Below are 54679 nucleotides of genomic sequence, written 5' to 3' on the forward strand. Positions count from 1 at the left end.
AACGCCCGTGCGTCCGCCCACGCGGGTCGTACCGCCCGAGGGCCCCGTCGAGCCACCCCGCTCCGAGAAGACGGCGCGTCCGGCCGACCCGCCTCCCCCTGCCCGGAGCGCACCGGCAGGCCCCACGCGGGCGGTCCCGCCCGAGACGCCCGGGCCGTCAGGGGTTGTTCCACCCGAGGCCCCGGAACCGAAGGACACGGGACCCGCTCCGGCTGTGCGTGCCAGGGCTCCGGAGCCGACGCGGGTGGTGGCTCAGGATGCGGCTGAGCCGACGCGGGTGGTGGCTTCGGAGGGGGCTGAGCCGACTCGGGTGGTGCCGTCGGATGGGCCCGGGCCGTCGGGGGGTGTGCGTGCCGAGGGTCCGGAGCCGACTCGGGTGGTGCCGTCGGATGGGCCCGGGCCGTCGGGGGGTGTGCGTGCCGAGGCCCCCGAGCCGACCCGCGTTGTGGCACCGGATGCTCCCGAGCCCCCGCGGATGACGCCTCCCGGCGCTTCTGAGCCCAAGCCCACACGAGTCGTGCCTCCCGACGACCCCGGGCCGGCGAGGGCCGTATCCGCTGACGCTCCGGAGCCCACGCGGCTCGTGTCCGCTGACACCCCCGAACCCACGCGCCTCCTCACCCCCGAGGACCGCGAGGACAACGACGACGAGGGCGAGGACGATCGGCCGGTCGCGGCGCCACCCACTCGGGTCGTGGGGCATGAGCCGACCCGGGTCGTCTCACCCGAGGGAGACGGCCGGTGAACCGCGAGACGAGCCTGTTCTCGGGGCGGCCCTCCGAGCTGGTCGGGCAGCAGATCGCCGGGTACCGGATCGAGCAGGAGATCGGGCGCGGCGGCATGGCCGTCGTCTACCGGGCCCGCGACCTGCGCCTGGAACGCACCGTCGCGCTGAAGCTGCTCGCCCCGGAACTCGCCCGCAACGACACCTTCCGCCGCCGCTTCACCCACGAGTCCCGGGCCGCCGCAGCGATCGACCACCCCCACATCGTGCCGGTGTTCGAGGCCGGCGAGACGGACGGCGTGCTGTACATCGCCATGCGGTACGTCGCCGGCAGCGACCTGCGGCACGTCCTCGACCGCGAGGGCCCGATGCCGCCCGTCACCGCCCTGCGCGTCGCCGCCCAGCTCGCCTCCGCGCTCGACGCGGCCCACGACAACGGACTGGTCCACCGGGACGTCAAGCCCGGGAACATCCTGGTGTCCCGCGGCACCGACAGCGACCACCCCGAGCACGTCTACCTCACCGACTTCGGCCTGACGAAGAAGTCACTGTCGCTGACCGGCTTCACCACGGTCGGCCAGTTCGTCGGCACGCTCGACTACGTCGCCCCCGAGCAGATCTCCGGCAAACCAGTCGACGCCCGGTGCGACGTGTACGGCTTCGCCTGCGTCGTCTTCGAGACCCTCGCGGGCCATCCGCCCTTCCTCCGCGACGACGACATGGCCCTGCTCTGGGCCCACCAGTACGACGAACCGCCGCCGCTGACCGAGGACCGTCCCGACCTCGACCCGCGGGTCGACCCCGTCTTCGCCCAGGCCCTCGCCAAGAGCCCCGACGACCGGTACCCGTCCTGCCTCGCCTTCGTCGCCGCACTGCGCGCCGCGACGACCGGCGGCGGGACCGGGGCCACCAGGACGCCCACGCGGGTGGACCGGCAGCTGCCGGACGCGGGGGAGGACCGGCCCAAGCCGCCGCCGCGCTGGGCCGAACCGGTCTTCGTGCAGCGGACGTAGAGCGCTGCGTCAGCTCTCGCCGGCGGAGCGCACCTCACCGCGCCGCCGCACGTGCCGCGCGAGCAGCGCCCCGGCGAACCCGGTCACCAGCCCCCACGGGACGGCCAGGCCGACGGCGCCCCACAACCTGGGCCTCAGGAACAGCTCACCCCCGAGGCCTCCGCCCAGATCGCCGATGCCGAGCACGGACAGGCCGAAGTGCGCGGAGAGGCGCCCCACCAGGCAGATCATGAACACCGTGAGCACAAGGGCGACCGCCATGTGCACGGCGTGCTGCCAGGCCCGCACCCGGGCCGGTGACCGGGCCGCCATCACGAACGCGGCGGCCAGCAGCAGCACGACGTCGATCACCAGCAGCCACCACACCCGGCCGTCGTGCTCGGCGAGGGTCCGCAGGTTCAGCTCGGAGACGTCCGGAGTGCGCAGCACCTCGTCGAGCACATGCGGCATCGGCAGCCCGAACGGCCCCTCCACCCGGCCGTTCCAGGTCGCGCCGAGCCCGATCGTCAGCGCCAGCCACACCAGGTTGGGCAGGCCGAGCAGGATCACCGCGAACGTCTCCCGCGCGTGCCCCTTGGCCGCCGCGACGATCAGGCCGACGACCACGCCGATGACGACGCAGGCCAGCAGCAGCGCGACCATCGCGTACGCGGCGGGCCGCACCGACGCCTGGAAACGCAGCAGCCCCGCGGGCAACGGGGCTCCGCGCGACACCAGCAGCGCCAGCACCAGCACACCGGCCAGCCACACCACACCGACGAACACGGACAGCGGAACGTCGGTGGTGAAGCCGATCCTCGGTGCCGCGCCGAACAGGTCGCCGAGTTCACCGAGCGTGTCGTCGCCGAGCGAGATGTCGAAGGTGTGGCGTGCGGCGAGCGTCACCCCGATCAGCGCGAGCAGCCACAAAGCCGCCACCCGGCCGGCCCAGCCGGCCAGCTCCGCGGCACCGGCGACCGCGCGGTGCCGCAGCGGCCGCAGGAACCCCCAGGCGATCACCAGCGCCCCGGTCAGCGTGACGGACAGCGGAATCACCGTCAGGCCCGCCTGCGTGTCGGCGAGGTCGCCGGCGCTCCCGGCGAGCTTCACCGTGCCGCCGACGGCCGTGACCACGCTGGCCGCGACGACGGGGACGAAGGCACCGTCCGGAAGGTCCGCGGCCCCGGCCGCCCACAGGCCCAGGGCGGCAACCACCGCCATGGCGAGCAGCCCGCCGAGCACCGTGACGAGGGCGTGGACCCAGCCGTGGCGGGCGACGGCCCGCTCGCCGGAGGTGCGTGCCTGGCCGGAGGGGGTGCGCGAACTCACGCTGCCACGCTAAGCAGCCCCCGCGCCGGACGCCCGCCGGAGAGGTCCGTCCGCGTCGGCTTGCGAGGCGCATGGGACAGGAGCACACAATGAACTCGTAGTGGAAAAGCGGCATGAACCGGGACCCATCACCTCGGTTGTGCGAAGGCCGCAGAGAACCCACGCGGGAAGAAGAGCTCGTGAGCGTCGATCCGCCGTCGTCCGGCCGCCCCACAGGACCCCCCTCGGGCCCGCTGTCGGGTCCCTCCCAGCCGCCCTCGGGCGGCGGCCCGCCCTCGGAGCCGCCGAGTGGAAGCAGCAAGGAGCCGGAGCCCCGCCGGCCGTGGTGGGGGTCCGTGCCCCGTGTCGCGATCATCGCCACCGCCGTGGTGGCCGCCGTGGTCCTGGCCGTGGTGCTCTCCCGGCCCGACGACGGCGGCACCGGTGCGTCCGACGGTGGTACCAGCACGGCCAGCGGCGAGGTCTTCCTCCAGCCCGCGGCCGACTCGGGCCCGGACGCGTTCACCGAGTCGACGACCGAGGAGAAGAGCTCCGCCTCGCCGGTCACGCCCTCGGGGGCCACCGAGTCGGCGCCGCAGAACGCGCTCCGCGGTGTGAAGGGCGACGCGCCCGGCCTGTACGGCGGCACCCGCAAGGTCGCCAGCTGTGACGTGGAGAAGCAGATCCAGTACCTCCAGGACGCCCCGGACAAGCAGCGCGCGTTCGCCTCGGTCTTCGGGATCCAGCCGTCCGAGGTCCCCTCCTACCTGCGCTCGCTCACCCCCGTGCAGCTCCGCATGGACACCCGCGTCACCAACCACGGCTACAAGAACGGCGCCCCCACCAGCTATCAGGCCGTCCTCGAGGCCCGCACGGCCGTCCTCGTCAACGACCGCGGCGTCCCCCGGGTGCGCTGCGCGTGCGGCAACCCGCTGTCCCCGCCGGTCGCCCAGCAGAGCGCGCCGAAGACGACCGGCGACGCGTGGCCGGGGTACAAGTCGTCGAACGTCGTCACGGTGACGCCCGCACCGAAGCCGGTCGACGTCTTCGTGATGTGCGAAGCCGACGGCGAGTGGTTCGAGCGCCACAAGGGCGACACGGGCAAGAAGGACCAGAAGACTCAGAAGCCGGACAAGCCTTCCCCGTCGGCGAGCGTCACCACACCGACACCACCGTCCGACCCGACGTCGTCGCAGCCGCCCCCGAGCGAACCGCCGACCTCGGACACGGACACGTCGGGGCCGACGACGGACGAGCCGCCCTCGTCCGACACCCAGCAGCCTCCGCCCGACACCGACACGGGGAGCGACACCGGCGGCGGCACGACGACGGATCAGGCCCCGGCCTCCTGACCCGGCCGGTTTCACGCGGCACGGACCACCAGGGCGTAGTCGCCGAGGCCCAGGAGCCGATCCGCCGGCAGGTCGCCGTGGGCGGTGACGATCGCCTCCAGCCGGCCCGTCTCCGGTTCGAACGCCACGTCCTGGACCGTGCCGAGCGTGTCGCCCGTCTCGGTGAGGATCCTGAGACCCGGCAGCTCGTGGTGCGGCGGCACCTCGGACGGTTCGCCGGTCGTGCGGACCAGCACCGCGTCCGGGCCGATGGCGTGCAGGGCACCCCAGGCCAGTACGGTCTCCTTGCGGGAGTGTCGGCCCCGCACCCGGACATGGGTGACCACACCGGACACGGCGTCGACCGTCAGCGACCTCAGGGAGCCGACCTCTTCCGCCTCGGTCAGCGTCAGCACCGGCAGGCCCCGCGCCTCGGAGAACAGCATCATGACGCCGTCCCCTCCCGTCCCGCCCGGAAGGCGCCGACCCGGGCGACGAAGGCCGCCAGGTCGTCGGCGACGTAGCGGGTGGCGTCCGCCGGGATGACCAGGGCGCGGCCGGAGACCGCGAGCGTCTCGCCGCGCGGCACGTACACCCGGTGCCGGCGGCGTCTGGAGCCCTGCACCAGTGCCTTGCCCGCGGCGATCCGGAATCCCACGACCCGGCCGCTGGCTCCGCCCTCGACGATCACGTCGAGCACCGTGCCGACCTCGGCGCCCTCGTCGGTCAGCACCTTCGCGTGCAGCACCCGGCCCTGCTGGGCCTCGCGGCGGGCCACCACGACGGACGTGTCCTGCAGGGCGAGGGCATCGCGGATCATGACCGCGTGCGGCCCCAGCGCGTGCACCGCCGACCAGGGCAGGCTCTGCTTCAGGGGGCCCGACAGCAGGCCCCGGCCGCTGAGCGTGAAGCCGGTGATCCGCCCGGCGGCGGCATCGAAGACGGTGTCCTTGACCTGCGCGACGGCGTCGCCGCCCAGGGTGACCACGGGCAGGGTCGTCAGGCTCCGGGCGGCCAGCAACTCGTTCATCGCAGGCCCTTTCCGCCGGGCCGGCGCCGGACCGCGATGACGGTGCCCGACCGCCGGCCCGCCTGCACGGCGAGCGTCACCACCGCGACGGCGGCGAGCGCCACGATCACCACGATCAGCCATGTCCACCAGGCCACCGCGCACCTCCGGCGATCCGGCCCGGCCGCCCTCGGCCGGCCCTGATTCTTCCCGGGTGCCCCACGAACGGGGGACAATGCCCGGGGCACCGGGTGGGCGAGCATCTGTCAGGACTGCGAAGCCCGGCTCGGGGTACGAGCACTGATGCAGAGCGTCCGGCCAGTCCGGCTTCCCAGAGAGAAAAGAATGATCGACCACCTGGACGGGGCAGTGATACCGACTGGTTTCGACGTGCCCGTGGAACCGCTGAGGCGGGCGGCACACTACACCGGCGAGCAGGGATGCATCGCCGAGGCGCGGTCCTTCGCCGCGCTCTTTCTGGACCAGCTCAGGACCGAGTGGTGCGCGCGCATCGACGAGCGTGTCGACGGCGCCGTGCTGCTGGTGGTGAGCGAGCTGGTCACGAATGCCGACCGGCACAGCAACGGGCCGTACATCCTGGAGCTCGTCGGCACCGACGCCGCGGTGACGGTGTCGGTCTACGACAGCAGCTCCGCACTGCCCCGCATCTTCCCCCGCAATCCCGAGCGCATCGGCCGGCACGGCCTGGAGATCGTCCACGCGATCGCGGAGCAGGTCAACGTGGAACGGGTGCCGGTGGGCAAGCGAGTGCGCGCCGTTCTGCCGCTCTCCGAGGGAACCGAGGGGTGAGTCGTCCGGGTGAGATGCGTCACCCGGACGGAGTAAGTCATTCCGTGCACACGCCGCACACGCCGAGCCGTGGCGGTCCGGAGCATGTCCTGCGGAGCCGAACGCGCCCGTGGTCGAACACGCCAGCGGGTGCCGCCCCACTCCCGCATGGGGGGACGGCACCCGCTGGTCGGACGACGGTGTCAGGCGCAGCCCAGCTCGCCCAGCATGCCCTCGCGCAGTCGCGTGATGATCCGCTTGATCAGGCGGGAGACGTGCATCTGCGAGCAGCCGAGCTGCTCACCGATCTCCGCCTGGGTGGCTTCCTCCACGAACCGCATGTGGATGATCTGCCGGTCGCGCTCGCTCAGCTCCGCCATGAGCGGGGCGAGCGAGTGGAAGTCCTCGACCAGCCGCAGCCCGTCCTCCTCCACACCGATGAAGTCGGCCAGAACCGCCTCGCCGCCCTCCGGGCCGTCGCCGGTGAGCGCGGCGTCCAGCGACGACGAGTTGTACCCGTTCGCCGCGATCTGCCCCTCCACGACCTGACGCTCGGAGATGTTCATCAGCGTGGCCAGCTCGGCGACCGTCGGCTCCCGGTCCAGCCGGCTTGCGAGCTCCTCACGGGCCTTGGCCAGCTCCACGCGCAGCTCCTGCAGCCGCCGCGGCACGTGCACGGCCCACGTCGTGTCCCGGAAGAACCGCTTGATCTCGCCGACGATGTACGGCAGCGCGAAGGAGGTGAACTCGACCTCACGCGAGAGCTCGAACCGGTCGATGGCCTTGATCAGGCCGATCATGCCGGTCTGGACGATGTCCTCCATGTCGTCGCCGCGGCCCCGGAACCGGCCGGCCGCGAAGCGCACGAGCGACATGTTCATCTCGATCAGGGTGTTGCGCGCGTACTGGTACTCGTGCGTGCCCTCTTCGACTTCCGTCAGGCGCTGGAAGAACTGGCGGGACAGCTCCCTGGCGTCCCGCGGGGCGACGGACCGAGGGTCCACGACGCCCGGCAGTGCTCCGTCACCCGCGCTGGCCTCGGCGTTCTCTTCGACAACCTGTGCCTTCGACCGGATCACGGCGGTCTCCATTACCTCTCCCACGAACGTCACGGCGGACATCTGCATAGGTACTCCCGAGTTGCGGGTACCCGGGTTGACGCGCACCATGCCCTCCGGTTTTTCCGTGGGCGAAATCGGGCGGAATGTTCCCGTCCGCTCTCGCGGCTCCTCGTGGGCGCGGTGATTCCACCCAGGGCGGAACGCCGGACCCTTCCCCCCGCGGCCGGGATTCCTAGGCTGGAGCAGTGAGCAACCATCTGCCGAACGAAGCCCGAGTCATCCCTCTGCGCCCGCACGGTGTGCGTCCCGCCGGCGCACCGTCGCGCCAGGCGCCGCCGGCCCCCGCCGCGAAGGAGCCGCTGTGGCGGGACCTCGTGGGTGACGTCCTGCGCCGCGAACGCCTCGCGCAGGAGCGCACGTTGAAGGACGTCGCCGACGAGGCGCGGATCTCCATGCCCTATCTCTCGGAGGTGGAGCGCGGCCGCAAGGAGGCCTCCTCGGAGGTCCTCGCGGCCGCCGCCCACGCCCTCGGACTGAACCTCGGCGACCTGCTGACGAGGGCGCAGGGCGAACTGACCCGCGTCACGTCGCGCTACGCGGGCGGCAGCCGCCACGGAGTGTCCACCTCGTCGCACGACGGAATGTGCCTGGCCGCCTGAACCGTACCGGCCGGCCGGCGCCTCAGACCCGCACGAGGCGCCGGCTGAGCACCTCGTCGGCCAGCCCGTAGCCCACCGCCTCCTGCGCGGTGAACACCTTGTCGCGGTCCATGTCGGCCCGCAGGGACGCCACGTCGTGGTGGGTGTGCCGCGCCAGCACCTCCTCCACCTGGGAGCGGATCCGCACCATCTCCTTGGCCTGCAGCGCCAGGTCGGACACCATGCCGCGCTGCCCGCCCGCGGCCGGCTGGCCGAGCAGCACCCGTGAGTGCTCCAGCACGAACCGCCGCCCGGGGTCGCCGCCGGCCAGCAGCACGGCCGCCGTGGAGGCCGCCTGCCCGACGCAGAACGTGGAGATCGGCGCCTGCACGAACGTCATGGTGTCGTAGATGGCCATGAGTGAAGTGAACGAGCCGCCCGGGGAGTTGATGTAGATCGCGATCTCGCTCTCCGGGGACGACGACTCCAGGTGGAGGAGCTGGGCGATGACGACGTTGGCGACGCCGTCGTCGATCTCGGTGCCGAGGAAGATGATCCGCTCGGACAGCAGCCGGCTGAACACGTCGTAGGACCGCTCGCCCTGCGGGGTGCGCTCGACGACGTTCGGAATCGTGTACGTGCCCATCACTGCAGCCCCATCCTGCGCCGGGTGGCCGCCGGGCGGACGTCCGCGAGGGACTCCACGACCCGGTCCACCATGCCGTACTCCTTGGCCTCCTCGGCCGTGAACCAGCGGTCGCGGTCACCGTCCCGGGAGATGGTCTCCTGGCTCTGGCCCGTGTGCTCGGCGGTGATCCGCTCGATGGTCCGCTTGGTGAACTCCAGGTTCTCCGCCTGGATCTCGATGTCGGCCGTGGTGCCGCCGATCCCCGCCGACGGCTGGTGCATCATGATCCGCGCGTTCGGCAGGGCGTAGCGCTTGCCCGGCGCGCCGACGCTCAGCAGGAACTGGCCCATGCTGGCCGCGAAGCCCATGGCCAGCGTGGAGACGTCGTTCGGGATGAGACGCATCGTGTCGTAGATGGCGAGACCCGCGTGCACCGCCCCGCCCGGGCTGTTGATGTACAGGCTGATGTCGGTGTGGGCGTCCTCCGCGGACAGGACGAGCAGCTGGGAGCAGACCCGGTTCGCGGAGACCTCGTCGACCTGGGTGCCCAGCAGCACGATGCGCTGCGCGAGCAACTGGGCGGCCAGATGGTCGTCGAACCGGGTCGGAGGGGTGTCGCCCTCCTCCGCCCGCGGGGCGAGTGTCGTGAGTGGAGTCATCGGTTCTCCTCGCCGCGGCGACAGGGGCCGCGGACATGTCGGGGACGTGCCGTCGACTCCACTCTTGACCTCGGACGATGCCCGGATACGGTTTCTCTGCCCTCGGCAGATCCGCTACCGGCGGAGCCCGAAGGCTCAGCCCTTCTCGCGCAACTGGCGGAAGAACGCCCGCACATCACCGACCAGCAGCTCCGGCTCCTCCATCGCCGCGAAGTGCCCGCCGCGCCCGAACTCCGTCCAGCGGACGATGTTCTCCGTCCGCTCCGCCTTGTGGCGCAACGGGATCTGGGGGTCGCCGAAGAAGGACGCCACCGCGGTCGGCGCGCTGGAGGGCTCCTGCGGGGCCGCGATCCTCTCGCCCCGGGCGTGGGCGCGCTCGTAGTAGACCCGGGCCGACGAACCGGCCGTGCCCGTCAGCCAGTAGAGCATCACGTCCGTGAGCATCAGGTCCCGGTCGACGGCCTCCTCGGGCAGCTCCTCCGAGTCCGTCCACTCCCGGAACTTCTCGACGATCCAGGCGAGTTGCCCCACCGGGGAGTCCGTCAGCGCGTAGGACAGGGTCTGCGGCCGGGTGGACTGCACATGGAAGTAGCCCGTGCCGTCGCGCGACCACCCCGCCCACCGCCGCCACGAGGTGAGCGTGCGCTCCCGCTCCGCGGGGCTCAGCGCCTCCAGCTCCTCGGCGGTCGGCTCGACGGCCGCCTGCGCGCCGGGCAGCAGATTGAGGTGGAGGCCGACGACCCGGCCGGGATGGACGCGGCCCAGCTCGCGGGAGATGGCCGCACCCCAGTCGCCGCCCTGGGCGCCGAACCTCTCGTAGCCGAGGCGCGTCATCAGCTCGGCCCACGCGTCGGCGATCCGGCGCGCCTCCCAGCCGGTCTCCCGGGTGGGGCCCGAGAACCCGAAGCCGGGAATGCTCGGCAGCACGACGTGGAAGGCGTCGGCCGGATCCCCGCCATGGGCGGCCGGGTCCGTCAGCGGCCCCACGATGTCGGCGAATTCGACGATCGACCCCGGCCACCCGTGCGTGACGAGAAGCGGGGTGGCGTCGGGCTCGGGGGAGCGGATGTGTGCGAAGTGCACCCGCGCGCCGTCGATCTCGGTGATGAACTGCGGCCACGCGTTCAGCCGCGCCTCCGCGGCCCGCCAGTCGTACTCGTGCCGCCAGTACCGCACCAGCTCGCGCAGGTAGCCCGACGGAACGCCGTACGTCCAGCCCACGCCGGGCAGCTCGTCGGGCCACCGGGTCCGGTCGAGGCGCTCGTGGAGGTCGTCGAGGTCGCTCTGCGGTACGTCGATACGGAAGGGACGGATGCCGCTGTCGGCGGGCGTGGACGTCATGATCGCGATGCTAGACGCGAACGGTGTAGCGGCCACCTGATTTTGCCGGCCCCCCCGACCGATGAGTTCCGGAGCGAGCTCCGGTCGACAGTGGTGACAGCGTTCCACGCCTCCAGGAGGACCCATGGCCACCGACGGTTTCACCACATGTCTCTGGTACGACGGCGAGGCCGAGGAGGCCGCGCACCACTACGTCTCGATCTTCAAGAACTCCAGCATCGGCAAGATCGCGCGCTACCCCGAGGGAGCGCCCCAGCCCGCCGGCACCGTGATGACCGTCGAGTTCACGGCCAACGGGCACCGGTTCCTCGGGCTCAACGGCGGCCCCCAGTTCAAGTTCACCGAGGCCACCTCCTTCATGATCTTCTGCGAGAACCAGGAGGAGATCGACTACTACTGGACCAGGCTCACCGAGAACGGCGGCGAGCCCGGCCCCTGCGGCTGGCTCAAGGACAGGTTCGGCGTGTCCTGGCAGGTCGTCCCGGACCGGCTCGACGCGATGATCACCGACCCGGATCCGGCGAAGGCGGCCCGGGTGACCCAGGCGTTCATGGCGATGAGCAAGTTCGACATCGCCGCCCTGGAGAAGGCGTACGCGGGCGAGTGACGTGCCGCGGTCCGGGGCAGGGCCGTGCCCTGCGGGGAAGCCGTCCTGCCCCTACGCGCCCTCGGTCAGGATCTCGCTGATGACGTGGCGGGAGTTCTCCGCGACCGGCGGGTTCGTCTCCCAGTAGTACGGCAGCGCGACGACCGCGATCGACAGGGCCCAGCCCCGGGCCCGTGCCCATTCGGCGTCGCCGGCACCCACGGCCTTGCGCAGGACGCCGCGGGCCTCGGCCGGCAGCAGGCACCAGGCGCCGATGAGGTCGACGGCGGGATCACCGACCCCCACCGTGCCGAAGTCGATCACGGCGCTCAGCCGTCCGTCCGTGACCAGGAGGTTGCCGGCCATCAGGTCGCCGTGCGCCCAGACCGGCGGCCCGGTGTGCTCCGGAGCGCGCAGGGCCTCTTCCCACACCTTCGTCACCGCGGCGGTGTCGACCCGCCCCGCGAGTTGTGCGAGCGCCTCGCGCACGAAGGGATCCCGGGCCGCCAGCGGCACACCCCGGTAACCCGGAGGACCCTCCGACGCGTCGATGCCGCGCAGGGCCGTGAGGTACGCCGCCAGGTCCTCGGCGAGCAGTCGGGGCTCTTCGAGTCTGCCGGGCACCGGGTTGCGGCCGTCCAGCCAGGTGTAGACCGACCAGGGCCAGGGGAAGCCGTCACCGGGCTCACCCCGGCCGAGGGGCTCGGGGGAGGCGGCGGGCAGCGCCGGGCCCAGCCGGGGCAGCCAGCGCAGTTCGTGCGCGATGGCCTCCACGGCGCGCGGATGCCGGGGGAGCCGTACGACCTTGTCCGCGCCGAGGCGGAACATGGCGTTCTCCGTGCCGGAGGACTCCAGGCGCCGCAGGGGCAGTCCCGCCCACTGCGGGAACTGCCCCGCGATCAGCCGCCCGACCAGCGAGTCGTCGATGTCCAGCTCGTCCTCATGCATTCGCACAGCGCACATGGCGCCCATTCGAGCGGTCAACGGGCCGCCTGTCGAACGGTTTTGGTGACCTCCCGGGCGATGCGGAGGATCCCGGGGGAGCGGACCGGGCAGGGCTTCGGCTTGGACGTCGTTGGGGCCAGGCAGAAGTGCAGATAGTCGTCGTCGCGGTGCAGGGCCGTGCGGTCGCGGCCGGGCTGGGTGCAGAGGCCGGGGTGGGCACGCTCGTGGGCCGTGCACGGCAGGTACTGCGTCCAGGTGTAGCGGCCGGTGGCCGGGCTCACCGCCTTCCCGGCGTCCGCCACGAGGTCGCCCGAGGCGGCGGCCCGCTTCTCGTAGAGCGCGTTGACACGCCGGACCCGGTCGGGAGTGATCGGATCCGGGCCCTGTGACACCCAGACGATCCTCGGGCGGCTGCCGCCCCCGGCCGTGGCGATCTGCTCGGTGAGCCGGCGTGCGTCGGCGTCGTAGCGGCTGAAGTACCGGGCCGGGGACTTGTCGTAGGTGATGCCGTCCATGCACGGCGTGTAGCCCCAGGAATTCCCCCAGAACTGCAGGACCACGAAGTCGGGCCGCAGCCTGCGCACCAGCGCGGCGGCCTTGTCGGAGGCCGGTACCAGGGACCGGTCGGCCGTGCCCTCCAGGTAGTCGCACAGGGTGGTGCCGGAGTACGGGGCGCCGGTGTACGTCGCCTTCAGGTCCCTGCGTAACTCCTGTCCCAGGACCTTCTGGCCCTCCATCGCCAGCGAGTCTCCGAGGTACAGCACCCTGGGTGCCTTCGCCGGTGCCCGGCCGGGGGAGGCGGGTGCGCGCTGGTGGGTGGTGGCCGACGCGCGCGGTGCGGCCGGCGCCGGTTCCTCGGGCGCGGACGCGGGATCCCCGCACCCGCCGAGGAGCACCCCGGCCAGCAGTACCCCCACGACCCACGGCTTGCGCATACGGCAACTCCCGCCCCGGCCACCGAAACGGCACCCAGGCAAGCACAGCCGGGCGCCGGGGGGAAGACATACGCCGGACGCGATGGCGCGGACCGGTCGGCCGCGACCGGCGGCGCGGCAGCCCGGCGTGCTCGGTGAGCGCCCGCCCGACGCGCGGGCCGGCCCCGGGTGACTAGCGTGAGGAAGCGGACGATTCCACTCATTCGGAGAGGGCCGTGGTCATGGCCGTGCAACCTGAAGGAACCCCCTGCTGGGCCGACGCGATGTTCGGCGACCTCGAAGGAGCCAAGAGCTTCTACGGGGACGTCCTCGGCTGGACCTTCGCCGAGGCGTCGGCGGATCTCGGCAACTACACGGAGGCCTACGCGAACGGCAAGGCGGTCGCCGCCGTCGTCCCGCCCATGCCCGGCCAGGAGGGCCTGGCGCAGTGGTGCCTGTACTTCGCCGCGGACGACGCCGCCGCCACCGCCGGCCGGATCCGTGACAACGGCGGCGAGGTGCTGATGGAGCCCATGGAGGTCGCCGACTTCGGCACCATGTGCCTGGCCCGCGACCCCGGCGGTGTCGTCTTCGGCGTCTGGCAGGCGGGCACCCATGAGGGCTTCCAGGCGATGGCCGAACCCGGCGCCTACACCTGGGCGGAGGTCTTCACCCGCGAGCCCGCGAAGTCCGACGCCTTCTTCCCCGCCGTCTTCTCCTACCGGCAGCGGGACATGGAGGACGGCGAGATGGACTTCCGTATCTACGACCTCGGCGAACGCTCCGTGCTGGGCCGGATGAAGATGGGCGACGACTTCCCGCCCGAGGTGCAGCCGTACATCAACGTGTACTTCACCGTGGAGGACTGCGACGAGGCCGTGGCGAAGGCGACCAAGCTCGGCGGCGTGCTGCGGTTCGGCCCGATGACCACCCCGTTCGGACGCTTCGCGGCGATCAGCGACCCGCAGGGCGCGAACTTCTCGGTGATCGACATCACGAAGACCGAGGGTGAGATGCCGAAGCTGACCGACGTGGCGTAGGCGCCCGGACCTCCCGGCCGGACGGCTCCCGCGGCCATGGCATGATCGAGCGCATGCGTGAACGTGTTGTGGCCGCGTGCGACGGGGCTTCGAAGGGAAATCCGGGGCCCGCCGGCTGGGCCTGGGTCGTCGCCGACGCTTCCGAGACGCCGGAGCGGTGGGAGGCGGGGCCGCTCGGCAAGGCCACCAACAACGTCGCCGAACTCACCGCGCTGGAGCGCCTGCTGACGGCGACCGACCCGGATGTGCCGCTCGAGATCCGGATGGACTCGCAGTACGCGATGAAGGCCGTCACCACCTGGCTGCCCGGCTGGAAGCGCAACGGCTGGAAGACCTCCGCCGGCAAGCCGGTCGCCAACCAGGACCTCGTCGTGCGCATCGACGAGCTCCTGGACGGCCGCTCGGTCGAGTTCCGCTACGTCCCCGCCCACCAGGTCGACGGCGACCGGCTCAACGACTTCGCCGACCGCGCCGCCAGCCAGGCCGCCACCGTCCAGGAGCCCGCGGGCAGCGGCCTCGGCTCCCCCGAGCCGCCGCCCGCTCCGGACACCCCGGCCAAGGCCCCGCGGTCCCGCCCGCGCGGCGGTGCGGTCCGCACCGCCAAGACCGCGGGAGGGAAGGGCTCCGCCCGCACGATCAAGGCGAAGTTTCCCGGCCGCTGCCAGTGCGGCCGCTCCTACGCGGCCGGCGAGCCCATCGCCAAGAACGACAGTGGCTGGGGCCACCCGGAGTGCCGCACGGGCGCGACCGTCTGATCAGACGTCGAACGTGTAGTGCGGCGTGTGGTCCAGCAGATCCGCCGGGCTCGTGTCGTGCCACGGCCGCATCGTCTCGTTGAGGTCGATCACGTTCGTCGTGCCCGCGGTGGGCAGATAGCCGGAGCCGGGGTGCCGGCGCTGCCAGTCGGCCCACAGCTTGTCTATGTATGCGTGGTGCAGCCAGAACACCGGGTCGTTGGGGGAGGCCCCGGTGGCCATGTGCCCGCCGACCCAGACGTGGACGCGGTTGTGCAGATTGACCCCCCGCCACCCCTCGAGGTGGTTGCGGAAGCCGTCCGAGCCGCTGTTCCAGGGCGCCATGTCGTACGTGGACATCGACAGCACCGACTCGACATCGGACCGTGTCGGCAGCTCGCGCACCCCGGAACCGAGCGAGCGCCGCAGGAACGTACGGCCGTCGACCCGCACGTTGATCGGCCAGTTCCCGCCGGACGAGGAGAACGGCCCGTCCTGCACCCTGCCGTCCCGCTCCCGCCCGGTGCCCCCGAGGAAGTCGGGCGCCCACAGCGAGGCGCGCGGCGTACGGTCGACGGTCCAGTCCCAGTAGGGCAGCGACACCGACGCGTCCACCGACTGCAGCGCCCGCTCGAACTCCAGGAGGAATCTTCGGTGCCAGGGCAGGAAGGACGGTGAGCGGTGGCCGGTCCGCTCGCCGTTGTCGGTGTCGGAGACGATGAACGAGTTGTGCGTCGTGACGAATTCGTCGTAGCGGCCGCTGCGCTTCAGCTCCAGCAGCGCGGCGACGAAACGCCGCTTCTCGTCGGCGGTCAGGGTGGACTGGTTCTTGCGGACTGCCATGTGCGGGTGCTCCAGATGCCTTGCGATGCGGGTCAGTTGGCGGGGAAGGGCAGCAGTGGCGCGCCCTGCAGCTCGTCCACCGCGGCGCGGGCGGCGGCGCGCGGGGTGGCCACCGGGTCGTAGTGGCTGACGACGCTGATCCAGCTGCCGTCGGCATTGCGCATCACGTGCAGTTCCACGCCGTCGACGAACACCGCGATTCCCGCGCCGTGGTGGTGGTGACCTGACCCGTCGGCCGGCCGGCCCTGTATTCGGCGGCCCTTGTAGACCTCGTCGAAGGTTCCGGGGGAGTCGTGGTGCCCGGCGGCCGAGGCCGGGGTGATGGCTGACAGCGTCCCCGCGCTCGTGGCGAGAACGGCAGCGGCGGTGAGCGCGCTGCGGCGGCTGAGTTCCGGCATTCGGACCTCCTGGGTGGGTTCGGCTGCTGACTCCGCATGCCTATCGGCCCGCCCGCTACCGGGAGAAATCCACGCGAGCCGGTTGGCTGCGATCAGGGCAATTCCCCTTATGTCGTGCAAGGTTGAACGAAGATGATCTTGTTGTGAGGTGTCCGTGCGCGCGTGCGGAAGGGGAAATTCCACCCGTGGGGAGTGCTGTGGCGGATGTTTCTGCCCGTGCGGTCCGCTGCCCGTGGTGCGCGTCACGCCGCGAAACTGGCGCGATTCGGCGGTCCGGTCGGCGACGCCCGCGTGCTGCTACTCTGCGTCGGCAATCGACAGCTCTCGGTAATTCTCAGGGGTGTGCGTGAAGGTCGCCTGTGTCGGCGGCGGGCCCGCCGGTCTGTATCTCTCGATCCTGCTCAAGCGGCAGGACCCGTCCCACGACATCACCGTCTACGAACGCGATCCGGAGGGTTCGACCTACGGCTGGGGCGTGACGTACTGGCGCGGACTGCTCGACCAACTCCACGAGCAGGACCCCGAGTCGGCGCGCGCCCTCGACGCCGGTTCCGTCCGGTGGAGCGACGGCGTCGCCCATGTCCGGGACCTGACGACCCGGCACAGCGGCGACCAGGGGCACGGCATCGGCCGCCACCGGCTGCTGGAGATCCTCGCCGCCCGGGCCCGCGACCTCGGTGTGCGCCTGGAGTACGAGCGCGAGATCACCGCAGGCGGCCTGCCTTCCGGCGCCGACCTGATCGTGGCTGCCGACGGCGTCCGCAGCGCTCTGCGCACCCGCCGCTCCGCCCACTTCGGCACACAGCTCACGCCCGGGCGCAATCACTACGTCTGGCTCGGCACCACCAAGGTCTTCGACGCCTTCACCTTCGCCTTCGTGGAGACCGCCCACGGCTGGATCTGGTGCTACGGGTACGGCTACGGCCCCGACCGCAGCACCTGCGTCGTCGAGTGCGCACCCGAGACCTGGACCGGGCTCGGACTCGACCGGGCGAACGAGGCCGACGGGCGCGCCCGGTTGGAGAAGCTCTTCGCCGGCGTCCTCGACGGGCACCCCCTGCTGGGGCGCCCCGGCGGCACCCCGTGGCAGACCTTCCGCACCCTCACCAACGACACCTGGCACCACGGCAACCTCGTCCTGCTCGGCGACGCCGCCCACACCACGCACTACTCCATCGGCGCCGGCACCACTCTCGCCCTGGAGGACGCGATCGCCCTGGCCGCCGCGCTGCGCGAGCACCCGGAGCTCGAGCAGGCCCTCGCCCGCTACGAGCGGGAACGCAAGGCCGCCCTGCTGCCCGTGCAGAGCGCGGCCCGCTACAGCGCCCAGTGGTACGAGAACCTGCCGCGCTACATGCACCTGCCCCCGGAGCGCATGTTCGCCCTGCTCGGCCAGCGCCACTCGCCCCTGCTGCCCTACGTGCCGCCCCAGCTGTACTACCGGCTCGACCGGGCGGCCGGGCAGTTGGAGCCGCTGCGCCGGTTCAAGCGCTGGCTGGGGCCGAAGGTCGCGCGGACCGTACACGCACGGACGCTGGCCTCCCGCGAATAGCCTCCGGAATCTTGGGTGAATTGCTGGGCCTGCGCGCCGAACTGGCCGTCGCCACCCTGCTCGGTCCGGGCGTGATGTACGGCATCGCCCGGGGCAGCGAACTGAGGGCGAGCATTGTCGACGCCGTGGTGGACCGGTACGGCCCGACCGTGCAGGCGTACCTCACCCACTAGCCGAACCCCCTAACCGAACAGCCGGTCCAGGAAGGCGTTGCCGTACACCCGGTGCGGATCGAGCCGGTCCAGCACCGCGTCCGCCGCCGCCCACTCGGCCGGGCCGACCGCCGCCGGAACGACGCTGCCCAGCACCTCGTCGTCGCTCCACACGCCGTCGTCCGTGTACGCCCACCCCTTGGACCACTCCACCCGGGTGAGCGCGAACTCTCCGTCGAACGTGCGCAGCAGGAACCGCTCGATCTCGCGCAGGAACGCCTCCGCGTACGGTGTGCCCGGCAGGGTCAGGACGTCCAGCCACACGGCGGTGTCCCACTCGGGGTGGTCCTCGGGCGGCCGGAGCGCCGACAGCAGCGGCGGACGGGCCCCGGCCACCCCGGCGTCGCCCGGGTCGTCCAGGCCGGTCACCCGGATCTCCACCGAGCCGTTGACCGGGAAGCTGCCCCGGGCGGCGTACGCCGTCAGCCGCTCCCGGTAGAAGGCGGCGAACTCGGAGACGACCCGCTGCACCCGGTCCCGCGAGGTGACGACCGCGTAGCCGTTGGCGTGCACCTGCAGCGTGGTCGGCTTCAGATACAGCAGCGTGTTCTTGGAGGGCCCCCAGATGTCCGCGGACAGCGTCGTCACCAGCCCGAGCGCGGCGGCCTCGTACTGTGCGGTGCCGAGCACCGGCGCCAGGTACCAGGCCGCCTCCGACGTCATCCGCCCGACCAGCTCCGCCACCGGCGCCGGGATGTTGTCCGAGAACGGGTAGTTGTAGGGCCGGGTCACCTTCCGCGAGGTCAGCGGCCGGGTGGGGGAGACGCTCCACACCTTCAGCCAGGGATGCTCGGTGAAGGCGAACCAGATCGCCTCGACCCGCCCCGCCTCGTCCAGGAAACGCGCGAGGGTCCGCCCGTCGTCCGAGCCGGGCGCGGCGAACAGCTCCCCGGCCGGGATGTCCGTACGGCTCACGCACCTGAGGTCGGTGTTCGTGCCCACCCGCAGCACCACCTCGGTCACCAGGGACCGCCCGAGGTGGGTCAGCAGCGCGGCGCAGTCCGCCTCGTCGCGGTGGAACGTGCGCAGCACGTACGCGCCGGCCCGGGAGTCCCACACGACCGCCGTCAGGGACAGGATCAGATTGCTGAGCGAACCGTAGGTGTGCCCGGCCCGCCGTCGCTCGCCCCGCGCGGGTACGGCGGTGCCGTGGGCGTCGACGGCGAGGGCGCCGCCCAGGGTCAGCACGCCGGGAGCGGGGGCGGCCGTGACGCCGAGCCCGTGCTCCTCCAGGAAGGTCAGCAGAGCCTCCATGGTCACGCCGGTCCCGGCACGCACGGCGGTGGCGGAGTCCAGCGCCAGGCCGGTGAGGTGGGGCGCGGTGTCGACGAGGAGGACCGGCGCACCGGACGGCGTCCCCTCCGTGACCGTCAGGGGCGACCAGCCGTGCGAGGCGCCCCGGGCGCGCACCCGCCACCCGTGCCGCCACGCCCAGTTGACGACGGCGGCCACCTGGCCCGGACTGTCCGGCGCACAGGCCCACAGGCCGTCGGCGGTGATCTCGCCGACCCAGTTCCGGTACGCCGAGCGGTACAGCGCGACGTCTGCGGGGAAGTCCGGCAACTCCGCCGCGGCTACCGCCGGATCCGCCGGCAGACCGGGTACGGCGGCCAGCGCAGCCGCGGTCAGGAGGAAGCCCCGGCGCGTCCAGGAGGACGCGTCCGACGGGTAGTTGTTCGCTGAACCAGTGGTCACGTGGAGTCACGCTAGGGGCTGAGTGACAGGTGATGCGTTCCTGTCGCATCTATTCACTCGTGTGAGTGAATCGCGTGGGCTCGGCGGGCCGGAGCAATACGTTCCGCGCGGTGCGGTGACGGATGACAGACTGACGCCCATGGACGAGCGCACATTCGACAGGTCGGGTCAGCACGCCTCCGTCATCGGTCTGGGCACCTGGCAACTGGGTGCCGACTGGGGAGACGTCGACGACAAGGAAGCCCTCGCGGTACTGGAGACGGCGGCCGAGGCCGGGGTTACCTTCTTCGACACCGCCGACGTGTACGGCGACGGCCGCAGCGAGCAGACCATCGCCGCGTTCCTCAGCGGCCGCCCGGACCTGCACGTCATGGTCGCCACGAAGATGGGCCGCCGGGTCGACCAGATCCCCGGGAACTACGTGCTCGACAACTTCCGCGCCTGGAACGACCGTTCCCGGCGCAACCTCGGCGTCGACCGGATCGACCTGGTGCAGCTGCACTGCCCGCCGACGCCCGTCTACTCCACGGACGAGGTGTTCGACGCCCTCGACACCCTGGTCGAGGAGGAGCGGGTCGCCGCCTACGGCGTCAGCGTCGAGACCTGCGAGGAGGCACTGACCGCGATCGCCCGGCCGAACGTGGCGAGCGTGCAGATCATCCTCAACCCGTTCCGCATGAAGCCCCTGCGCGAGGTGCTCCCGGCCGCCCGTGAGGCGGGCGTCGGCATCATCGCCCGCGTGCCGCTCGCCTCGGGCCTGCTCTCGGGCAAGTACACCCGGGACACCGTCTTCCCGGAGAACGACCACCGCACCTACAACCGGCACGGCGAATCCTTCGACGTGGGCGAGACCTTCTCCGGCGTCGACTACGTCACCGGTGTGGAGGCGGCCGCCGAGTTCGCGGCGCTCGCCCCCGAGGGGTACACCCCGGCCCAGCTGGCCCTGCGCTGGATCGTCGAGCAGCCCGGTGTCACGACCGTGATCCCCGGCGCGCGCTCACCCGAGCAGGCCCGGGCCAACGCGGACGCCGCCCGCCTCCCGGAGCTGCCCGGCGAGACGATGACGGCGATCCGCGACCTGTACGACCGGCGCATCAAGGGCCAGGTCGAATCCCGCTGGTGAGGCCGGTTCTCACGGCTCCAGGAGCAGCTGCCTCTCCTGCTCCTGGTCGCCGGAGGCGGCACCGTCGTCGCGGGCCGTGAAGGCCCGAGTGAGCGTGTCGCTCGCCCGCCGCACGGCCTCCGGGGTGCCCTGCACGGTGACGGTCACCGGCGCGGACAGCCGCCCGGAGCCCTCTCCGCCGCCGGCGGAACCCGCGTCCGTCTCCCCGTCGAAGGTCGCCATGTGCACCGTCGCGTTCTCGTCGGCGGGAAGCTTGTCCGGCGACCCGAACGTGCCTTCCAGGGCCCGGACGACGGCTCGCGCGTCGTCGGCGCCTCCGCCGCTGAGCGTCACGGTGAGCTGCGTTCCGGACATGCGTCCACGACCTCCTCGGGCTCTGCGTCATTCGAACCGTCCGTGTAACCGTCCCCTGATCGCTCAAACCGCCGCGAGCCCCGGGAGGACGACTCGTTCCGGGGAACCCGGGAAAGAGGAGGGCTCAGGCTCACACCGGGAGGAACAGTGGCGGACGCGGCAGAGGGCGGGGTCATGCGCCGGGGGCGCAACGAGACGGAGGAGGAGAGAGCGGACCGGATGTGGCAGGAGCTCATCCAGGAAGTCCGCGTGGCGCAGATGGGCGTGCAGATCCTGTTCGGCTTTCTGCTCACGGTGGTGTTCACCGAGAAGTACGACGATCTCTCCGGCACCGACCAGACGATCTATATCGTGACGGTCGTCCTGGGTGCCTGCGCGACCGGGGCGCTCATAGGCCCGGTGTCCCTGCACCGCCTGGTCTCCGGGCGGCGCGTCAAACCCCAGGCGGTGCAGATGGCCTCCCGGCTCACCCTGCTCGGCCTCGTGCTGCTGCTCGCCACGACGACCTCCTCACTGCTGCTGATCCTGCGCGTGGCGACGCACGACGGTTTCGTGCCCTACCTGGTCGCCGGCGTGGTCTGCTGGTATCTGCTGTGCTGGTTCGTCCTGCCGCTGTGGACCCGGCACCGCCACACGTCAAGGTGACGCGAGCGGGCGTACTCATGCCGAGGGCCGCCCACGCCGTGGTGCTCACGGTGGGCGGCCACTCCACGATCAGCGCGCCCGTACCGGCCGCGCCTCAGCTCCCGGCAATGACGTTCGCCAGGAAGTCGTCGACATGGACTTCCTCGCACCCCGGCGGTACCACCTCGTGGGTCTCGCGCAGGAACGCCGCGAACCCCGGCGCCCACGCGAACACCACCGCGTGGTGCCGGCCGCCGTCGGGGCGCGCGTCGCCGAGGAACTCCATGCGCAGCTCCTGCCACATCCCCCGCGACTCCGGGCGCATCCGCACGTCGCCCACCCCGACCGGACGCCGCAGCGCGTCACCGAGCATCTCCCGGTCCAGCTGCCAGCGCGCGAGGACCCGGCCGTCGTGGCTGAAGACCACGGTGACGGCGAACGGGTCCGCGGCGTCGTAGCTCAGGTGGGCGAGCACGGAGAAACGGTCCGTGTCGCCCGCCTGGAGCTGCACCACCAGGGTCTTGTGGACGAACGAGTTCACGAGGGGGCCTCCGGGAAGAACCGACGTAGAGCCCTCTAGTACCCCCGATTTCGCCGGAATGCTCAGCCGACCGGGTGATTCCCGCGAGCACCGCGCAGCGACTCGATGCAGACGGCGACGGCCCGCTGGAGGTCCTCCAGACGCTGCACCATGTCGTCCTCGTAGAACTCCCCGGCGTCGTCGAAGGTCAGCTCCTCGAACACCTTGGTCGCCTTCTGCAGGCTGCTGTAGAACTTCGTGCGGCGCTCCTGCACCCGCAGCCCCGGGTCGGCCTCCACGACCTCGACCACGAGGGACTTCATCGTGTCGTACGCCTCGGAGGCCCACTCGCCGGCGTCCTCGCCCTCGTCCAGCTCGTCGAGGAGCGACAGGTGCCGCTCGGCCTCCTGGCGCAGGTCGGCGGGTGCGTCGACGGTCTGCCCGGCCGGCGTCTTGATCTGCCCCGACTCGGCGATCTGGCGCACGTATCCGATCCGGTCGGCCGCCCTGCTCTCACCGGCGACGGCCTTCTTCAGCTCGTCGGTGCGCACGACGTCACGGGCCAGCTCCGACTGGAGGTCCGGGTCCTCGCGGACCCGGTCCAGCAGGGCCTGGCGGGCCGCGCGGGCGGTGGCGGGGTCGGCGAGGATCGCGGCGCGCAGGGCGGTGGGGTTCTCCGCGACCTCCAGGGCCTTCGTGGGCCGGATGCCCTCCGCCTCGGCGGCCTCGGTGATGGCGGTGCCGCGCTCGGAGGTCGCGCTGTTGCGGGAGACGTAGTAGCTCAGCCACACGTCGGCGTCCGGCAGGTCCACCTCCTGGCCCGGCGTCAGCGCCTCGAAGTGCGGGACCATCCCGTCGTCGGCCGCCCGGTCCCATGCCTTGTAGTAGCGCATGACCCGCTCGGGGGAGCAGCCGGCGAGTTCCGCGAACTCCTTCGCGGAGACCTTCGGCGTCTCGTCCGCGCCCTGCCCGCCGGGCCGGACACTGCGCGCCACCTTCAGCCCGAAGGCCCACCCTCCGGTCCGGGCGTACACCCCGAACTCCCGCGCGTCCCGCGCGACCAGGTCGGAGACGGGCGCCGGGGCAGCGGGGGACGTCTCGGGCGGGGTCATGGCTACGGTCACGGACGACTCTCCTGAGGCGGGGCAGATCGGACTGCACGAGGTGCGGACGGAAGCCTAGCGGCCCCCGCTGACCTCGCTGTTCACCCGCCCGCACGGCCCGTCCGAAAACCGTTGTCCCGACCGGGCACGGGTGCGCGAGGATGCCCTGCATGGCGAGACGGGACGAGGGCGCCGTGCTGCGCCGCTGCGCGGAGTGCGGCGGCTACACGTACGGCGGTGCCCCCGCCTGTGCCGAGTGCCGCGACCTGGTGGACGGCATCGTCGAGGGGGAGTGGGCCGCCTTCCTGCGGCAGTGGGACACCGCTGCGGGCGGTGACCAGGAGCGGGAACTGGCCGGGATGGTCGCCGCCGAACCCGACCGGCACGACTGGCGGCTGGTGGACGCCGCCCTCGACCGTCTGGTGTGCCCCGACTGCCGCGGCAGGCTCGCCCGCGGCCCGGCCGGCTGCCCGGGCTGCGACCGGGCGCACGGCTTCCGCTACGCCGCGATCGAGACGGACCGGCCTGGTGTCCCGCCCGGCAACGAGCACGCGATCCGGGTCAACGTCTCGGTGGTGCGCAGGCCCCAGGTCACCTCGGAGAGCGAAGTGCTCGTCCGTCGCCTGCTGCTGCCCCTGCTGCTGGCCGGGTTCCTGCCCACGACCGAGGAGGCCCAGCGGTTCAGCGCCCTCGTGAAGAAGAGCCCCCCGGGGCGGAGGGCTCAACTGGTCGAACGGGCCGTGGAGGCGCTGGCCGAGGAGTTCAGCCGAACGCGTCGCGCAGCGCGGGCAGCAGGGTCTTCTCCGACCAGTCCAGATACGCCGGCTGCGACTCGCCGCCGATCTGGACGAGCGCGATCTCGGTGAACCCGGCCTCGGCGTACGGGCGGACGGCCTCGACGAACGCGTCCGGGTCGTCACCGCACGGGATGGATTCGGCGACGTCGTCCTGCGTGACGAACTGCGTCGCCGCCTCGAAGGAATCCGGGTGCGGCAGCTCCGCGTTGACCTTCCAGCCGCTGCCGAACCAGCGGAACTGGGAGTGCGCCCGCTTGACGGCCGTGTCCCGGTCGGGGTCGTAGCAGACCGGCAGCTGGCCGACGCGGGGCTTGCCCTGGCCGCCGTGCCGGTCGAAGGCCTCCAGCAGCCCGGCCTTGGGCTCCGTGGCGATCACCAGGTCGCCGAGCCGGCCCGCGAGTTCGCACGACCGCTCCCCGGAGACGGCGATGCCGATGGGCGGCGCCTCGTCGGGCAGGTCCCACAGCCGGGCCGACTCCACGTCGAAGTGCGTGCCGCGATGGTTGACGTGGCCGCCCTCGAAGAGGGCGCGGATGATCTCCACGGCCTCCTCGAACATCTCGTGCCGCACGTCGACGGACGGCCAGCCGCCGCCCACCACGTGCTCGTTGAGGTTCTCGCCCGACCCCAGTCCCAGCCGGAACCGGCCCTCGGACAGCAACTGCAGCGTCGCCGCCTTCTGCGCCACCACCGCCGGGTGGTAGCGGAACGTCGGGCACGTCACATACGTCATCAGCGGGATACGTGACGTGGCCTGGGCGGCCGCACCGAGCACGGCCCACGCGTACGGCGAATGGCCCTGCGAGCGCAGCCACGGGAAGTAGTGGTCCGAGGTCACCGAGAAGTCGAAGCCCGCCTCCTCGGCCCGCACGACATGGTCGACGAGCTCTCGGGGGCCGGCCTGCTCGGTCATCATCGTGTATCCGATTTGCACCATAACCCGCGAGTCCCCTGACAGAGGGCCCGGAAACGACTCGATCAAGGTCGCGGGCGGGTGCAGGATGCATCCATGAGTGCTTCCGCCCTGCCGTCCTCCGGCCCCGCCGCCCAGGGGGTCGACGCCTGTGGCGTCCACGCTTTCCTCGACGCCCTCGAAGCCGCCCCCGAGATCGAGCCGCACAGCCTGATGATCATGCGGCACGGGCATCTGGTCGCCTCCGGCTGGTGGGCGCCGTACACCGCCGAACGTCCCCATCTGCTGTACTCGCTCAGCAAGAGCTTCACCGGGACCGCCGCCGCCCTGGCCGAGGCCGAGGGACTGCTCGACTTCGACGCGCCCGTGATCTCGTACTTCCCGGAGTTCGAGGCCGACATCACCGACCCGCGCAGCCGGGCGATGCTCGTACGGCACGTGGCGTCCATGGCGAGCGGCCATCGGCGGGACACCGTCGATGAGGCCTTCGGGCGGGACCCCGCCGAGCCCGTCCGGGGCTTTCTGCTGCTGCCGCCGGACGGCGACCCCGGCACCGTCTTCGCCTACAACCAGCCCGCCACCTACACGCTCGCCGCGATCGTCCAGCGGGTGACCGGGCAGCCGCTCACCGAGTATCTGCGGCCCCGGCTGCTGGATCCGCTGGGCATCGGTGACGTGGCCTGGCGGCGGGACCGTGCCGGGCGCGAGCTCGGCTTCAGCGGCCTGCACGCCACCACCGACGCCGTCGCCCGGCTCGGTCGGCTGTATCTCGACGACGGGCTCTGGGAGGGCGAGCGGCTGCTGCCGCAGGGATGGGTGGCCCGGGCCTCGCGACCCCGCATACCCACCGCCGGAGCCATGGGGCAGGAGGACCGGCAGGACTGGGACCAGGGCTACGGCTACCAGTTCTGGACGTCCCGGCACGGCTACCGGGGCGACGGGGCGTACGGCCAGTTCTGCCTGGTGCTGCCGGAGCACGACGCGGTGATCGCGGCGACCGCGGCGACCGAGCGGATGCAGGAGTACCTGAACCTGGTCTGGGAGCATCTGCTGCCCGCCTTCGGCCCTGAGCCGCTGACCGGCCGCGAGGCCGCCGACGCGGAGCTGCGGGAGCGCCTCGGCCGGCTCGCGCTGCCGCCCGCGGCGGGCCGGACCGCACCCCCGGAGCGGGACCGGGACTGGGCCGCCAGCTCGTTCACGCCCTCCACGGAGACCAGCCCGGTCCGGTCGGCCGGGCTCGCCCTCGACGCGGACGGCTGGACGCTCACGCTCACCGGGCAAGGGGACCGGCCGGACCACCCGGACCGGCTCGCCCTGCGCCTCGCGGGGGAGGGCTGGACGGTCGCCGAGGAACCCGTCCCGACCGCGGTGAGCGGCGGCTGGACCGATGCCGGCACGCTGGCCGTAGAGGTGGTGTTCCTGGAGACCCCGCACCGCCTGGCGCTGACCTGCTCCCTCGCGGACCGGAGGCTCACCGCGCATTGGCGCACCCAGCCGCTGCACGGCGGCCGGCTCATCTCCCTGCGCGCCCCGCGCGACTCAGTCTGAGCCCGGCCGGAAGGTCTTGAGGAAGGTGCGCAACGCCTCCTGGTTCGCGGCGTCCTCCCAGTCGGCGTCCGGGGTCGTCCAGCGCAGCGAGAAGCTCCGGCCCTCACCCAGCAGGAAGCCCCGGCCGAAGGTGTGGACGCGAGTGCCGCCCACGTGGGCGGTCCACTCCATGTCGGCGGCCTTGCGGCCCTGGTACGTCGTCGCGCGGATCGTTCCGATCCGGTCGTAGTCGTCGGCCTGCTTGAGGTTCGGCTCGACGTCGTCCCGCCACACGGCCACGGGGTCCGGGCCGGCCCGATCGCTGTAGGTGACGGCCAGCGTGCGGTCGTCCCCCTTGGCGCCGAAGACGACCCGGTACACCTCGCCGTCGCGGTCGGTGTCCAGCCGCTTCCAGCCCTCGGGCAGCGCGACGGAGAAACCCTCCGGTGCCCGGTAGCGCTGGAAGCCGGGCGGCAGCGCCGTGGCCGGGGCGGACGGTGTGGGTGTGGGTGTGGGGGACGGGGGCGACGGAGTGGGGGTGGGGGAGGGGGACTTGGGCGGACTGGGCGGTCCGGACGGCTCGGGGCTGTTGCCGCCGGTTCCCTCGCCCGGCGAGGCGGCGGAGGCCGGTGGCCGGGCCGGGGAGTCCGCCGCGTCGCTGCCCGTGTCGCTGCCGGGCAGCCCCTGGGTCGCGGCGAGCACGGCGACCGCTACGGTGACGACGGCCAGGGCCGTTCCCGCCACCATGGTCCGTCTGCTCCACGCCGGGCTTCCCGTCCGCACCGCGGTGTACGCGCCGCGCAGCCGCGGGACCGGCGCCGCGGCCAGGGCGGCTTCGGGGTCCTCGCTGAGCGCGCGGGTCAGCGCCTCACGCACCACCGGGCGGGTCAGCCGCTCCCGCGAGTCCTTGCGGAGCAGCCCCTGCACGACCCGGGTGAGCGGCCCGGCGCGCACCGGCGTGCGCAACGGCAGCCGGTCCACGCCCTTGAGGGTGTTCTCCGGGCGCCCCCGGTCCCGGAAGGGCGGGCGCCCCTCGACCATCGTGTACAGGATCGCGCCCAGCGCCCACAGGTCGGCCGCGGGACCGATGCGCTGGTCGCGGGCCTGCTCCGGGGAGGCGTACGCGGGTGCCGTGAGCCGGGGCGCGAAGGTCGCGCCGGCCAGGCCGAAGCCGGTGACGACGACCGAGTGGTCCTCGCGTACGAACACCTGGCCGGGGCTGAGTTCGCCGTGCGTGATGCCCTCGGCGTGCGCGGCGTCCAGCACGTCGAGCAGCTCCAGGCCGATCCGCGCCGCCCGCACGTAGTTGAACGTGCCCTGCTCGGAGAGGAGTTCGCCGAGCGGGGTGCCGTCGATCCACTCGTTGACGGTCCACAGGGCGCCGACCTCCTCGACGGCGTCGACGACCGCGGCGACCCGGCCGGGACAGAGCAGCGCCATGTTCTCGGTCGTGCGCAGCAGGCGGGTGGCGGCCCGGCGCTCGGCTCCGCGCGGGTCCTCCGGAAGCCCGATCTGGGTCACGAGGCACGGCCGGGAGATCTCGCCGGCCCCGGTGTCCTCGGCATACCAGCAGATGCGGTTGGTCTCGCGCTGGATGATCTCGAGCAGCCGGTACCGGCCGGCGACCAACTGGTGTGTGGAGACGTGCGCCCTACCCATGGCCATCCCTCGCTGGAAACCTGGCTCTCACCTTGTCCAGTGGTACGGAGAGTGAGGCGGCCTGCGTTCAATCGGATCGCAACTCCGCGTTCATTCTTGCCTTTTGTTCAAAAGATGGGAGCAAGTGTGCGAGAGGAAAACGGCCTTTCGCGGCTCGGGCGCGGTTCACCTCGGCCGCCCGGGGCTCCGCGGGCGCGGGGAATTCGCCCGCCGCCACCCGCGGATTCGCCAATTCCTGCCCGGCCTGGTGGTAACCGCCGGTAAATGCGGACGTGTACAACGTCTGAACTCCGAGCCCTCCGATGAATTCCGCGACGGATTCCCCGAGAGGGCCGGAACATCAGCGCAGACCGAAGCGACGCGACCAGGCGAACAGGTCGCCCGTCGTCGCGTTGCCCCCGCACACCACCAGGCCGAGCCGGGCCCCGTCGCCGACCCGCTCCAGGACCTGCCGGGCGGCGGGCAGCAGACAGCCGGCCGCCGGTTCGGCCCACACCTTGGCGTGGTCGGCCAGGTCCAGCGAGCCCTGCACGGCCTCCCGGTCGGGAACCACGAGAACCTCCGTGACCAGGGCGGAGACATGGTCGTACGTCAGCTGCGAGACGGACGGGGCGCTGAGCGTGGAGACGATCGACGACAGGGCGACCGGCAGCGGGCCGCCCGCCGCCAGCGCCTCGGACATGGCCTGGGCGCCCTCGGTCTCCACGCCCCACACCCGCACCCCGGGCCGGCATGCCCGCAGGGCGGCGGCGACACCGGCGATCAGGCCGCCGCCCCCGATGCTCACGAGTACGTCGGTGAGCTCACCGGCATCGGCGGCGAACTCCAGCCCGACCGTGCCCTGTCCGGCGATCACCACCGGGTCGTCGAAGGGGTGGACCAGGGTCAGCCCCTCCTGCTGGAGCCGTGTCATGAGCGCGAACGCCCCGTCCATGTCGTCGGTCAACCGCACCGACGCGCCGGCCGCCTCCGCGATCTCCACGGCACGGGCCGGTGCCGTACGCGGCATCACCACCGTGGCCTTCACATCGAGGGCCTCTGCCATGACCGCGAGGGCGATCCCGTGGTTGCCGCCACTGACCGCCACCACCCCGGCGGCCCGTTCGGCCTCGCCCAGCGACAGCAGCTTCGCCGTGGCCCCGCGCGCCTTGAACGAGCCGGTGCGCTGCAGCAGTTCGAGCTTCGCGGTGACCGGGGCACCGAGCAGCGCCGACAGCCCCGGGCTGTCCACGGTCGGGGTGCGCACGACGTGCCCGGCGATCCGCCCGGCCGCGGCTTCGATCTCCGAGATACCGAGCATGGCAGCCATCCTTCCGGCGCGGGGTCGCGGAACGCGCCGTGTCGAACCCTGACGCGTGGAGGGGGCCGAGGTCAACGCGGTTCCGGGGCGGTACGCGGGCGGCCGTCTCGGCACGGCCGCGCGGGTCGCCCCAGCCGCGCAGATTGTCCGTCCGGGCGGGTTGCCATGGCGTGGGGGGCGCCCCCGCCCGCCCGAGTTCAGACGTCCCGCCGCACCAGGTAGGCGAGCAGCGAGCGCAGTTCGGCGGTGGGCCGTGCGGCCAACGGCACTTCGGCGAGTGCCGTTTCGACGGCGATGATGTGGCGGCGGGCCTCCGCCATGGCGGCCGAACGGCCGCCCGCCTGCTCGATCAGTTCCGCCGCCGTCTCCGGCGCGTCGCCGGACTCCAGGAGTGCCGCGATCCGGCCGCCCCCGGGCGCATCGAGCGCCACCAGCACCGGAAACGTCCTCTTCCGCTCGCGCAGATCACCGTGGACCGGCTTGCCGGTGACGCGGGGATCGCCCCAGATGCCCAGCACGTCGTCGACGATCTGGAAGGCGACCCCGAGATGCCGGCCCGCCCGGTCGAGCGCCTCGGCCGTCTCGGTGCCGGCGCCCCCGAGCACGGCACCGAGCGCTGCCGCGCAGCCCAGCAGCGCACCCGTCTTGTGCTCCGCCATCGCCCGGTACTCGTCCGGCCGCACCCGCTCCGCCCCCGTCCACGGACGGTCGGCGAACAGCAGGTCGTCCGCCTGCCCGCGCACCAGATCGCCCAGCGCCACGGACAGGGTCCGCACGGCCCCGGAACCGCCCGGCTGCGCGGCCAGTGTCTCGACGGCCAGGGCGAACAGGGCGTCGCCCGCGAGTACCGCGGGCCCCGTGCCGTAGGCCTTCCACACGGTCGGGCGGCGTCGCCGGTCCGCGTCGCCGTCCATGATGTCGTCGTGGAGCAGGGAGAACGTGTGCACCAGTTCCACCGCGACGGCCGCCGCCACCCCGGCCCGCCCCGGCGCACCGGCCGCCTCCGCCCCGAGCACCGCGAGCGCCTGCCGTACGCCCTTGCCGCCGGAGCTGACGGCCGGCGCACCGCCGACCTCGCACCAGCCGAAGGAGTAGGCGGCCATCTCACCGACCCAGGGGTGCAGGCGGCCGACGGCTTCTTCCAGGGCGGGCCGGACCAGGGTGCGGCAGCGGTCGAGGACCCGGGGGGTGTCGCCGGCGTCGGCCGGCCGGGCCGGCGTGGCCCGGTGTGATGCCGCCGCGGTGCTCCGCCGCACCGCCTCCACCGTCGTCGGCAGCGCCGTCACAGTGCCGCCTCCGTCGTCCGCTCGGCTGTCGGTATGCCGAGTTCCTCGTGGGCCCGGGCCACCATCCGGCGGGCGTGCTGCAGACCGATGCGCTCCAGCAGGCCCGCGAGGTCGGCCAGTTCGGCCGCCGTCTCGTCACGGTCGCGACCCAGCCGGGCCAGGGCCTTGGCGAGGCCCAGGCGCGACAACGCCTCCCCGCGCGGCTCGCTCATCTCGCGGAACTCGTCGAGCGCCTGCTCGTACAGTTCCCGCGCCTGCGCGTAACGCCCCGCCCGGTAGAGGACGTTGCCGCGCATCTTGTGGTTGTAGGCCAGCGCGCTGGACAGCCGCATCGCCCGGCACGTGGTCTCCGCCTCGCTCAGCAACTCCAGGGCCCGCTCGGTGTCCCCGTCGCGCACCGACACCACATCGGCCAGCCCGCGCAGCGCCCAGGCGTGGCCGCGCCGGTCGTCGGCACGAGCGGCGATCTCGGCGGCCTCCTCGAACAGGGCGTACGCCGTGTCGTAGCGCCCGGTGTTGCGGTGCATCTGCGCGATGCCCTCCAGCGCCCACACCGTGTGCCGCGCCTCACCGCGCCGCCGGGCCTCGGCGAGCAACTGCTCGTGCAGCCGGCCCACGGCCTCGTAGTCGCCCTGGATGCGGCCGGTCTCGGCCAGGCCGGCCAGCGAGTAGCCGCGGACGACGATGTCCTCGCCCCGTTCGCCCAGGTCGGCCGCCAGCTGGAGCAGCCTGCGGGCCAGGGGGAGCGCGCCGCGCTGCCGGGCCAGCGTGCCGCCGCTCCACAGCGCCCAGGCCATCGCCCCGACGTCCCCGGCCTGCCGGGCCGCTCGGTAACTCGCCTTCCAGGCCCGGTCCGCGTCCTCGACCCGGCCCAGCCGGCGGTGCGCCTCGGCCACCGCGAGCCCGGAACGCGCCGCCTCCCCGGGCTGCCCGGCGCGCTCCGCCGCCCTCAACTGCTCGGTACCGGCGGCCAGGACGTCGGTCAGTGAGGAGTTGACGGACAGGGTGGTGAGCGCGCCCTGGTACTCCGGGGCGAATGCCTTGCCGTACATCGATGCCTTTCGGTCCGTATACACCCCAGGTATACATAATGCGTATACAGAGTGCGTATACGCGGGGTGTATAGAAGGGTGGAAACCTGCCCTGGCCACAAGGGCCAGGGCATCACCTGTTGCCGATCAAGACGTCGGCGGAACGGACCGGGTTGCCTCTGAGGCGCAGATCACCCGACGGGCATTCAGTGCTGACCGGCTTTGTGCGGTGTCGCCTCGCTCGGCCGGACCACGACGTAACCCTCGCCTTGGAGCAGCAGTTGCACGGCCTCGCCGGAGCCGCCGCGCAGCATCGACCCGATGGACTGGGAGCGGTGCAGCGAGGTCTGCAGACCCGCGGTCCAGCCGACGATCGCGTCCGTGTCGACGTACACCGGGTACTGCGGCGAGACCGGGATGACGAGCGGACTGCCCTCGCACACCAGGCCCAGCTTGCCGTGCCCGGTGAAGACGCTGTTGAACAGGCCACCGCCTGTCATACCGGCGCCCTTCACGGTGGCGATGCGGTACGACAACGTGGCGTCGAAACACAGGACGTTGCGGCCGTTGACCGTGAACTCGTCGCCGGGCTCGACGTCGACGACGAAACAGTTCTGTGCCTCGTGCGCGAACCAGGCCTCGCCCTGTCCGCGCACCGCCATCAGCGGCAGCCCCTCCCCGGTGACCGCGCGCTTGAGCATGCCGCCCACGCCCTGGCCCTTGCGCTCGAACTGGAGGTTGCCGCGGTAGGAGATCATCGCGCCCTGCCGGGCGAGCATCTCTCCGTTCACCGTGTATCGGATGCACTTGGCGTTCTCGACGGTCATGCCCGGCGCCACGGCGGGCTGCACCATGTGCTCACTGGAAAAGAGGTCACCCTTCATACCGGCATCCTCGCCCGGAGCCTCTCCCTCCGCCAAGATCACGCAGAAGGCCCGTTCGTGAAACGCGGTCACCGGGTCAACCACCGAAGAGCTGCGTCCAGTACATGCCCGCCCGGCCGCCGCCGGCGAAGCCGATGCCGATGTGGGTGAAGCCGGGTTTGAGGATGTTGGCCCGGTGGCCGGGACTGTTCATCCAGCCCTCCACGACGTCGGCGGGGGAGCGCTGACCGCAGGCTATGTTCTCGCCGATGGAACGCCGGGTGGAACCCGCCGCGGCGGCCCGGTCCCAGGGCTGACTGCCGTCGGGTGCGGTGTGCGCGTAGAAGGCGCGGGCCACCATGTCCGCGCTGTGCGCCTGCGCGGCCGCGGTGAGCAACGGGTCGGCGGACAAGGGCGGGAGCCCGGCCCGGCCGCGCTCCCGGTTGGTGAGGTCGATGACGGCCGCCGCCGTGCCGGCCAGCCCGTCCGGCGTGAACGGCCTGGCCCACAGCGCAGTCCAGTACGTGTCGTCGGAGGGGCCGTCGTGCACGTGGGCCAGCCCGGCGTGGGTGAACGCCGGGTCGTGCAGGGTGCGCCGGGGCCCGTCCGTGCGCAGGCAGTACGCGACGAACTCGGCGGCCGTGCGCGGTCCGGACACCAGGTGCTCACCGATGGTGAGGTACGCGAACCCGGAGCCGATGACACGCTGGTAGACGGAGACCCCGTCGCGCGTCTCGACGCCCAGTCGCCCGGCAGCGGCCATGGCGGCGGCGTGCCCCCGGGCCGCCGACATGAGACGGGTGTCCAGCGAGAGCGGCGGTGAACCGGCCGTGGCCCGGGCGGAGTTGACCAGAGGCAGGAAGCCGTCGGGATCAGGGGCGGCGGAGACGCTCGTGGAAAGGCCGGGGCGTGGGTCGTCCACGACGTCGACGCCGAAGTCCCGTGCGAGTCCCGCCAGTCCGTCGGCGTACCCCTGGCCCAGGGCGCGCAGCTTCCAGTTGTCACCGCGCCGGTACAGCTCCGCGAGCAGCAGCACCGTCTCCTGGCGGGGGCGCGGCGGGGTGAAGCGGGCGAGCGGGCGGCCGCCCGAGTCGGTGACGTGGAGCGTGGGGGAGGGCAGGCTGCCGAGGGCGGTTCCGGGCTCGGCGGGGCTGACGACGACGGTGACCCGGGTCGCGCCGGTGCGCAGACCCTGCGGGTCCACCGTGAGCGTGTCGCTCCGCAGGACGGCTCCCGGCGCCGCCGGCTGGTTGTAGAAGACGAAGTCGCCGTCGTCCCGGACCTTTCCGCCGTCGTCGGTCACGAGCGCGGACACGTCGAACGGCCCGGGCACCCGGACGGTCACCGCACCGCCCGGGAGCGCCAGATTGCCTCCGGGAACCAACTCGCTCATCACGTGGCCCTGCCCCTCCCTGCGAGGGATTCGGTTGCCCGGACAACGGCCGCCGGGGCACAAGGGTTCCCTCACCGGCCCGGGCCCACGCGGGACGCGACCGCGTAGGTGCAGTGGCCCTGGACGGCACCGGTGTGGCCGTTCACCGACACGCCGCAGGGCAGTTCACGCCGCCGCGGACCGAGCCCGTACGACGGCGGCGGCAACGGCGCCGCCTTGAACCTCTTCGACGTCTACGGGGGTGGAGCAGAGCCGCGGCATCGTTCAGACCGACGCCGACCTGGGTACCCCGCGCCGATGATCGAGATGCTCGTCCAGTCCCGGCCGGGACACGTGGAGCTGCTGTCGGCCCTGCCCGCGGCGGCTTCGTCCTCGACCTGCGCCGGCGGAACGGCACGCCCGTCGAGGACACCCCTGCACAGCGTCGGCGGCCGCACGACTACCGTGTCGTACGCCGGGACGACCCGAAGGCTCCGCCTCACGCCCGGAGGCTCCGTGACGCTGCGGGACCTCGCCCCATGAAACCGTCCGTACACGACCGACCGGCCGAAGGAGCGTCGACGATGTCCCGCCCCGCACGCCCCCGCTGCCGTGCCGCCCTGGCCGCTCTCTCCTCCTGCGTCGCGCTGGGCTGCGGGACCGGCACGGTACCTGAGGGGGACCAGCCGAGCCCGACGCCCAGCGGCCCGGCGGCCGCCGGGCGCGGCGTGGTCACCTGGGCCTCCTCCGCCGGCCACGTCGGCGAGGCGGAGGCGGCCGAGGGCCGCGGCTACCGGCTGATGGCGCACACCAGCGTCGGCGGCAGCGGCCTCCGGGTGCGGCTGTCCAACGCCTTCGGCGACCAGCCGGTGACCTTCGGCAACGTCCACGCGGGCCTGCAACGGGACGGAGCCGCGCTCGTCCCCGGGAGCAACAGGCGCCTGACCTTCGGCGGCGCCCGCTCCGTCACCGTCCCCGCCGGGGGCATCGTCTACAGCGACCCGCTGCCCGGCCGCGTCCCCGCCGCGCGCACCCTCGCCGTCAGCCTGTACGTCGCGCGGGCGGGCGGCACGCTCACCGGGCACTGGTTGGCGATGCAGACGTCGTACACCACCGAAGGCGACCACACGGCCGAGGAGGGCGCGGCCCACTGGAAGCGGCGGACCGGCTCGTGGTTCTACCTCGACGCCGTCACCGTACGACCCCACGAGGAGACGGGAGCCGTGGTCGCCCTCGGTGACTCCATCACCGACGGCTGGAAGTCCACGACCGACCGCAACCGCCGCTGGCCCGACTACCTGGCCCGCCGCCTGAGCACATCCGGCACCCCGGTCAAAGGCGTGGCCAACGCGGGCATCGCCGGGAACAAGGTCCTTCTCGACGGTCCCGGGCAGAGCGCCCTGAACCGCCTGCAGCGGGACGCCCTCTCGCTGCCGGGCGTGCGCACGGTGTTCCTCTTCCAGGGCGTCAACGACATCAAGGCCGAGCCCGGGGCCACGGGCGCCGGGCTGATCGCCGGGTACCGCAGGCTGATCGACCGGGCACACGCCTCCGGGAAGTGCGTCGTCGGCGCCACGATCGCCCCCTTCAAGGGCTGGCAGGAGTGGGACCCCGCCGGGGAAGCGGTGCGGCAGCAGGTCAACGCCTTCATCCGCAACAGCGGCGAGTTCGACGGGGTCGCCGACTTCGACCGCGTCCTGCGCAGCCCCCACGACCCCGAGCGGATCCTCCCCGTCTTCGACGGCGGCGACCATCTGCACCCCAACGACAAGGGGATGCAGGCGATGGCCGACGCCGTCGATCCGGAGAGCCTCGACTGCGGGTCCGGCTAGCGCCAGGTCACGGATACGCGACCAGGTCGGCCACGTTCGTCCCGTCCATCCATGCCGCCTGGTTCGGCGGGTCGTAGGGCATCTCGTTCCGGTGGAAGTACGTCCGGCCGCCGTTGCCGTTCCAGAGTGTCTGGCGGGCACGTCGGCCGGTCAGCCGGACGTCGTGGGCTCCGGGGTGATCAGGCCCTCGCGGTAGGCGATCGCCACGGCCTCGCCACGGCTCGACGCGCCCAGCTTGGCGAGGATGTTGGAGACATGGACACTCGCGGTCTTGCCGCTGATGAACAGCTCCTCGCCGATCCGGCGGTTGCTGTGGCCGAGGGCGAGCAGCCGCAGCACGTCCTGCTCGCGCGCGGTGAGCACGGCGGCCCCGGCGTCGCCGCCCGGCCTGTCCGACAGCCGGCCGCGACGGATCAGGGTGTCGACCTGTTCCCGCAGCGGCGAGGCGCCCAGGAGGCCCGCGGTCTCCCGGACCTCCCGGGCCTCGGCCGCGGCCTCCTCCCGGTGTCCGGCCGCCACCAGGGCCTCGGCGTACCGCAGCCGGCACCGCGCCCGCTCGTAGACGTCGCCGTAGCCGAACGCCGTCACCGCCTTCGCCCAGGCGGCCACCGCGCCGGGCCCGGACGCGGCCCTGACCCACTCCGCTTCGGCCCGGGCCAGCCATGCCTGCCCCTCGGGACCCTGAGGCGTGCCGTGCTCGCCGTAGGCGGCCATGGTCCGTGCCAGTTCCACCAGTTCGGTCGCGGTGTCCGTCCAGGGGCGGGCCCCGGCCTCGTCGCCGGCCAGCCGCAGCGCGGCGGCCGCGTCGGCCACCGCCGACAACGCCAGCGCGGCCAGCCGGACCGTGACGTACGGGCGGGTGCCCGCCTCGTCGGTGAGGGCCGTGACCGTCGACCGCATCCACCGCACCGCGTCCTCGGGATCCCCGCGCAGCGCCGCGGCGTCGGTGAGCACGATGCCCGAGACCAGGGTGGCCATCCAGTCGAACGGGCCCTCCAGCAGGGCACGCGCCCGGTCGGCGGCGGCGAGGTCACCCCGCGCGAGCGCCACGTACAGCGCGGGACCGACGGTGTACCCGCCGGCGGCCGGCAGCACCTCGGCATCGGCCGCCGCCGCGCGCACACACTCGTCCCAGCGGCCCAGCACCTGAAGCACCAGCAGCCGCAGGTAGCGCATCTCCAGCGGATACGGCGACGACAGCAGCCCGGCGCGCCGGGCCCGGTCCAGGCCCTCCGTCAGCCAGGGCACGCACTCCTCCAGGTCCCCGTTCTCGTAGCAGCCCATGGCGAGGTTGAACAGGGCCCGCAGCTCCACGGCCGCGTTGCCCGAACGCGCGGCCAGTTCCCGGGCCTTCAGCAGCCGCTCACGCCCCTCGGGGCTGCGCCGCCCGCCGCCGTCGAAGCCGGCCAGGGATATCAGCAGGTCCGCCTGGGCGTCGGTCACCCGGAGCTCCTCGGCCACCTCCAAGGCCCGGCGGGCGACCTTCAGCGCGGTGTCGTTCTCCCCGATGTAGCGGGCGGCCATGACATGCGTGGCCGCCGCCCACACCCACGTACGCGACGGAGGATCCTCCGGGATCATCGCCAGGGCCTCGCTGCTGTAGGCGAACGCGGCCGTCAGGCTGTCCACGCTCATGAGGTTCCCGGCGAGGGTGTAGCGGACCCGTGCGGCGAGTTCGGAGTCGGAGTCCTGGCCGAGCTCCCCGAGCGCGGACCGGCTGAGCGAGACCGCGCGGTGCAGCTCCCCGGCGTGCGCGGCCGCCGCCGAAGCCCGCAGCGTCAGCGTGACCCGGTCGACACCCACGCCCGAAGGCCGGGCCTCGGGACCGACCGCCGGCCACAGGTCCAGGGCCGCTTCGAGATGCCGCTGCTCCTCGGCCGGCGCCCCGACCCGCTGGGCGTGATCGGCGGCCTCCAGGGACGCGGCCAGCGCCTCGGCCAGGTCGTGGCTCTCCCGGTAGTGGTGGGCGCGCTCGGCGGCGCTCTCGGCGAGGTGCCCACGCCCGGCGAGCAGCCTCGCGAACGCGCCGTGCAGCCTCGCCCGCTCCCCGGGCAGCAGATCGGCGTAGACGGCCTCGCGGGCGAGGGCGTGCCGGAAGGAGTACGTGTCGTCGTCCCCGGAGACCAGCAACTGCCGTCCCACCGCCTCACGCAGCGCCGACTCCAGCTCCGCCTCCGGCAGTCCGACCGCCTCCCGCAGCAGATCGTGCTCCACCCGGCGGCCGGCGACGGCGGCGGTCCGCAGCACCTGCTGCGCGGTCTCGGACAGCTGCTCGAAACGGATCAGCAGCACATCGGCGAGCCCGCTGGGCACCCCACCGGACTCCGTGTCGGTGGCGGCGAGCAACTCCTCCGCGTAGAAGGCGTTCCCCTCCGCCCGCTCCACGATCCGCCGCACCGTGGCGTCCGGCAGCGGCCTGGGTTCCAGGGCCCGCACCAGCCGGTCCACATCGGAATCGGGCAGCGGCCGCAACTCCAGCCGCTCGACCACGGGCAGCCGTATCAGCTCCGCCAGCAGCGGCCGCAGCGGATGCCGGCGGTGCAGATCGTCGGCCCGGTACGAGGCGAGCACCGCCAGCCGGTGCCGGAGCACACCTCGGCCGAGCAGGAACCGCAGCAGATCCCGCGACGACTGATCCGCCCAGTGCAGATCCTCCAGCACGAGCAACAGCGGCGCGACCTGCGCGACTTCGGCCAGCAGCCCCGCCATCCCCTCGAACAACCGAAGCCGCGCGTCCACGTCCCGCACGGAATCGGTCCCGGCCCCCAGCAGCCGCTCGACCACGGGATGAGCGGCGAGAGGCCCGGCGAACCGCTCATCGGCGGCCAGCACACCCAGAATCTCGGTGAACGGCAGATAGGGCAGCCCGACGTCGCCGAGATCCACGCAGTGCCCGGTGACCACGGTCATGCCCGCTGCGGCAGCCTGCCCCCCGACCTCGTCGAGCACCCGGGTCTTGCCGACGCCGGCGTCCCCGGCGAGCAACACGGCCCGGGCCTCACCACCACGCGCACGCTCCAGCACACCGGAGAGTCGCGAGAGTTCGGCATCCCGCCCGACGACGGGCGCGGCCGAGGAAGCCTGCTGCACAGAACCAACCTTCTTCCAAGTCCCGAACCCCTAGGCCCGCAGAACCTTCGCCCAGTCAGCCGGCACCCGCCCCGCGGGGGCCGGCGTCGGCTGCTCCGCAGGATGACTCACCGGCGGAGCCAGCTCGGGCCCCGACTCGTACAGCTCGTTCGTCCCGTAGTCCCAGTACCAGTCCTCGCCCGGCTCGAAGCTCTGCACCAGGCGATGCCCGGTGTCCCGAAAGTGCCCCGTCGCGTGCTTCGCCGGCGAACTGTCACAGCACCCCACATGCCCGCACTGCGCACACCGCCGGAGGTGGAACCACCACCCCCCGGCCGCATCGCAGTCCGCGCACCCGCTGCCGCTCGGCGGCACACTCGGGTCGATCCCGTTCTCGTCACTCATGCCGACTCCTCCTCGACCGCTGTCAGCGGAAGCAGCACCTGGAAACGCGTGTCCCCCGGCTCCGACTCCACCTGGATGCTCCCGTGGTGCTTGTTGACCACGATCCGCCAGGAGATGTCGAGCCCGAGTCCGGTCCCCTCACCCACCGGCTTGGTGGTGAAGAAGGGATCGAAGATCCGCTCCCGGTCCTCCGCCGGGATTCCGACGCCCGTGTCGCGGAACTCCACCAGCAGCCGGTCGTGGTCCGCGGCCGTCCGCACGGTCAACGTCCCCTCCCCGCCCGCACTGTTCATCGCCGCGACCGCGTTGTCGATGAGGTTCGTCCACACCTGGTTGAGCTCCGCGGGGTACGCGGGGATCCTCGGCAGCGTACGGTCGTAGTCCTTGACGACCTCGATCTGCTTGCCGATCTTGCCCGACAGCATCAGCAGGGTGGAGTCGAGGAGTTCGTGCACGTCGGCGTTCTGGAAGGGCGCCCGGTCGAGCTGCGAGTACTGCTTCGCCGCGTCCACCAGATGCGAGATGCGGGTGGTCGAGTCGTTGATCTCGTCCATCAGCAGCTCGGTCTCGACGGTGTAGTTGAGCCACCCGATCGCGCTGGGCAGGATGTCCTCGTCCACCGCCGCCGCGACCTGGTCCAGCCAGTCCACGTCGAGACCGGCCTGGACGAAGGTGGGCGCGATCCGCCAGCCCTCCGGGATGCCCTGGTCGTCCAGCCAGTCGGACACGGCGTCCTCCCGGTCGGAGGCCTCCAGCGGACTCAGCGCCGGTGCCTTCGCGACCCGTTCGGCCGTGCGCTCCTGGATGTCGATCAGGTTGGCCATGACCTCGGGGGAGTACGAACCCTGCGCGATGACCGCCAGTTTGTGGCGCATCTTGCCGACCCGCTCCCGCAGCGTCGCGGTCGCCCGTACGGCCGCCGCGGCCGGGTTGTTCAGCTCGTGCGTGAGACCGGCGGACAACGAGCCGAGGGCCAGCAGACGTTCGCGCTGGCCGATCATCCGCTGGGTGTTCTTCGAGCCGAAGAACAGCCCCTCCAGCAGATGCACCGCCATCGGGAACCACTCCTGCATGATGCCCGCGAACGTGTCGGCGGGCAGCACGAAGAACCGCGTCGGCTCCGTGACACGCATGGAGTTGTTGTAGACCTGCCGCACCCGGTCGCCCAGGTACGCCTGCATGGATCCCGCGTACACCCCGCGCTGCGAGGTCCGGGTCACCTCCACGTCGTCCCCGCCGACCCGGCGGTACAGCACCACGGTGCCCTCGAGCATCACGTAGAAGCAGGTGGCGGGCTCGCCCTCGGTGTACACGGGGCCGGGCTCGAACCGCTCGACCCGTCCCTCGCTGCACAACCTGCCGAGCTGCTCGGGCGTGAGCTTCTCGAACAGGAACAGCGCCCCGACCTCCTGCGGGTTGCACGGCAGCGACCGCCCGCTCACGACTGCTCCAGATACCGGTGGACGAGCATCACGGCCATGGCTCCCTCTCCGACGGCGGACGCGACCCGCTTCGCGGACTCCGAGCGGGCGTCGCCCGCCACGAACACGCCGGGCACATTGGTCTCCAGGTGGTACGGCGGCCGGTCCAGCTCCCAGCCCTCCGGCGGACGGCCGTCGGCGCTCAGGTCGGGCCCGGCGAGGATGAACCCGCGCTCGTCCCGCAGCACCGTCCCGTCCAGCCAGCCGGTCAGCGGGGCCGCGCCGATGAACACGAACACCCACTGGGCGTCGACCTGTTCGGTGTGCCCGCTGTCCACGTCCCGCAGGGTCAGCTGCTCCAGACGGCCGTCGCCGTGTGCCTCCTCGACCACCGTGCGGGCACGGACCTGGATGTTGGGCGACTCCTCGATCTGCTGGATCAGGTAGTGCGACATCGACGCCGACAGCGACTCACCGCGCACCAGCAGGGTCACCGACTTGGCGCCCCGGGACAGGTACATCGCCGCCTGCCCCGCGGAGTTGGCGCCGCCGACGATGTACACGTCCTGCCCCTGGCAGGAGGGGGCCTCCGTCAGGGCCGAACCGTAGTACAGGCCGCAGCCGGTCAGGTCCTCGCAGCCGGGCGCCGCCAGTTGCCGGTAGGACACGCCGGTCGCCAGGATCACGCTGTGCGCGGCGACAGCCGAGCCGTCGGAGAACCGCACGATCCGGGCCGCGCCGTTGACCTCCAGGGCCGTCACCTCGCGCGCCGTGAGGATCTCCGCGCCGAACTTCGACGCCTGCCGCCGGGCCCGGTCGGTGAGCTGCGCCCCCGACACCCCGTCGGGGAAGCCCAGGTAGTTCTCGATCCGGGAGCTCTGGCCCGCCTGCCCGCCGGTCGCCGACCGCTCAACCAGCACGGTCCGCAGCCCCTCGGAGGCGCCGTAGACCGCCGCGCCGAGCCCGGCCGGGCCGCCGCCGATGACGACCAGGTCGTAGAAGTCGGCCGTCGGGGTCGTCGCCAGCCCGACCCGGGCGGCGAGGTCGACGGCCTCCGGCTCGACCAGCGGTGTCCCGTCCGGCGTGATCACCACCGGCAGCCGCATCCCGTCCTCGCCGGCCGCGGCCAGCAGTCGCCGCCCCTCCGGCTCGTCGGAGGAGTACCAGCGGTACGGCACCTGGTTGCGGGCCAGGAACTCCCGTACGTCCGAGGAGTGCGACGACCACCGGTGGCCCACGACCTTGGTGCTGGGCACGGGCCGGAAGTCACTGGTCCGCCAGGCCTGGAGCAGATCGTCGAGGACCGGGTACAGCTTCTCCTCGGGCGGGTCCCAGGGCTTGAGGAGATAGTGGTCGAGGTCGACGACGTTGATCGCGTCGATCGCGGCGTTCGTGTCCGCGTACGCGGTCAGCAGCACGCGCCGCGCGCCCGGGTAGACGTCCAGGGCCTGTTCGAGGAACTCGATGCCGTTCATCTGCGGCATCCGGAAATCGGCCAGGATCACGGCCACGAGATCGCCGCGCAGCTTCAGCTCACGCAACGCGTCCAGCGCGGACGCGCCGGACTCCGCCCGCACGATCCGGTACGACGCGCCGTACCGCCGCCTCAGGTCCCGGGCCACGGCCCGGGAGACACCCGGGTCGTCGTCCACGGTCATGATGACGGTCCGCGCCGTATCGGCGGCCTGTGCCATACGTCCCCCACACCGGGCGGTCGACTCACGGCACGGCGTCCCGGAGCACCGCGCCGACCTCCGCCCATCGTATGTTCGATCGCAGCGGTGCGCCCGGATACGAGGATCACCTCCGCAGGGCCCCGGCACGCAGAACTCGCCGCGCTCAAGGACATGCGGGCGACGTAGGGAAGACTGATCACCGGCACGTAGTGATTTCGACACGGGAGGCAGCCGGATGACACGCCCGATCACCGCAGGGGTCGACGGATCGCAGGAGAGCCTCGCGGCCCTCGCCTGGGCGGCGCGGGAGGCGGTGCGGCGCGACCGGCCGCTGCGCGTGGTGCACGCCTGGCGGGTCCAGACGCCGGAGCTGATGGAGACCGCGGTCGCCACAGGCGCGGATAGCCAGGCCGAGTGGGTGCACAGCGCGATGACCGAGGCCGTCGGGACCGTCACCCGACAGCATCCGGAGCTCGCGGTGACCACCGATGTCATCGAGGGCCCGGTGGCCGACATCCTGACCGCCGCCGCGGCCGACGCCGAGCTGCTGGTGCTCGGCTCGCGCGGGCACGGCCGCATCGTCGGATTCCTGCTCGGCTCGGTCGGCCAGCAGGTGATCGCCTCGGTCACCCGGCCCGTGGTGCTCGTCCGGGCCGGCGACCAGCCCGCGTCCGAGGCCGCCGGGCGCGAGATCGTCGTGGGCCAGCAGGGCGACCCGCAGGACAGTGCCGACGCGTTGCGCTTCGCCTTCGAGACGGCCGCCGCGCGCGGCGCGACCGTACGGGTCGTGCGGGCCTGGAACCTGCCGCCCGTCTTCGCCTACAGCCCCGGCTCGCTGAAGCTCCTCGACGAGGCCGGCGGTCTGGAGCCGTACGAGAAGAAGAGTCTGGCCGCCGCCGTCCGGCCCTGGCGGGACCGCTTCCCCGATGTGCCGGTCGAGGAGCACGTGGAGATGGGCAGTGCGAGTCAGGTGCTGCTGTCGGTGGCCGGGACGGCCCAGCTGATGGTCGTCGGCCGCCGGGCCCACCGCACGGCCGTCGGGGTCCGCATCGGCTCGGTGGCCCACGGGATGCTGCACCACGCGGACTGCCCGGTGGCGGTGGTGCCGCACGGGTGACGGCGCCGGCCGCTCACTCCGCCGTCGGCTGCAGCGTCTTGCTCGCCTTGGGCAGGATGTTCTCGATGTAGTCCTCGACCGCCGTCTCGATGCCGATGTCGTGCTGGGCCCGCTCGGACATGTACCAGCGGTGTTCGAGGAGCTGGTGGTAGATCTCCGCCGGGTCCATCGCACCGCGCAGTTCGAGCGGCACGGCCCGCACCGTCGGGCGGAAGACCTCCCGCACCCAGCGGTGGGCCAGCACCTCGGGGCGGGCTCCGAGGGGATCGCCCGGCGCGTAGTCGTCCTGGGTCGCCATCCAGCTCTCCAGGTCGTTCAGCAGCCGCCGGGCCTGGTTCTCCTCCGTGTCCAGCCCGGTCAGGCGCAGCAACTGCCGCTGGTGGTGGCCCGCGTCGACGACCTTGGGCACGAAGCTGACCGTGTCGCCGTTCGAGGCGTGCTCGATCTGCATCTCGGCGACATCGAAACCGAGGTCGTTCAGGCGGCGGATCCGGCGCTCGATGTAGTGGTACTTGCCGGCCGGGTAGACGGAGGCCCGGGTCAGCTCGTCCCACAGACCGCGGTAGCGGGCGCAGATCTCCGTGCCGAACTCGATCGGATCCACGGAGGGGTGCAGCGCCCCCGACGCCTCCAGGTCCAGCAGCTCGCCGCTGATGTTCACCCGGGCGAGATCGAGGTCGTAGTCCCGCTGCCCCACGCTGAGCTGCGGATGCAGGTCACCGGTCTCGGCGTCGACCAGATAGGCGGCGTAGGCGCCCGCGTCACGCCGGAAGAGGGTGTTGGACAGCGAGCAGTCGCCCCAGGCGAACCCGGCCAGGTGCAGCCGCACCAGGAGCACGGCGAGCGCGTCCATCAGCCGGTGCATGGTCGCCGGGCGCATGGTCGTCTCGAACATCGAGCGGTACGGCATCGAGCCGCCCAGGTGCCGGGTGACCAGTACGCTCTCCAGCGGGGCGCCGCTCGCGTCGGTGCGGCCGGTGACCACGGCCAGCGGGTCCACCGCCGGGATGCCGATCCGGTCGAGGTCGCGCAGCAGCTCGTACTCGCGCAGCGCGGGCCGTTCGGCCAGCTCCTTGACGGCGATCACCTCGTCACCGGCACGGGAGTAGCGCACGACGTGCCGGGAGATGCCGCGCGGCAGCGGCACGAGGTATTCCTCCGGCCAGTCCTCCAGGGGCAGGTGCCACGGCAGTTCCAGCAAGAGCGCGGGATGCTCGGGGTTCGTCGCGCTGATCTGCAGTGCCATGCGCCGGGTGTCCTTGTCTCGCCGCCGATCGTCGCCTCACTCTAGAGGGCGCGTTCCCGGGCCTGCAGAGCGGCGTCCCGCACCGGCCCGCGGTGCGCCGGCCCGTGTCCGGGGAGCAGCAGCTCGCCCTCCAGCTCCGCCAGGACGTCCAGGGAGGCCAGGGCCCGCGGCCGCTCGTGGTGGAACATGTCCGGCAGCAGCTGCGGCCCCTTCACCCGCGAGGTGGGATGCCCGCTGACCAGGGCGTCCCCGGAGATCAGTACCCCGGCACCGGGCAGGTGGTAGGCGCAGTGCCCGTCGGTGTGGCCCGGGGTGTGTACCGGTACCGGCCGCCCGGGCAGGTCCAGGGGGCCCGCCACCGGGAACGCCTGTGGAGCGGTGACGGGGACGTGGGCCGTGCCGCCCGAGCGCAGCGCGTGCACCGCCCACGGCAGGACCCCCGGCCGCCAGCCGTTCCCCAGCACCGTCCCGACGGACACCTGGTGCAGGAAGTCACGGCGCGCGTGCGGCACTTCGGCCTCGTGCAGGTGGACAGGCGTGCCGTACGTGGCGCGCAGGTACTCCGCGTTGCCCAGGTGGTCGTTGTGCGCGTGCGTGATCAGCACGGCCGTGACCGCTTCCGGGGAGCTGCCCACCTGCGCGAGCGAGGCGAGGACCCGCTCCCGGTCACCGGGGTAGCCGGTGTCGACCAGCGTGACGGCGTCCCCGTCCGTGAGGATCACCCAGTTGGTGTGGGAACCGTGCACCAGGTAGGTGCCGTCCGCGACTTGGTGTACGTCCGCCCGCATGATCGCCCGCCTCGTGTGGTCCCGGTCCCGGCCCGTGGGGAGAAGAAAAGCAGATCCCGCGGTGGGTGGAATCGCCGGGTCCGGCTCAACGGAGCCGTGGGGGAGCGGCGTTCGACGGATCTCAGCGCACGCCGTGCGGGCGGAACTGGATGCTGATGCGCGGCCCCGTCGCGCGCGTGCTCTTGGGGATCGCGTGTTCCCAGGTGCGCTGGCAGGAACCGCCCATCACGACGAGGTCGCCGTGGCCCAGCGGACGGCGCACGGTGTCCCGATCGCCTCGCAGAGGGCGCAGCAGCAGGTCCCGGGGTGCTCCGACCGACAGGATCGCGACCATCGTGTCCTCGCGCGCCCCGCGCCCGATCCGGTCGCCGTGCCAGGCCACGCTGTCCCGGCCGTCGCGGTAGTAGCACAGCCCGGCCGTGGTGAAGGGCTCGCCCAGCTCCTCGCCGTAGTGGGCGCTCAGCGCGTCCCGCGCCTCGGCGAGCAACGGGTGCGGCAGCTGATCGTCCGGCCCGTAGAACGCGAGCAGGCGGGGGACGTCGACCACGCTGTCGTACATCTTGCGCCGCTCGGCCCGCCACGGAACCTCGGCGGCCAGCCGTTCGAACAGGTCGTCCGAGCCGCTGAGCCATCCGGGCAGCGCGTCGAGCCAGGCGCCGAAGCCGAGGTGGGCACGGCTGATCCCGTCCAGAGAGCCGAGGCGCAGCTCGTCGGCTTGGTCGAAGAGGGAGCCCTGGAGGTGCATGCGGCCAGCGTACTCCCGAATCGAATATGTGTTCCATGGGGAGCCTGAAACCAACCTGAAACCCGGTCTTTCGATACATCGGTGTATCCAATACAGTCGTGTATCGAAAGGGGGCCGGGCATGGCTGCTGAAGGAAGAACCGGGCGCGTGACCAGGCGCCGTGTCCACACCCGCGCCAACCTCCTCGAGGCGGCGTTCTCCGTGTTCGCGGCCAAGGGCTTCGGGCACGTCTCGATCGAGGAGGTCTGCGAGGCGGCCGGCTACAGCAGGGGCGCCTTCTACTCCAACTTCTCCAGCCTCGACGAGCTGTTCTTCGCCCTCTACCGCGAGCGGGCCGACCTGATCGCCGAGCAGGTGTCCGGCGCCCTCGCCCTCGACGGGCCCGACCTCGACGTGCCCGCCGCCGTGGACCGCGTCACGGACGTGCTGCTCCTCGACCGCGACTGGCTCCTGGTGAAGACGGACTTCCTCGTGCACGCCGCCCGCGACCCGGCGGTGGCGCGGAGCCTGCTCGAACACCGCGCGCGGCTGCGACAGGCCGTCGCCGACCGGCTCGGCCGGGCCCGCGGGCACACCGCACTGCCCGCCGTCCTGGGTGACACCGACGGCGCCGCCCGTGCCGTGGTCGCCGCGTACGACGGTGTCACCACGCAACTGCTGCTGGACCGGGACCTGGAGCACGCCCGGGCCTGGCTGAAGCAACTGCTCACGGCCCTGCTGACCGACGGCAGCGGCACCCTCGCCCACACGAAGAACTGAGGAAGGGAACGGTCGCCATGGATGCCGATGTCATCGTCGTCGGAGCGGGCCTCGCCGGCCTGGTCGCGGCGCACGAACTGACCAACAAGGGCCGGCGGGTCGCCCTCGTCGACCAGGAGAACGCGGGCAACCTCGGCGGCCAGGCCTTCTGGTCCTTTGGCGGGCTGTTCCTCGTCGGCTCGCCCGAACAGCGGCGCCTGGGCATCAAGGACTCCTTCGACCTCGCCTGGAGCGACTGGCGGGGCAGCGCGGGCTTCGACCGGCTGGAGGACGAGGACTCCTGGGCCGTGCGCTGGGCCCGTGCCTACGTCGAGTTCGCCGCGGGGGAGAAGCGCTCCTGGCTGGACGGACACGGCATCACGTTCCTGCCCACCGTCGGCTGGGCCGAGCGGGGCGACCTCACGGCGCACGGGCACGGCAACACCGTGCCCCGCTTCCACGTCGCTTGGGGCACCGGCACCGGTGTCGTCGAACCGTTCGTGCGGTACGCCAAGCAGGCCGCCCGCGACGGCCTGCTCACCTTCCACCACCGTCACCGCGTCGACGCGCTCGTCGTCGAGGGCGGCACCGCCCGGGGTGTGCGCGGCACGGTCCTGGCCGCGGACTCCTCACCCCGGGGTGTCGCCTCCAGCCGCGAGGGGATCGGCGAGTTCGAACTCACCGCCCAGGCCGTCATCGTCACCAGTGGCGGCATCGGCGCGAACCACGACATCGTTCGCCGCTACTGGCCCGAGCGCCTCGGCACCCCGCCACGCGAGATGGTCACCGGCGTCCCCGCCTACGTCGACGGGCGGATGCTCGACATCAGCGCCGAGGCCGGCGTACGGCTGGTCAACCGCGACCGCATGTGGCACTACACGGAGGGCCTGCAGAACTGGGACCCGATCTGGCCCGGCCACGGCATCCGCATCCTGCCCGGACCGTCCTCGATGTGGTTCGACGCCCTCGGCCGCCGCCTGCCCGGGCCGTACCTGCCCGGCTACGACACCCTCGGCACCCTGAAGCACCTGCGCACCACCGAGGACATCGCCGGGTACGACCACTCCTGGTTCATCCTCACGCAGAAGATCATCGAGAAGGAGTTCGCCCTGTCGGGCTCCGAGCAGAACCCCGACATCACCGCCAAGGACCGCGCCGGATTCCTCAAGGAACGCATCCTCGGCAAGGGCGCGCCCGGACCGGTCGACGCGTTCCTGCGCAAGGGCGCCGACTTCGTGACCGCGGCCGGCGTCGAGCAGCTCGTCGCGAAGATGAACGAACTCACCGACAAGCCGCTCCTCGACGCGGCCGTCGTCAAGCGCCAGATCGAGGCCCGTGACCTGCAGATCGCCAACCCGTACGCCAAGGACGCCCAGGTGCAGGGCATCCGCAACGCCCGCCGCTACATCGGTGACCGCCTCGGCCGGGTCGCCACCCCGCACCGCATCCTCGACCCGGCGGCCGGGCCGCTGATCGGCGTCAAGCTGCACATCCTCACCCGCAAGACCCTCGGCGGCATCCAGACCGACCTCGACTCCCGCGCCCTCGGGATGGACGGCAAGCCGGTCGAGGGACTGTACGCGGCCGGCGAGGTCGCCGGATTCGGCGGCGGCGGCGTGCACGGCTACAACGCCCTGGAGGGCACCTTCCTCGGCGGCTGCCTCTTCTCGGGGCGGGCGGCGGGCCGGGCGGCGGCCAAGCAGACCGCCTGACCTCGCCGGACGGCCCGTCTCACGCCTGGAGGAGGCGGGCCAGTACCGTCGCGTGGCTCTCCTGCGGCGTCTTCGAAGCGGTCAGCAGCGTCACGTCCCCCTCGCGGAGCAGTGCACGCACGCCGTCGAGGGCCTCCGCGGCCTCGTCGGCGGCGAGCTCCGCCTCGTACCGCTCGGCGAACTCCTCGTAGGAGCCCTCGCCCGCGTGGTACCAGCGCCGCAGCTCCGTCGACGGGGTGATCGCCTTCGGCCACTCGTCCACCCGGGCCGCGTCCTTCGCCAGTCCGCGCGGCCACAGCCGGTCGACCAGGACCCGCACCCCGTCCTCCGGCTCGGCCGGATCGTAGACACGGCGCACGCGCACGCTCATGGTCGGCTCCTCTCCGCGGCGGTACGGATGTGCCGCGAGCCTAGGCCCTGTCGTTTGGATCAGGCCGCAGACGCGGGGTCTGGCACGCGCATCTGCCGCGTTGTCGTCGGTTGCCGACTCCCCCACGCTCGGCTGCGCTCGCGCGGGAGGGACCCCCATCGCGTCGACGCCCTCCTCCGCCTTGCAGCTGCACGCACCAGACCCCGCTCACCGGCGTCGAACAGCACCGTCGCCTCCCTGCGACCTGATCCAAACGAAAGGCCCTAACCCCGGCCCGCTCCCCGCACCGCTCGGTGCCGAACAGCCGGTTCCGCTCGTGCCGGGCGGGTACTCCGTCCGCCGGAACACGTCGAGGAAGGAGGTCATGACATGCGTGCACCGGACGATCTGCGGGTCGTGCGCACACTCGACGAACTCGCCGAGCTCGTGGAGCGGCACCGGGGCCTGTACGTCCGCTGGTCGCGCGGCCCGGAGATCGATCTCCGCGAGGTGTCCAGCACCGACGACCTGACGGGCGTGTCCCTGCCGGGGCTGTCCGCGAGCCCGCTCGGCGTCGAGGAGTGGTGGGAGGGCCGGCCGGTCCGGGTGTGGGTGGCCCGCCGCCTGCACGACTACGCCCATCTGCCGCACGACAAGGGGCCGGGAGTCCGCCCCTGGGTGCTCGCCGGCAAGGAGGCCGCCCGCGGGCCCGACAACGAACCGCTGGTCACCGGCGTCCGCCCGATGTGCTGGATCGACCAGCAGGTGATCGACGAGGCGAAGGCGGAGGTGGCCCGGCAGGGAAACCCCTGGGGGTCGCTGCGGCGCAGCTAGTGCCCCGGCAGGCAGCGTTTGCGCGACGGGGCGAACGTTGCCTGCCGGGGCACTAGAGCCCCAGGGGTGGTAGGCGGTGTCAGCCGGAGCGGCGGCGAGCGGCCGTGCGGCGCTTCAGCGCACGCCGTTCGTTCTCGCTCGTCCCGCCCCACACGCCGATGGACTGCCCTGTGTCCAGGGCCCATTGCAGACACTGCTCCTGCACCGGGCAGCGCCGACGGCACACCCCCTTGGCCTGTTCCGTCTGCAACAGAGCCGGGCCGGAGGTGCCGATCGGGAAGAAGAGCTCGGGGTCCTCGTGCCGACAGGCAGCGTGGTCTCGCCAGTTGTCCATCGAAGTCACCTGCATCGCAGTAGAAACGTGCTCTCTCGGATGCTTACTCCTTTTCGGGTGACCTGTCGATGCGTGCTGAAACAGGGCGTTCCCGGACAGTCGTTCACTGCTCCCGCATGCCCCAGGGGGAGCCGTACTCCGTCAGCAGGTCCAGGAACGGCCGGGCCGGGAAGGCCTCCGGGCCGAGCACGCCCGCCCCGGACCAGGCGCCCGCCGCGAGGAGTTCGAGCGCGACGACGGGGTTGACGGCGGTCTGCCACACCACCGCCTGGGAGCCGTACTCCGTCATGGACCACTGGTTGTCGACCACGTGGTACAGGTACACCTCGCGCGGCTCGCCGTCCTTCACGCCCCGCACCCAAGTGCCCGCACACGTCTTGCCGTGCATCCGCTCGCCCAGCGTCGCCGGGTCGGGCAGGCACGCGGCGACCACGTCGCGGGGCGAGACCTTCACCGGTCCGTCCGGCGAGGGCACGGTCACCGGGTCGGTGCGGTCCAGGCCCAGCAGATGCAGCGTCTTCAGCGTCTCGACGAACTCCCGGCCCAGGCCGTACTTGAAGGTCACCCGGCGGGCGTCGACCCAGCGCGGGACGAGCAGCACCTCCTCGTGCTCCACGTTCACGCACTCGACCGGACCGATGCCCTCGGGGAAGTCGAAGACCTCGGGCTCACTGAAGGGTTCGGTAGTGAACCAGCCCTTAGCGGCCTCGTAGACGACCGGCGGGTTGAGGCACTCCTCGATGGTGGTCCAGATGCTGAACGAGGGTGCGAAGTCGTAGCCGTCGACGGTCAGGTTCGCGCCGTCGCGGATGCCGATCTCTTCGATCTCGTCGAAGAGTTCGTCCGCGGCGTAGCGCGCGAAGACGTCCGACATGCCCGGCTCCACGCCCATGCCGACGAGGGCCAGCAGCCCCTCCCTCTCCCAGTCGGCGGCCTGCGCGAACTGCTCGTCGCCGAGCTTGACCCCGCACTCCTCGTAAGGCCGCTCGGCGTGCGGGCGGGACAGCGACATCGCCATGTCGAGATAGGTGGCCCCCGCGGCGCGGGCCGCCCGGAACAGAGGCATCACGAAGCGGGGGTCGGTCGCGTTGAGCAGGACGTCGCAGCGGTGCCGGCCGAGCAGGCGGGTCACGGCCTCCTCGTCGCCCGCGTCCACCTGTTCGGCGGTGAACCGCGCGTCACCGCCCAGCGCCGCGACCGCCGCCTCTGCCCGGTCAGGGTCGTAGTCGGCCACCACCATGGCCTCGAAGAAGGGCCGCCGGGCCGCGATCCGGGTGATAGCCCCGCCCACACCACCGGCACCCACGAGCAGTACACGCATGACAGAAACTCCCTATTTGCGCAGAACGTGACGCGCCCTTGCAGAGATGAAACGCCGTGCTGTGTCATAAGGTCAATGGCGTTGGCATAAGGAGGAGGCGCCGTGCCCAAGCCCGTGGTGCCGGAGGAGAAACGCCGCCGGCGCAGGCCCACCAAGAGCGGCACCGTGCTGTCCGAGGAGCTGATCGTCGAGACCGCGCTGCGCATGCTGCGCGAACACGGCAGCGCGGGACTGACCGCCCGCCGGCTGGGCCTCGCCCTGGACGCCGACCCGAGCACGCTCTACCGGTACTTCCGGGGCATGGACGTCCTGACCCTCGCCATCGGGGACGCGCTCATCGGCCAGGCCCTGGAGGGCTGGCGGCCCACGGGGGAGTGGCGGGCGGACCTGCGGTCCGTCGGGCTGCGTATGCACGCCGCCTACCTCGCCCATCCGCAGGCCGCCCTGCTGACCACGAACCGCGTCACGGGCCGGGCCCATGAGCTGGCCGCCGACGAGGCCGTCCTGGACGTCCTGCGCGCGGCCGGTTTCCCGCTGCCCGACACCGTGCGCATCTACCACGCCTTCATCGACCAGACGCTGGCCTTCGCCGCGCTGGACGCCGCCTCGCTGGCCCTGCCCAGCGACTCGCTGCACGCCGACGAGGACATGTGGCGCTCGACGTACGCCCGCCTGCCCGCCACGACCCATCCCCGCATCGCCGAGGCGGCGCCCCTGCTCGCCACCCGCATGCTCACCAGCGCCTACCCGACGGCCCTGGAGATGCTGCTGGACAGCGCGGCGGCCCGGCTGGAGAGCGTCCGGGACTGAGGCGTCAGGCGCGCAACGCCGCCGCCGCGGTCGCCGTCACCGTCTCCGCCACCTGCGCCAGCGCCGGCGAGTCGAGCTTCCACTGCTGCCAGTACAGCGGCACGTCGACCGTGCGGCCCGGGGCGATGCGGACGAGCCGGCCGTCGCGCAGCAGGGGGTCCGCCTGGGGCTCCGGCACCAGGCCCCAGCCCAGCCCGGCGGCGACGGCCTCGACGAAGCCCTCCGAGGTCGGCACGTAGTGCCGCAGCGCGCTCGCGCCGCTCCGCCCCCGGGTGAGCGCGCGGACGAAGCCGTCCTGGAAGTCGTCACGCCGGTCGAAGACCATCACGGGCACCTCCGTGAGCGTCTGGGCCAGGGGCCCGCCGAGGTGGCGCGCGGCGAAGTCCGGCGCGGCCACCGGGAGGTAGCGCATCCGTCCGAGCGACCGCACGGAGCAGCCCGGCACGGGATCCGGCGACGAGGTCACCGCGGCCATCACCACGCCCTCCCGCAGGAGGGTCGCCGTGTGGTCCTCGTCCTCGCGGCGCAGCTCGAAGCAGAGCCGCGGCTCCTGCGGCACACGGGTGAGGACGGGCAGGAACCAGGTGGCCAGCGAGTCCGCGTTCACCGCCACCGACACCCGCGTCGGCTCCCCGGTGCCACTCAGCCCGAGCTCCGCGTACGCGTCGTGCTCCAGCCGCGCCACCTGGCGGGCCAGCCGCACCAGCACCTCGCCCGACTCGGTCGGCCGCACCGGCTTGGTCCGCAGCAGTAGGACCCGTCCCGTGCGCTGCTCCAGGGCCTTCACCCGCTGGCTGATCGCCGACGGCGTCACATGCAGCGCGGCCGCCGCCGCGTCGAACGTCCCCTCGTCCACGACGGCGAGCAGGGTCCGCACCTGGTCCAGCGGGAGATCCGTCATCATCACGTGTGCTAATGATACGTAAGAATCCTTAGCTGGACCCAGGTGGGGCGTGTCCGTAGCGTCGACGCCATGACCAGCACCTTCACCGCCGGCGCCGCCGGCTTCGGCACCGGACTGTCCCTCATCGTCGCCATCGGCGCCCAGAACGCCTTCGTCCTGCGTCAGGGGATCCGCCGCCAGGCCGTCCTCGCCGTCGTCGGGATCTGCGCCCTGTCCGACGCCGCGCTCATCGCGCTCGGAGTCGGCGGGGTCGGCGCGGTGGTGGTGAAGTGGCCGGGCGCGCTGACGGTGGTCGGCTGGGTCGGCGGCGCGTTCCTGCTGGGCTACGGCGCCCTGGCCGCCCGCCGGGTGTTCCGGCCGGACGGCGGCGCGCTGCGGACGGAGGGGGAGGCGACCGGATCGGTACGCCGGGCCGTGCTCACCTGCCTGGCGATGACCTGGCTCAACCCGCACGTCTACCTCGACACCGTGTTCCTGCTGGGCTCCGTCGCCGCCGACCAGGGTCCGCTGCGCTGGACCTTCGGCCTCGGCGCGGTGCTGGCCAGCCTGTGCTGGTTCACCGCCCTCGGTTTCGGCGCCCGGCTGCTCGGCCGCTTCCTCGCCAGGCCCGCCGCCTGGCGCGTCCTGGACGGCCTGGTCGCCGCCACCATGATCGTGCTGGGTGCGGTGCTCGTCGCCGGAAGCTGACACCTCGGCCGCGGTGCCCTCTCGGGCTGATGCGATAGTGATCCCCGCCCGAAAAGATGTAGCGAGCATCGAGGAAGCGGCGCGTGGACACGAGCAAGAGCACCACCGAAGAGCGGGAGCCCGAATCTCAGGCGCCCCGGCGGCGCTGGGCCATGGACACCCGCCCCCTGCGCCGCCCCGCCTACCGGCGGCTGTGGGGCTCGACCATCGTCACGGCCGTCGGCAGCCAGCTCACCGCCGTCGCCGTCCCCAAGCAGATCTACGACATCACCGGTTCCTCGGCATGGGTCGGTGCCGCGAGCCTGGCCGGGCTCGTGCCCCTGATCGTGTTCGCGCTGTGGGGCGGGGCGATCGCCGACACCATGGACCGGCGCAAGCTGCTGCTGATCACCAACAGCGGCATCGCCGTCACCTCGGTGCTGTTCTGGCTCCAGGCCTTCACGGGCCTGGAGTCGGTGGGCGCGCTCATGCTGCTGCTCGCCGTGCAGCAGGCCTTCTGGGGCCTCAACGCACCGGCACGCAACGCCTCCATAGCCCGGCTGGTCCCCGAGAACGAACTGCCCGCCGCGGGCGCCCTCGGCTCGACCGTGATGCAGACCGGGCAGGTGGCCGGTCCTCTGCTCGCCGGCGCCCTCATCCCCGTCATCGGCCTGCCCGAGCTGTACCTCATCGACGCGCTGGCCCTGTGCGTGACGGTGTGGGCGGTGTACCGGCTGCCGTCACTCCCACCCCTGGCCGGCACGGCGGTGCGGCGCGCGGGCGTGAAGGAGATCGCCGCCGGTTTCCGCTACATCTCCGGGCACACCGTGCTGCTGCTGTC

55 protein-coding genes and 2 pseudogenes (1 of these 57 only partly in view) are annotated in these 54679 nt (G+C 72.4%); 22 read left to right on the top strand and 35 right to left on the bottom strand.

The window, feature by feature from the left end:
- The first annotated feature begins 741 nt into the window (after positions 1-741).
- Entirely contained in the window at positions 742-1737 is a 996-nt protein-coding gene (locus AB0G20_RS10935; protein WP_361299111.1) for a serine/threonine-protein kinase, read from the top strand.
- 9 nt (positions 1738-1746) lie between these two features.
- On the opposite strand, the gene AB0G20_RS10940 is transcribed toward AB0G20_RS10935, so the two are convergent.
- The gene (locus AB0G20_RS10940) at positions 1747-3045 is read right to left on the bottom strand and encodes a streptophobe family protein (RefSeq protein WP_361299114.1); all 1299 of its coding nucleotides are present in this window, start codon (positions 3043-3045) and stop codon (positions 1747-1749) included.
- Positions 3046-3224: 179 nt separating this feature from the next.
- Between AB0G20_RS10940 and AB0G20_RS10945 the strand changes: the two genes are divergently transcribed.
- On the top strand, positions 3225-4376 hold the full coding sequence (locus tag AB0G20_RS10945) for a DUF6777 domain-containing protein (protein ID WP_361299117.1): 1152 nt from the start codon (positions 3225-3227) through the stop codon (positions 4374-4376).
- Between the two features lie 11 nt (positions 4377-4387).
- On the opposite strand, the gene AB0G20_RS10950 is transcribed toward AB0G20_RS10945, so the two are convergent.
- The 3 genes from AB0G20_RS10950 to AB0G20_RS10960 are packed head-to-tail and all read right to left on the bottom strand — an operon-like array spanning position 4388 to position 5522.
- On the bottom strand, positions 4388-4804 hold the full coding sequence (locus AB0G20_RS10950; protein WP_361299120.1) for a PRC-barrel domain-containing protein: 417 nt from the start codon (positions 4802-4804) through the stop codon (positions 4388-4390).
- Entirely contained in the window at positions 4801-5385 is a 585-nt protein-coding gene (locus AB0G20_RS10955; RefSeq protein ID WP_361299123.1) for a PRC-barrel domain-containing protein, read from the bottom strand. Before AB0G20_RS10955 ends, AB0G20_RS10950 begins: the two co-directional genes overlap by 4 nt.
- Positions 5382-5522 (bottom strand): hypothetical protein, encoded by a 141-nt coding sequence (locus tag AB0G20_RS10960; protein WP_361299126.1) that lies wholly within the window; start codon positions 5520-5522, stop codon positions 5382-5384. The genes AB0G20_RS10955 and AB0G20_RS10960 overlap by 4 nt, the downstream gene beginning before the upstream one ends.
- Positions 5523-5709: 187 nt before the next feature.
- Here AB0G20_RS10960 and AB0G20_RS10965 point away from each other — a divergent pair, with 187 nt between their 5' ends.
- A complete protein-coding gene (locus AB0G20_RS10965) occupies positions 5710-6174 on the top strand; it encodes an ATP-binding protein (RefSeq protein ID WP_361299129.1) in 465 nt (154 codons plus the stop codon).
- A gap of 182 nt (positions 6175-6356) precedes the next feature.
- Here AB0G20_RS10965 and AB0G20_RS10970 read toward each other — a convergent pair whose 3' ends face one another.
- Positions 6357-7244 (bottom strand): RNA polymerase sigma factor SigF, encoded by an 888-nt coding sequence (locus AB0G20_RS10970; protein WP_361299404.1) that lies wholly within the window; start codon positions 7242-7244, stop codon positions 6357-6359.
- A gap of 215 nt (positions 7245-7459) precedes the next feature.
- Between AB0G20_RS10970 and AB0G20_RS10975 the strand changes: the two genes are divergently transcribed.
- Positions 7460-7873 carry a helix-turn-helix transcriptional regulator gene (locus tag AB0G20_RS10975; RefSeq protein ID WP_361299132.1) on the top strand — a complete coding sequence of 138 codons (414 nt, stop codon included), beginning with the start codon at positions 7460-7462 and terminating at the stop codon, positions 7871-7873.
- Positions 7874-7895: 22 nt separating this feature from the next.
- On the opposite strand, the gene AB0G20_RS10980 is transcribed toward AB0G20_RS10975, so the two are convergent.
- The 3 genes from AB0G20_RS10980 to AB0G20_RS10990 form a co-directional block, all read right to left on the bottom strand.
- Positions 7896-8498 carry an ATP-dependent Clp protease proteolytic subunit gene (locus AB0G20_RS10980; RefSeq protein ID WP_361299135.1) on the bottom strand — a complete coding sequence of 201 codons (603 nt, stop codon included), beginning with the start codon at positions 8496-8498 and terminating at the stop codon, positions 7896-7898.
- Positions 8498-9139 carry an ATP-dependent Clp protease proteolytic subunit gene (locus AB0G20_RS10985; protein ID WP_361299138.1) on the bottom strand — a complete coding sequence of 214 codons (642 nt, stop codon included), beginning with the start codon at positions 9137-9139 and terminating at the stop codon, positions 8498-8500. The genes AB0G20_RS10980 and AB0G20_RS10985 overlap by 1 nt, the downstream gene beginning before the upstream one ends.
- A gap of 135 nt (positions 9140-9274) precedes the next feature.
- Positions 9275-10480 (bottom strand): epoxide hydrolase family protein, encoded by a 1206-nt coding sequence (locus AB0G20_RS10990; protein ID WP_361299141.1) that lies wholly within the window; start codon positions 10478-10480, stop codon positions 9275-9277.
- A gap of 124 nt (positions 10481-10604) precedes the next feature.
- Between AB0G20_RS10990 and AB0G20_RS10995 the strand changes: the two genes are divergently transcribed.
- A complete protein-coding gene (locus tag AB0G20_RS10995) occupies positions 10605-11087 on the top strand; it encodes a VOC family protein (RefSeq protein WP_361299144.1) in 483 nt (160 codons plus the stop codon).
- A gap of 51 nt (positions 11088-11138) precedes the next feature.
- Here AB0G20_RS10995 and AB0G20_RS11000 read toward each other — a convergent pair whose 3' ends face one another.
- Positions 11139-12014, bottom strand: a complete 876-nt coding sequence (locus tag AB0G20_RS11000) for an aminoglycoside phosphotransferase family protein (RefSeq protein WP_361299147.1) — start codon at positions 12012-12014, stop codon at positions 11139-11141.
- A gap of 32 nt (positions 12015-12046) precedes the next feature.
- Positions 12047-12946: an SGNH/GDSL hydrolase family protein gene (locus AB0G20_RS11005; protein WP_361299150.1), complete on the bottom strand. Its 900-nt coding sequence runs from the start codon at positions 12944-12946 to the stop codon at positions 12047-12049.
- 221 nt (positions 12947-13167) lie between these two features.
- Here AB0G20_RS11005 and AB0G20_RS11010 point away from each other — a divergent pair, with 221 nt between their 5' ends.
- Positions 13168-13965: a VOC family protein gene (locus tag AB0G20_RS11010; protein ID WP_361299153.1), complete on the top strand. Its 798-nt coding sequence runs from the start codon at positions 13168-13170 to the stop codon at positions 13963-13965.
- Between the two features lie 41 nt (positions 13966-14006).
- The gene (locus AB0G20_RS11015; RefSeq protein ID WP_361299156.1) at positions 14007-14720 is read left to right on the top strand and encodes a ribonuclease H; all 714 of its coding nucleotides are present in this window, start codon (positions 14007-14009) and stop codon (positions 14718-14720) included.
- Here AB0G20_RS11015 and AB0G20_RS11020 read toward each other — a convergent pair whose 3' ends face one another.
- Both AB0G20_RS11020 and AB0G20_RS11025 read right to left on the bottom strand, forming a co-directional pair.
- Complete coding sequence (locus tag AB0G20_RS11020; RefSeq protein WP_361299159.1) at positions 14721-15542, bottom strand: tyrosinase family protein; 822 nt, start codon at positions 15540-15542, stop codon at positions 14721-14723.
- A 32-nt stretch (positions 15543-15574) separates the two neighbouring features.
- Positions 15575-15940, bottom strand: coding sequence for a tyrosinase cofactor (locus AB0G20_RS11025; RefSeq protein WP_361299162.1), 366 nt, complete (start codon positions 15938-15940; stop codon positions 15575-15577).
- Between the two features lie 340 nt (positions 15941-16280).
- On the opposite strand from AB0G20_RS11025, the gene AB0G20_RS11030 reads away from it, so the two are divergent.
- Positions 16281-17492: an FAD-dependent monooxygenase gene (locus AB0G20_RS11030; protein ID WP_361299165.1), complete on the top strand. Its 1212-nt coding sequence runs from the start codon at positions 16281-16283 to the stop codon at positions 17490-17492.
- Positions 17450-17665: pseudogene (locus AB0G20_RS11035) on the top strand (hypothetical protein); the annotation flags it as partial. The gene AB0G20_RS11030 and the pseudogene AB0G20_RS11035, both read left to right, overlap by 43 nt.
- Positions 17666-17674: 9 nt before the next feature.
- Here the strand turns inward: AB0G20_RS11035 and AB0G20_RS11040 are convergent.
- Complete coding sequence (locus tag AB0G20_RS11040; RefSeq protein ID WP_361299168.1) at positions 17675-19399, bottom strand: cholesterol oxidase substrate-binding domain-containing protein; 1725 nt, start codon at positions 19397-19399, stop codon at positions 17675-17677.
- 139 nt (positions 19400-19538) lie between these two features.
- Here AB0G20_RS11040 and AB0G20_RS11045 point away from each other — a divergent pair, with 139 nt between their 5' ends.
- A complete protein-coding gene (locus tag AB0G20_RS11045; protein WP_361299171.1) occupies positions 19539-20522 on the top strand; it encodes an aldo/keto reductase in 984 nt (327 codons plus the stop codon).
- A 9-nt stretch (positions 20523-20531) separates the two neighbouring features.
- On the opposite strand, the gene AB0G20_RS11050 is transcribed toward AB0G20_RS11045, so the two are convergent.
- On the bottom strand, positions 20532-20876 hold the full coding sequence (locus AB0G20_RS11050; RefSeq protein ID WP_361299174.1) for a hypothetical protein: 345 nt from the start codon (positions 20874-20876) through the stop codon (positions 20532-20534).
- Between the two features lie 174 nt (positions 20877-21050).
- Here AB0G20_RS11050 and AB0G20_RS11055 point away from each other — a divergent pair, with 174 nt between their 5' ends.
- Complete coding sequence (locus tag AB0G20_RS11055; protein ID WP_361299407.1) at positions 21051-21521, top strand: DUF6328 family protein; 471 nt, start codon at positions 21051-21053, stop codon at positions 21519-21521.
- Between the two features lie 94 nt (positions 21522-21615).
- Here the strand turns inward: AB0G20_RS11055 and AB0G20_RS11060 are convergent, their stop codons facing one another.
- Positions 21616-22041, bottom strand: coding sequence for an SsgA family sporulation/cell division regulator (locus AB0G20_RS11060; RefSeq protein WP_361299177.1), 426 nt, complete (start codon positions 22039-22041; stop codon positions 21616-21618).
- Positions 22042-22103: 62 nt separating this feature from the next.
- Positions 22104-23144 (bottom strand): hypothetical protein, encoded by a 1041-nt coding sequence (locus AB0G20_RS11065; RefSeq protein ID WP_361299180.1) that lies wholly within the window; start codon positions 23142-23144, stop codon positions 22104-22106.
- A gap of 149 nt (positions 23145-23293) precedes the next feature.
- Here AB0G20_RS11065 and AB0G20_RS11070 point away from each other — a divergent pair, with 149 nt between their 5' ends.
- Entirely contained in the window at positions 23294-23989 is a 696-nt protein-coding gene (locus tag AB0G20_RS11070; protein WP_361299183.1) for a hypothetical protein, read from the top strand.
- Here AB0G20_RS11070 and AB0G20_RS11075 read toward each other — a convergent pair.
- A complete protein-coding gene (locus tag AB0G20_RS11075; RefSeq protein ID WP_361299186.1) occupies positions 23886-24857 on the bottom strand; it encodes an LLM class F420-dependent oxidoreductase in 972 nt (323 codons plus the stop codon). The genes AB0G20_RS11070 and AB0G20_RS11075 overlap by 104 nt on opposite strands.
- A gap of 72 nt (positions 24858-24929) precedes the next feature.
- Here AB0G20_RS11075 and AB0G20_RS11080 point away from each other — a divergent pair, with 72 nt between their 5' ends.
- Entirely contained in the window at positions 24930-26381 is a 1452-nt protein-coding gene (locus AB0G20_RS11080) for a serine hydrolase domain-containing protein (RefSeq protein ID WP_361299188.1), read from the top strand.
- Here AB0G20_RS11080 and AB0G20_RS11085 read toward each other — a convergent pair.
- From AB0G20_RS11085 to AB0G20_RS11115, 7 genes and pseudogenes are all read right to left on the bottom strand, one after another.
- Positions 26373-28019: a serine/threonine-protein kinase gene (locus AB0G20_RS11085; RefSeq protein ID WP_361299191.1), complete on the bottom strand. Its 1647-nt coding sequence runs from the start codon at positions 28017-28019 to the stop codon at positions 26373-26375. The two genes, AB0G20_RS11080 and AB0G20_RS11085, sit on opposite strands and share 9 nt — an antisense overlap.
- A 340-nt stretch (positions 28020-28359) precedes the next feature.
- Positions 28360-29319 (bottom strand): threonine/serine dehydratase, encoded by a 960-nt coding sequence (locus tag AB0G20_RS11090; RefSeq protein WP_361299194.1) that lies wholly within the window; start codon positions 29317-29319, stop codon positions 28360-28362.
- 197 nt (positions 29320-29516) lie between these two features.
- On the bottom strand, positions 29517-30605 hold the full coding sequence (locus AB0G20_RS11095) for a polyprenyl synthetase family protein (protein WP_361299197.1): 1089 nt from the start codon (positions 30603-30605) through the stop codon (positions 29517-29519).
- Positions 30602-31657, bottom strand: coding sequence for a tetratricopeptide repeat protein (locus AB0G20_RS11100; RefSeq protein ID WP_361299200.1), 1056 nt, complete (start codon positions 31655-31657; stop codon positions 30602-30604). The genes AB0G20_RS11095 and AB0G20_RS11100 overlap by 4 nt, the downstream gene beginning before the upstream one ends.
- A gap of 185 nt (positions 31658-31842) precedes the next feature.
- On the bottom strand, positions 31843-32520 hold the full coding sequence (locus AB0G20_RS11105; protein ID WP_361299203.1) for an AIM24 family protein: 678 nt from the start codon (positions 32518-32520) through the stop codon (positions 31843-31845).
- Between the two features lie 76 nt (positions 32521-32596).
- Complete coding sequence (locus tag AB0G20_RS11110; RefSeq protein WP_361299206.1) at positions 32597-33892, bottom strand: CAP domain-containing protein; 1296 nt, start codon at positions 33890-33892, stop codon at positions 32597-32599.
- 83 nt (positions 33893-33975) lie between these two features.
- Positions 33976-34086, bottom strand: a pseudogene (locus AB0G20_RS11115) (serine hydrolase); the annotation flags it as partial.
- Between the two features lie 103 nt (positions 34087-34189).
- Here AB0G20_RS11115 and AB0G20_RS11120 point away from each other — a divergent pair.
- Both AB0G20_RS11120 and AB0G20_RS11125 read left to right on the top strand, forming a co-directional pair.
- The gene (locus tag AB0G20_RS11120; protein WP_361299209.1) at positions 34190-34414 is read left to right on the top strand and encodes a hypothetical protein; all 225 of its coding nucleotides are present in this window, start codon (positions 34190-34192) and stop codon (positions 34412-34414) included.
- Positions 34415-34455: 41 nt separating this feature from the next.
- Positions 34456-35703 carry an SGNH/GDSL hydrolase family protein gene (locus AB0G20_RS11125; RefSeq protein ID WP_361299212.1) on the top strand — a complete coding sequence of 416 codons (1248 nt, stop codon included), beginning with the start codon at positions 34456-34458 and terminating at the stop codon, positions 35701-35703.
- A 150-nt stretch (positions 35704-35853) separates the two neighbouring features.
- On the opposite strand, the gene AB0G20_RS11130 is transcribed toward AB0G20_RS11125, so the two are convergent.
- The 4 genes from AB0G20_RS11130 to AB0G20_RS11145 are packed head-to-tail and all read right to left on the bottom strand — an operon-like array spanning position 35854 to position 42292.
- Positions 35854-38793, bottom strand: a complete 2940-nt coding sequence (locus tag AB0G20_RS11130; RefSeq protein WP_361299215.1) for an AAA family ATPase — start codon at positions 38791-38793, stop codon at positions 35854-35856.
- Between the two features lie 30 nt (positions 38794-38823).
- Positions 38824-39177 (bottom strand): UBP-type zinc finger domain-containing protein, encoded by a 354-nt coding sequence (locus tag AB0G20_RS11135; RefSeq protein WP_361299218.1) that lies wholly within the window; start codon positions 39175-39177, stop codon positions 38824-38826.
- On the bottom strand, positions 39174-40619 hold the full coding sequence (locus AB0G20_RS11140) for an ATP-binding protein (protein ID WP_361299221.1): 1446 nt from the start codon (positions 40617-40619) through the stop codon (positions 39174-39176). The genes AB0G20_RS11135 and AB0G20_RS11140 overlap by 4 nt, the downstream gene beginning before the upstream one ends.
- Positions 40616-42292 (bottom strand): FAD-dependent oxidoreductase, encoded by a 1677-nt coding sequence (locus AB0G20_RS11145; protein ID WP_361299224.1) that lies wholly within the window; start codon positions 42290-42292, stop codon positions 40616-40618. Before AB0G20_RS11145 ends, AB0G20_RS11140 begins: the two co-directional genes overlap by 4 nt.
- 217 nt (positions 42293-42509) lie before the next feature.
- Here AB0G20_RS11145 and AB0G20_RS11150 point away from each other — a divergent pair, with 217 nt between their 5' ends.
- Entirely contained in the window at positions 42510-43391 is an 882-nt protein-coding gene (locus AB0G20_RS11150; protein ID WP_361299227.1) for a universal stress protein, read from the top strand.
- 13 nt (positions 43392-43404) lie between these two features.
- Here the strand turns inward: AB0G20_RS11150 and AB0G20_RS11155 are convergent, their stop codons facing one another.
- From AB0G20_RS11155 to AB0G20_RS11165, 3 genes are all read right to left on the bottom strand, one after another.
- Positions 43405-44637: a DUF4032 domain-containing protein gene (locus AB0G20_RS11155; RefSeq protein WP_361299230.1), complete on the bottom strand. Its 1233-nt coding sequence runs from the start codon at positions 44635-44637 to the stop codon at positions 43405-43407.
- A gap of 41 nt (positions 44638-44678) precedes the next feature.
- Positions 44679-45425: an MBL fold metallo-hydrolase gene (locus tag AB0G20_RS11160; protein ID WP_361299233.1), complete on the bottom strand. Its 747-nt coding sequence runs from the start codon at positions 45423-45425 to the stop codon at positions 44679-44681.
- A 121-nt stretch (positions 45426-45546) separates the two neighbouring features.
- The gene (locus AB0G20_RS11165; protein ID WP_361299236.1) at positions 45547-46170 is read right to left on the bottom strand and encodes an alpha-ketoglutarate-dependent dioxygenase AlkB; all 624 of its coding nucleotides are present in this window, start codon (positions 46168-46170) and stop codon (positions 45547-45549) included.
- Positions 46171-46290: 120 nt separating this feature from the next.
- On the opposite strand from AB0G20_RS11165, the gene AB0G20_RS11170 reads away from it, so the two are divergent.
- Positions 46291-46929, top strand: coding sequence for a TetR/AcrR family transcriptional regulator (locus AB0G20_RS11170; protein WP_361299239.1), 639 nt, complete (start codon positions 46291-46293; stop codon positions 46927-46929).
- A gap of 17 nt (positions 46930-46946) precedes the next feature.
- The gene (locus tag AB0G20_RS11175) at positions 46947-48620 is read left to right on the top strand and encodes an FAD-binding dehydrogenase (protein ID WP_361299242.1); all 1674 of its coding nucleotides are present in this window, start codon (positions 46947-46949) and stop codon (positions 48618-48620) included.
- 19 nt (positions 48621-48639) lie between these two features.
- Here the strand turns inward: AB0G20_RS11175 and AB0G20_RS11180 are convergent, their stop codons facing one another.
- A complete protein-coding gene (locus tag AB0G20_RS11180; RefSeq protein WP_361299245.1) occupies positions 48640-48990 on the bottom strand; it encodes a DUF488 family protein in 351 nt (116 codons plus the stop codon).
- Positions 48991-49359: 369 nt separating this feature from the next.
- Here AB0G20_RS11180 and AB0G20_RS11185 point away from each other — a divergent pair, with 369 nt between their 5' ends.
- Positions 49360-49803 (top strand): DUF6098 family protein, encoded by a 444-nt coding sequence (locus tag AB0G20_RS11185; RefSeq protein WP_361299248.1) that lies wholly within the window; start codon positions 49360-49362, stop codon positions 49801-49803.
- Positions 49804-49882: 79 nt separating this feature from the next.
- On the opposite strand, the gene AB0G20_RS11190 is transcribed toward AB0G20_RS11185, so the two are convergent.
- Positions 49883-50137 carry a WhiB family transcriptional regulator gene (locus AB0G20_RS11190; RefSeq protein ID WP_062931244.1) on the bottom strand — a complete coding sequence of 85 codons (255 nt, stop codon included), beginning with the start codon at positions 50135-50137 and terminating at the stop codon, positions 49883-49885.
- A gap of 103 nt (positions 50138-50240) precedes the next feature.
- Positions 50241-51458 (bottom strand): saccharopine dehydrogenase C-terminal domain-containing protein, encoded by a 1218-nt coding sequence (locus tag AB0G20_RS11195; protein ID WP_361299252.1) that lies wholly within the window; start codon positions 51456-51458, stop codon positions 50241-50243.
- A gap of 102 nt (positions 51459-51560) precedes the next feature.
- On the opposite strand from AB0G20_RS11195, the gene AB0G20_RS11200 reads away from it, so the two are divergent.
- Positions 51561-52268, top strand: coding sequence for a TetR/AcrR family transcriptional regulator (locus AB0G20_RS11200; protein ID WP_361299255.1), 708 nt, complete (start codon positions 51561-51563; stop codon positions 52266-52268).
- Positions 52269-52272: 4 nt separating this feature from the next.
- On the opposite strand, the gene AB0G20_RS11205 is transcribed toward AB0G20_RS11200, so the two are convergent.
- Entirely contained in the window at positions 52273-53172 is a 900-nt protein-coding gene (locus tag AB0G20_RS11205) for a LysR family transcriptional regulator ArgP (protein WP_361299410.1), read from the bottom strand.
- Positions 53173-53241: 69 nt separating this feature from the next.
- On the opposite strand from AB0G20_RS11205, the gene AB0G20_RS11210 reads away from it, so the two are divergent.
- Positions 53242-53859 carry a LysE/ArgO family amino acid transporter gene (locus AB0G20_RS11210; protein ID WP_361299258.1) on the top strand — a complete coding sequence of 206 codons (618 nt, stop codon included), beginning with the start codon at positions 53242-53244 and terminating at the stop codon, positions 53857-53859.
- A gap of 83 nt (positions 53860-53942) precedes the next feature.
- Positions 53943-54679: the 5' portion of an MFS transporter gene (locus AB0G20_RS11215; protein ID WP_361299261.1), read on the top strand. It continues 544 nt past the right edge of the window; only the first 737 of its 1281 coding nucleotides appear in the window; its start codon is at positions 53943-53945; its stop codon lies off the right edge, out of view.

The sequence above is a fragment of the Streptomyces sp. NPDC024017 genome (genome assembly GCF_040638895.1).
Taxonomy (GTDB): Bacteria; Actinomycetota; Actinomycetes; order Streptomycetales; family Streptomycetaceae; genus Streptomyces.

Bases quoted from the DNA above. Each gene is read 5' to 3' on its own strand.
- AB0G20_RS11005 (WP_361299150.1), bottom strand. From the start codon at position 12,946: ATGCGCAAGCCGTGGGTCGTGGGGGTACTGCTGGCCGGGGTGCTCCTC.
- AB0G20_RS11045 (WP_361299171.1), top strand. From the start codon at position 19,539: ATGGACGAGCGCACATTCGACAGGTCGGGTCAGCACGCCTCCGTCATC.
- AB0G20_RS11085 (WP_361299191.1), bottom strand. From the start codon at position 28,019: ATGGGTAGGGCGCACGTCTCCACACACCAGTTGGTCGCCGGCCGGTAC.
- AB0G20_RS11165 (WP_361299236.1), bottom strand. From the start codon at position 46,170: ATGCACCTCCAGGGCTCCCTCTTCGACCAAGCCGACGAGCTGCGCCTC.
- AB0G20_RS11020 (WP_361299159.1), bottom strand. From the start codon at position 15,542: ATGGCAGTCCGCAAGAACCAGTCCACCCTGACCGCCGACGAGAAGCGG.
- AB0G20_RS11205 (WP_361299410.1), bottom strand. From the start codon at position 53,172: ATGATGACGGATCTCCCGCTGGACCAGGTGCGGACCCTGCTCGCCGTC.
- AB0G20_RS11160 (WP_361299233.1), bottom strand. From the start codon at position 45,425: ATGCGGGCGGACGTACACCAAGTCGCGGACGGCACCTACCTGGTGCAC.
- AB0G20_RS11100 (WP_361299200.1), bottom strand. From the start codon at position 31,657: ATGTACGGCAAGGCATTCGCCCCGGAGTACCAGGGCGCGCTCACCACC.
- AB0G20_RS10970 (WP_361299404.1), bottom strand. From the start codon at position 7,244: ATGGAGACCGCCGTGATCCGGTCGAAGGCACAGGTTGTCGAAGAGAAC.
- AB0G20_RS11120 (WP_361299209.1), top strand. From the start codon at position 34,190: ATGATCGAGATGCTCGTCCAGTCCCGGCCGGGACACGTGGAGCTGCTG.
- AB0G20_RS10980 (WP_361299135.1), bottom strand. From the start codon at position 8,498: ATGGGCACGTACACGATTCCGAACGTCGTCGAGCGCACCCCGCAGGGC.
- AB0G20_RS11195 (WP_361299252.1), bottom strand. From the start codon at position 51,458: ATGCGTGTACTGCTCGTGGGTGCCGGTGGTGTGGGCGGGGCTATCACC.
- AB0G20_RS11080 (WP_361299188.1), top strand. From the start codon at position 24,930: ATGAGTGCTTCCGCCCTGCCGTCCTCCGGCCCCGCCGCCCAGGGGGTC.
- AB0G20_RS11015 (WP_361299156.1), top strand. From the start codon at position 14,007: ATGATCGAGCGCATGCGTGAACGTGTTGTGGCCGCGTGCGACGGGGCT.
- AB0G20_RS11105 (WP_361299203.1), bottom strand. From the start codon at position 32,520: ATGAAGGGTGACCTCTTTTCCAGTGAGCACATGGTGCAGCCCGCCGTG.
- AB0G20_RS11175 (WP_361299242.1), top strand. From the start codon at position 46,947: ATGGATGCCGATGTCATCGTCGTCGGAGCGGGCCTCGCCGGCCTGGTC.
- AB0G20_RS10950 (WP_361299120.1), bottom strand. From the start codon at position 4,804: ATGATGCTGTTCTCCGAGGCGCGGGGCCTGCCGGTGCTGACGCTGACC.
- AB0G20_RS11025 (WP_361299162.1), bottom strand. From the start codon at position 15,940: ATGCCGGAACTCAGCCGCCGCAGCGCGCTCACCGCCGCTGCCGTTCTC.
- AB0G20_RS11090 (WP_361299194.1), bottom strand. From the start codon at position 29,319: ATGCTCGGTATCTCGGAGATCGAAGCCGCGGCCGGGCGGATCGCCGGG.
- AB0G20_RS10985 (WP_361299138.1), bottom strand. From the start codon at position 9,139: ATGACTCCACTCACGACACTCGCCCCGCGGGCGGAGGAGGGCGACACC.
- AB0G20_RS11050 (WP_361299174.1), bottom strand. From the start codon at position 20,876: ATGTCCGGAACGCAGCTCACCGTGACGCTCAGCGGCGGAGGCGCCGAC.
- AB0G20_RS11150 (WP_361299227.1), top strand. From the start codon at position 42,510: ATGACACGCCCGATCACCGCAGGGGTCGACGGATCGCAGGAGAGCCTC.
- AB0G20_RS10995 (WP_361299144.1), top strand. From the start codon at position 10,605: ATGGCCACCGACGGTTTCACCACATGTCTCTGGTACGACGGCGAGGCC.
- AB0G20_RS11125 (WP_361299212.1), top strand. From the start codon at position 34,456: ATGTCCCGCCCCGCACGCCCCCGCTGCCGTGCCGCCCTGGCCGCTCTC.
- AB0G20_RS11190 (WP_062931244.1), bottom strand. From the start codon at position 50,137: ATGGACAACTGGCGAGACCACGCTGCCTGTCGGCACGAGGACCCCGAG.
- AB0G20_RS11010 (WP_361299153.1), top strand. From the start codon at position 13,168: ATGGCCGTGCAACCTGAAGGAACCCCCTGCTGGGCCGACGCGATGTTC.
- AB0G20_RS11170 (WP_361299239.1), top strand. From the start codon at position 46,291: ATGGCTGCTGAAGGAAGAACCGGGCGCGTGACCAGGCGCCGTGTCCAC.
- AB0G20_RS11145 (WP_361299224.1), bottom strand. From the start codon at position 42,292: ATGGCACAGGCCGCCGATACGGCGCGGACCGTCATCATGACCGTGGAC.
- AB0G20_RS11070 (WP_361299183.1), top strand. From the start codon at position 23,294: ATGGCGAGACGGGACGAGGGCGCCGTGCTGCGCCGCTGCGCGGAGTGC.
- AB0G20_RS10955 (WP_361299123.1), bottom strand. From the start codon at position 5,385: ATGAACGAGTTGCTGGCCGCCCGGAGCCTGACGACCCTGCCCGTGGTC.
- AB0G20_RS11180 (WP_361299245.1), bottom strand. From the start codon at position 48,990: ATGAGCGTGCGCGTGCGCCGTGTCTACGATCCGGCCGAGCCGGAGGAC.
- AB0G20_RS11185 (WP_361299248.1), top strand. From the start codon at position 49,360: ATGCGTGCACCGGACGATCTGCGGGTCGTGCGCACACTCGACGAACTC.
- AB0G20_RS10990 (WP_361299141.1), bottom strand. From the start codon at position 10,480: ATGACGTCCACGCCCGCCGACAGCGGCATCCGTCCCTTCCGTATCGAC.
- AB0G20_RS11075 (WP_361299186.1), bottom strand. From the start codon at position 24,857: ATGGTGCAAATCGGATACACGATGATGACCGAGCAGGCCGGCCCCCGA.
- AB0G20_RS11055 (WP_361299407.1), top strand. From the start codon at position 21,051: ATGCGCCGGGGGCGCAACGAGACGGAGGAGGAGAGAGCGGACCGGATG.
- AB0G20_RS10965 (WP_361299129.1), top strand. From the start codon at position 5,710: ATGATCGACCACCTGGACGGGGCAGTGATACCGACTGGTTTCGACGTG.
- AB0G20_RS11210 (WP_361299258.1), top strand. From the start codon at position 53,242: ATGACCAGCACCTTCACCGCCGGCGCCGCCGGCTTCGGCACCGGACTG.
- AB0G20_RS11155 (WP_361299230.1), bottom strand. From the start codon at position 44,637: ATGGCACTGCAGATCAGCGCGACGAACCCCGAGCATCCCGCGCTCTTG.
- AB0G20_RS11110 (WP_361299206.1), bottom strand. From the start codon at position 33,892: ATGAGCGAGTTGGTTCCCGGAGGCAATCTGGCGCTCCCGGGCGGTGCG.
- AB0G20_RS11135 (WP_361299218.1), bottom strand. From the start codon at position 39,177: ATGAGTGACGAGAACGGGATCGACCCGAGTGTGCCGCCGAGCGGCAGC.
- AB0G20_RS11000 (WP_361299147.1), bottom strand. From the start codon at position 12,014: ATGCATGAGGACGAGCTGGACATCGACGACTCGCTGGTCGGGCGGCTG.